The sequence below is a fragment of the Leucobacter sp. NPDC015123 genome (genome assembly GCF_043080205.1).
Lineage (GTDB): Bacteria > Actinomycetota > Actinomycetes > Actinomycetales > Microbacteriaceae > Leucobacter > Leucobacter aridicollis_A.
The window spans coordinates 740,309-797,979 of sequence record NZ_JBIBVH010000001.1 but is presented as its reverse complement, the minus strand read 5'-3'; the positions used below and the strand labels follow the sequence as shown (position 1 = coordinate 797,979).

Here is a 57,671-nt window from a genome sequence, read left to right as displayed (position 1 = left end):
CCGCGCGTTCGCGTCGTTGAGGGCTGCAACGCGCGTGAACTTGATGCCGCGCTGCTCGCTGACTTGACCGGCGTTGCCGAACGGCCGAGCCTTGTTGTCGCAGACCTCTCGTTCATTTCGCTCACCCTGATCCTGCCCGCGATCACGCGTTGCACCGATGCGGGGGCGGAGCTCGCGCTGCTCATTAAGCCCCAATTCGAGGTGGGCCGCGTGCGAGATGGCATCGTGACCGACCCCGCGCTGTGGCGAGAAGCGATCGTGAAGGTCATCGCCTCGGCAGGGGAGAACTCACTCGGTGTCCGGGGACTCGCAGCCTCCCCGATCGCTGGCGGGGAGGGAAATCGCGAGTTCCTCGTGCATCTCGTGCGCGGCGAACCCGCCGATCCGGGAGAATGGAGTTCGCGCATCGATGAGGTGTGCGGGCCCGTGGACGCGCGTGACGAGGGGAGCGGAGAGTGACAGTTTCAACGCAGGACCGGTGCATGCTCATCGTCTCGCACACCTACCGGACTGAGGCGATCGAGGCGACCGCAGCGGTCGTCGAAGCGCTCATCGGCGCGGGTGTCGTGCCGGTTCTTGGCGCGGCCGATCGCGACGAGTTCGCGCCGCACATGGACGTCACCCGAACGGCGGTGCTCGATGACGAGGTGCCGCTCAGCCAGCTCGAGGCGGCGTTCGTGCTTGGCGGCGACGGCACGATCCTGCGCGCGGCAGAAATGCTCCACGGCTCTGCCTGCCCGATCGTCGGCGTGAACCTCGGCCACGTCGGCTTCCTCGCCGAGATGGAGAGCTTTGACCTCGGCTTCACTGTCGAGCAAGTACTCGCCGGCAACTACACGGTTGACGAGCGCCTCACCCTCGACGTCCGCGCCGAGCTGAATGGCGAGGTGCTTGCTGAGACCTGGGCGCTGAACGAGGCGACGGTCGAGAAGCGCAGGCGCATGCTTGAAGTGTCGGTTGGCATCGACGATCACCCAGTCTCGGTGTTCGCGTGCGACGGCGTCGTGCTCGCGACTCCGACTGGCTCCACTGCCTACGCGTTTTCGGCGGGCGGCCCGATCGTGTGGCCCTCGGTGCAGGCGTTGCTGATGGTGCCGATCGCGGCCCATGCGCTCTTCAACAGGCCGCTCGTCGCCGGCCCAGACTCCGAACTCACCGTGCGGATTCTGCCGCAGAATGTCGGACCTGGCGTGATGTGGTGCGACGGCCGCCGACGCACAGAGCTTCCAGCCGGGTCGGTCGTGACTGTCCGCCGGTCACCGGAGACAGTGCGCATTGCTCGCCTGAACGAGGCCCCCTTCTCTGAACGCCTGGTGCGCAAGTTCGACCTCCCGGTTAGCGGGTGGCGGGGCGACCGGAACGGGAACGGGCGCCGTGTCGGAGGCGGCGCGGACCCACAGGCCACGGTTGCTGGCCCCAATGGAGGTGGTGAGGCATGATCGAAGAACTCCGCATCAAAGACCTCGGGGTGATCGCCGACGCGACGCTCCCGCTCGGGCCAGGGTTCACCGCGATCACCGGCGAGACCGGCGCGGGCAAGACGATGGTTGTGAGCGCGCTTGGCCTGTTGATGGGTGAGCGTTCTGACGCTGGCGCGGTGCGCATCGGCGCGACTCAGGCGCGGGTCAGCGGCATCGTCCACACCTCCGACGCCGCTGTCGCAGACATTGTCGACGAGATCGGCGGCGAGGTCGAAGACAGCGAGCTCGTGATGAGCCGCACCGTGTCAGCCGAAGGCAGAAGCCGCGCGGCGGTCGGCGGTGCGAGTGCCCCTGTCGGGGCCCTCGGCAGGCTCGCCGACAGGCTGTTCGCCGTGCATGGTCAGTCCGAGCAACTGCGGTTGAAGTCGCAGTCCGCACAGCGCAACACCCTCGACAGGTTCGGTGGCTCGAAGATCGCAGACGCGGTGCGCGCATATCGCGATGTGCACGCCGAACGTGTCGCCGCAGAGGATCGGTTGCAGACCCTCACCGAGACGCAGGAGTCTCGGGCAGCCGAAGTCGCAAAGCTTCGCGCCGAGCTCGCGGAGATCACCGCCGTCGAGCCCGTCGCAGGCGAAGAGTCAGAGCTTGCCAAGCGCATCGAGCTGCTCGGCAACGTCGAGGGCCTGCGCGCGGCCGCTGTCGGTGCCGGCGAGGCCCTCGCGAGCGAGTCAGACGACCCCATGCAGCGAGACGCCGGTGGGCTCGTTGATCTCGCGGTGCAGGATCTCGAGCGAGTCGCGGACCTTGATCCGCGCATCGCCTCGGTCGCAGAGCAGTTGCGTTCGGTGAGCTTCCAGATCGCCGACGCCGCGAAGGAGCTCGCCGCCTACGCGAGCGACCTCGACGAGGAGGGCCCGGGGGAGCTAGCCCGCGCGAACGACCGCCTGGCACAGCTCACCGCCCTCTTTCGCTACTACGGCGCGACGAGTGAGGAAGTGCTCGCGCACGCGGATGCGACGTCGCGCGCCCTCCTCGAACTCGATAACGACGACGAGGCCCTCGGAGGCCTCGCCGATACGGTCGCAACGCTCACAGCCGAAGAGCGGGCGCTCGCCGAGCAGCTCACGCAGCTGCGCACGAGCGCGGCGGATCAGCTCGGTTCAGCAGTTTCGAAAGAGCTCCGCGCGCTCGCGCTCCCCGATGCCCAGTTCGTGGTGTCTGTCACACCCCTTGACGCGCTCAGCTCGTCGGGGGCCGACGAGGTCCAGTTTCTGCTCGCGCCCCATCCGGGATCGACGCCCCGGCCCATCGCGAAAAGCGCCTCTGGCGGCGAGCTGTCACGGGTGATGCTCGCCCTCGAGGTCGTACTCGCCGGCGCCGACCCAGTGCCCACATTCGTGTTCGACGAGGTCGACGCTGGCGTCGGTGGCGCAGCGGCAATCGAGATCGGGCGGCGATTGAAGCAGCTGTCGCAGACCTCCCAGGTCATCGTTGTCACGCACCTCGCGCAGGTCGCGGCGTTTGCGACCAACCATCTTCGTGTCGTGAAAGACTCGAGCGGCGGATTCACGCAGTCGAGCTGTCAGCGCCTCGAGGGTGACGCGCGGCTTGCTGAGATGGCACGACTGCTCTCGGGCCTCGACACCTCTGAGAGCGCCCTTGACCACGCAGCGGAACTGCTGCAGCTCGGAGCGTAGCGCGCGAGGCGATGCCTCGCTGTGAGCGGCTCTCCTCCGCGGTTCCCGCGTCGGCCGGGCCCGGGGGCGTGCCCGGCGGCGTCGCCGCGCAAGGCGATGCCTCGCTCTGAGCGGCTTGCCGCTGCTACGCTCACTGCATGGGGATATTCAAGTCCATAGGCTTTGGCAAGAAATCCAAGGCTCCGGCGGTCACTGTCGAACCAGCCTCCGAGCCGGCGGAGCCCAAGCTCGTGCTGCACGCAGACACCACGCAGATGGACTCAGAGGTTCGCGAGATGTACCGCGACGCGCGTGACGCAGCCCAAGACGCCGAAGACGAGGCTCGGACAAGCCCCAAGCGTGAGTTCTTCGTCGGGAGGCCGTTCGCGCTTGGCTTCACAGTCACGCTCGGTGTGCTCGTCGCGATCGTCGTCGGCGACATGATCGGTCAGCTCTCGACGATTCTCATGTACGTCGTCGCGGCGCTGTTTATTGCGCTCGGCCTCGATCCAGTGGTGCGCTGGCTCGAACGTCACGGCGTGAGGCGGCCTCTTGGCATTGGGATCGTGTTTGTCGGCTTCATTCTCATCATCGGCGGGATCCTCGCTGTCGTCATTCCGATGATCGGAAACCAGGTCGCGCAGCTCGTGCAGAGCGCACCGGAGATCGTGCGCAATCTCACGAGCGAGCAGTGGTACAAGGACGTGAACGACAGGTTCGGGGAGTTCATCGATTTCAACTCCATCTTGAAGATGGGGCAGGACTTCATCGGCAAGCCCTCGAACTGGGCGTCGGTTGCTGGCGGCGTCTGGCAAGCGGGAATCGGGATCGCGAACGGGCTCACCGCGGGCCTCATCGTGCTCATCCTGTCGTTGTACTTCCTGTCGTCGCTGCGCACGATCAAGCGCGGCTTCTACTCGATCGTGCCGCGTTCGGGCCGCGCGAAGGTCATCGACATCACCGAGCAGGTCACGAAGTCGGTCGGCGGCTACGTGAACGGCATGGTTGTGCTCGCGCTCGTGAACGCGACGCTCGGCTTCATCATGATGACGATCGTTGGGGTCCCGTTCGCTGGCCTTGTCGCGGTCGGCGTCTTCCTGCTCGCGCTCATCCCGCTCATCGGATCGGTGCTCGCGACCGTGCTCGTGACGGCGATCGCGCTGTTCAACTCCCCGATCACCGCGCTCGTTGCGGCAATCTACTACCTCATCTACATGCAGCTTGAGTCTTACCTGCTCACGCCGCGCATCATGAACCGAGTGGTCTCGGTGCCAGGCTCGCTCGTTGTGATCGGTGCGCTCGCGGGCGGTACGTTGCTCGGTCTGCTCGGCGCGCTGATCGCGATCCCCGTCACTGCGGCGGTGCTGATGATCATCAAGCAGGTGTGGGTGCCGCGCCAGAACTCCCGCTAGTCGACAGCTGTTCACAAGACCGAAGAAGTGATAGGATTGAAGCCCGTGGGCACAAACGCGGAACAGAGCAAAACAACCAAGCACATCTTCGTGACCGGTGGGGTTGTTTCCTCACTCGGCAAGGGCCTGACAGCCGCGAGTCTCGGTAATCTTCTTACCGCACGCGGCCTGCATGTTGTCATGCAGAAGCTGGATCCCTACCTGAACGTCGACCCGGGAACGATGAACCCGTTCGAGCACGGCGAGGTCTTCGTGACCGACGACGGCGCTGAGACCGACCTCGACATTGGGCACTACGAGCGTTTCCTCGGCATCAACCTGTCGCAGGCCGCGAACGTGACGACCGGGCAGATCTACTCGGAGGTCATCCAGAAGGAGCGCCGCGGCGACTACCTCGGCGCGACCGTCCAGGTGATCCCGCACATCACGAACGAGATCAAGCGCCGCATGCGCCTGCAGGCTGAGCAGGATCCGCAGCCAGACGTCATCATCACCGAGATCGGTGGCACCGTCGGCGACATCGAGTCGCAGCCGTTCCTCGAGTCGGCGCGCCAGGTACGCCACGAGCTCGGCCGCAAGAACGTTATCTTCGTGCACGTATCGCTCGTCCCGTTCATGGGCGCATCTGGCGAGCAGAAGACCAAGCCGACCCAGCACTCGGTCGCGCAGCTGCGGTCGATCGGCATTCAGCCCGACGCGCTCGTGCTGCGCTCGGACCGCCCGGTGACGGGCGACAACCTTCGCAAGATCGCGCTGATGTGCGACGTCGAAGAGGGCGCGGTCGTGAACGCGATCGACGTGAAGAGCATCTACGACCTGCCGCAGCTCTTGAACACCCAGGGACTCGACCAGACAATCGTCGACCACCTGCAGCTTGCAGACCGCGTCACTGACGTCGACTGGACCGGCTGGCGTCCCGTGCTCGACGCGGTGCACAACCCGAAGGGTGAGGTCACGATCGGCCTGGTCGGCAAGTACATCGACCTCCCCGACGCGTACCTCTCGGTCACCGAGGCGCTCCGAGCCGGCGGCTTCGCGCACTCGACGAAGGTGAACATCGAGTGGATCCCCTCGGATTCGTGCGAGACCCCTGAGGGAGCACGCGAGAAGCTGTCGCACCTGCACGCGATCTGCGTGCCTGGCGGCTTCGGCATTCGCGGCATTGAGGGCAAGCTTGGCGCGCTCCGTTTCGCCCGCGAGAACGGCATCCCGACGCTCGGTATTTGCCTCGGTCTGCAGTGCATGGTCATCGAGTACGCGCGCAACGTCGCTGGGCTCGAGGGTGCGTCGTCGACCGAGTTTGACCCCGAGACCCCGGTCCCTGTCATCGCGACGATGGCCGAGCAGGTTGAGATCATTGACGGTGGCGACCTTGGCGGCACCATGCGCCTCGGGCTGTACGAGGCGAAGCTCGCTGAGGGCTCACTCGCCGCGGAGGTCTACGGGTCTGACACCGCGAGCGAGCGGCACCGCCACCGCTACGAGGTGAACAACGAGTACCGTGACGAGATCGCTGCTGCTGGCCTCTCGTTCTCGGGCCTCAGCCCTGACGGCGGCCTCGTCGAGTACGTTGAGCTGCCCCGCACCGTGCACCCGTACTACATCGCCACTCAGGCGCACCCCGAGCTGCGTTCGCGCCCAGGCGCACCGCATCCGCTGTTCGCGGGCCTCGCGGGTGCCGCGATCGAGCGCCGTGAGGCGGCGAGCCTGTTCGAGGTCGACGAGACCTCGGCGGAGTAACCCAACGTGCCACACGCGGCCGGCCACGAGCATCTGATCGCCGACGAGCCCGCACTCGATGTGCGCGTGCTCGAGAGCACTGAGCTCGTGGCCGGCCACGTGTGGGACATCAGGCGTGACCGCCTCGAGTTCGCTGGCACCGTGCTTGAGCGCGACTACATGGACCATCCCGGTGCAGTCGCCGTGCTCGCGCTCGACGAAGACGATCGCGCGCTCATGTTCAGGCAGTACCGCCACCCGATCGCGCACCGCGACTGGGAGATCCCTGCGGGCCTCATGGACGTCGCGGGTGAGAGCGGCCTCGCCGGCGCGAAGCGCGAGCTCGCCGAAGAAGCCGACCTGCAGGCGACAGATTGGTCGCTGCTGCTCGAGATGTTTCTCAGCCCCGGGGGCTCCAGCGAGGTGATTCGCGTCTTTCTTGCCCGCGGCCTGAGCGAGGCGGTGCACGAGTTCGTTCGCGAGGGCGAGGAAGCCGAGCTCGAGCCCGTGTGGATCCCGCTCGAAGACGCCGTCGCCGCGGCGCTCGACGGCCGCATCGGAAACGCGCTCACTGTCGGAGCCGTGCTCGCCGCGGCCGCATCGAAGGCTGCGGGGTGGTCGACCCTCCGCGATCCTGATCTGCCGTGGACCGCGCGCGATCTCGTGCGCGGCGAACGATCGAGGTAGGCGCATGGAGCCGGGGCAAGCGATCGCGAAGTACCTCAGGCACCTGAGCATCGAGCGCGGGCTGAGCGACAACAGCATGGCCGCGTACCGGCGCGACTTCACGAAGTACGCCGACTGGCTTGGCGAGCGCGGTATCGACGATCTCGCGGGCGTCACCCCTGACACGATCTCTGCCTACGTCGCCGCGCTCGCCGAGGAGCAGCGCGCCCCGCGGGCCGCGGAGCCGGGCGCCGAGGCGGGCGATCAGGATCCGGTACCCGCGTATTCAGCCGCCTCGATCACGCGGATGGTGTCGACGGTGCGCGGGCTTCACAGGTTCCTGTACGACGAGGGCGCGCTCGCCGAGAATGCTGGCCGCGGCGTACGCACCCCGAAGAAGGGCAAACGGCTCCCGAAGGCGCTCGCAATCGAAGATGTCGAGGCACTCCTCGGGGCGGTGAGCGGAGACGACCCGGTCTCGCTTCGAGACCGGGCGCTCCTCGAACTGCTCTACGCGACGGGCGCCCGAGTGAGCGAGATCGCCACGATCGACCTCGACGACCTCTACGCGGGAACCGGCCGCGAGGGCGCAGACGTCTGGGGCGACCCCGAGGGCACGCTCAGCGAGGGCGGCCTGCTGCGCGTCACGGGCAAGGGATCGAAGACAAGGATCGTGCCCTACGGCAGCTACGCCGGCCGCGCGCTCGCCGCCTACCTCGTGCGCGCAAGGCCGCAGTTCGCCGCTCGCGGTACCGGGACTCCAGCGCTGTTTCTCGGCCCGCGCGGCGCGCGACTCTCCCGCCAGAGCGCATGGCTCGTCATCCGGGCCGCCGCAGAGGCGGCGGAGCTCACCCAGGAGGTGTCGCCGCACACGCTCAGGCACTCATTCGCGACCCACCTGCTCGCCGGAGGCGCCGACGTGCGCGCGGTGCAGGAACTCCTCGGCCATTCGTCAGTAACGACGACGCAGATCTACACTCAGGTGACCGCGGACACGCTGCGCGAGCACTACGTGAACGCGCACCCGCGGGCGAAGTAGGGCGGCGCCCGCATTGCTGGTCGAACACTGCCTGGGAGCTTCACGCAGACGGGAACCGAGCTTGAGCACCCCGGGAGCAGCCCCAGGCCCGATAGGATAGGGCGTTAGCGACGGAAGGGAACTGGAGTGGCGAAAAAGCAGGTTGAGCTGGGACCGACGGGACGCCCGGAGCGCGTCATCCCCGCGCCCAAATCGCTCGATCGGCACGGGCCCGCGCGCATCATTGCGATGTGCAACCAGAAGGGCGGCGTCGGGAAGACGACGTCGACAATTAACCTCGCTGCTGCGCTCGCGCGCTACGGCCGCCGGGTGCTCGCCGTTGACTTCGATCCGCAGGGCGCGCTCTCTGCAGGTCTTGGCGTTCCCGCGCACGACGTTCCCACGATTTACGACCTCATGCTCGGCAAGCTCAAGGATCCGCGTGAGGCGATCCAGCACACGAGCACCGAGGGCCTCGACGTCATCCCCGCGAACATCGACCTCTCGGCTGCAGAAGTGCACCTCGTGAGCGAGGTTGCGCGCGAGCAGATCCTCGGCGGAGTGCTGCGCCGCATCACGGACGACTACGACGTGATCCTTATCGACTGCCAGCCCTCGCTTGGGCTGCTGACTGTGAACGCGCTCACCGCGAGCCACGGGGTGCTGATCCCGCTCGCGTGCGAGTACTTCGCGCTTCGCGGCGTCGCCCTGCTTGTCGAGACGATCGACAAGGTGCGCGACAGGCTGAACCCGTCGCTCGAGCTCGACGGCATCCTCGCGACGATGTACGACCCGCGCACCCTGCACGCCCGCGAGGTGCTCGAGCGCGTCGTCGACACGTTTGGTGACTCGGTGTTCGACACCGTCATCGGCCGCACCGTGAAACTGCCAGACGCGCAGATCGCCGCGCAGTCGGTGCTCGAGTACGCGCCGTCAAACCCCGCCTCCGAGGCATACCTGAAGCTCGCTCGCGAGCTCGTGCAGCGCGGCGTGGTTGCCTAACCGAGATGCCATGACAGCGCTCGAGACCGGGGCGGAGCCTGAGTCGCAAGAGCCCGGGTTTCGGGTCTCGCTCGACGGCTTTGACGGGCCGTTCGACCTGTTGCTCACCCTGATCGGTAAGCACGAGCTCGACATCACCGAGGTCTCACTGTCGCTCGTGACCGACGAGTTCATCGCCTACCTCGCGACGCTCGAGGGGGAGGGGCTCACGGCCCTCGACCAGGCCTCAGAGTTTCTCGTCGTCGCCGCGACGCTCCTCGACATGAAGATCGCGAGTCTACTGCCGCAGGGCGAGACCGTTGACCCCGAAGATATCGCCCTGCTTGAAGCCCGCGACCTGCTGTTCGCGCGGCTCCTGCAGTACCGCGCGTTCAAGCAGGCGAGCCAATGGTTTCGCGAGAGGCTCGCTGCCGAAGAGCGGCGTCACCCGCGCCAGGTGCCACTCGAACCGAAGTATCGAGAGCGCGGCCCCGAACTCGTGTGGACGCTGTCACTCGACGACTTCGCGGCTATCGCGCTGCTCGCATTCACCCCGCGCGAACTACCGACGGTCGGACTTGACCATTTGCACGCCCCGCTTGTGTCTATTCGCGAGCAGGCGGCGATCATCGTCTCGATGCTGCGTGGTGGCCCGGCGCGGAGCTTTCGCGAACTCATCGTCGGGGTCACCGAGAAGGGCGTCATCGTTGCGCGCTTTCTTGCGATCCTCGAACTGTACCGGCGCGACGCGGTGCTCTTCGATCAGGCCGAGCCGCTTGGCGAGCTCAGCGTCAAATGGTCTGGCGAGCACTGGAACGATGAAGAACTCTCGACGCTAGGAAATGACTATGACTGACGAGACGCTCGATCCTGAACGGGAGACGCCGCTCAGCGCGGCCCGCGCCGCGCACACCCTGCAGCAGCAGCTCGAAGCGCTGCTCATCGTCGCCGACGAGCCGCTCTCGGCCGTGACCCTCGCGACTGCCTGCGACGCCCCCGTGCGCGAGGTACGCAAGGCGCTGAACGCGCTCATCGCCGACTACGAAGGAACCGCCGCGAGCACCGCGGCCGACGCCCCTGTGCCGCGCGGCTTCGAACTGCGGGAAGTCGCCGGTGGCTACCGGTTCTACGTGCGCGAGAGCCTCGACCCCGTCGTCGAAGACTTCGTGCAGCAGCAGACACCAGCGAAGCTCTCGCAGGCTGCGCTCGAGACGCTCGCTGTTATCGCGTACCGCCAACCAGTCTCGCGCGGCGCGATCGCCTCGATCCGCGCGGTGAACGTCGACTCGGTCGTGCGCACCTTGCTCGCCCGCGGTCTCGTCGAAGAGGTCGCACACGACGCAGAGACAGGCGCGATCCTGTACGGCACGAGCGACCAGCTGCTCGGCCACCTGGGCATCGGCGACATCAGTGAACTTCCGTCGGTAGCGCCGCTACTCGACGATGGATCGGAAGGATTTGACAATGAATCGCTCTAGCAGCGAAGACCGCGGCGGCATGCGCGGCGAAGGCGACGAGGGCGGGGACCTCGGCGGACAGTTCATCGTCGACGGCAAAGCCGTGGAGATCGACATGGCCGAGTGGGGTTGGGACCGGCCGGTCACCCCATCCGCCAACGAAGTCGACCGCAGTGGCGAAGAGGGCACGGTGCGCCTGCAGAAGGCGCTCGCGAACGCAGGCGTCGCCTCCCGCCGTGCATGCGAGACGCTCATCACGAGTGGCCGCGTCACGGTGAACGGTGAGGAACAGCGCGAGCTCGGCTCCCGCGTGCACCCCGAGACCGACGAGGTGCGCGTCGACGGCGTCGTCGTGCAGCTCGACTCGTCGAAGCGGTACTTCGTGCTCAACAAGCCCGTCGGGGTCGTCTCGACAATGAGCGACGAACAGGGGCGCCCCGACCTGAGCGAGTTCGCGAACCAGGTCGAAGACAGGCTCTACAACGTCGGGCGGCTCGACACCGACACGAGCGGCCTGCTCATCCTGACAAACGACGGCGAACTCGCACACAAGCTCGCACACCCCAGCTTCGGGGTCGAAAAGACATACATCGCGAAGGTGCGCGGCAGGGTCACCGCCGCAGTTATCCAGCAGATGCTTGACGGCGTTGAGCTGAAAGACGGGCCGATGCGCGCCGACCGGGCGAAGCTCCTGCCAAACGGCTCAACGAAGACGCACTCGCTCGTTGAACTCACCATCCACTCGGGCAAGAACCGCATCGTGCGACGCTTCCTCGCCGAGCTTGGCCATCCTGTCGAAGAGCTCGTACGGCGCCAGTTCGGCCCGCTGAACCTTGGCACCCTCCGGGCCGGCGAACTGCGCGAGCTGTCTGCGGCTGAGCGCGGTGCACTGCTATCAGCAGGCGAAGGAGGCGACACCCGCGCAGACTCGACGGGTGCCCGCGGCTCGAGCCGCGGCGGTGGCCGCGGTGCCGATGGCAAGCATAAGAACGCGAGCGCGCGGGGCAAGGATCGCCCGATCACGGGCGGGCGGCCCGGCGACGGCAAGGGCGCAAAGGGCATGCGCGGCATCGCGGCGCGAGGCAACCCGAACGCGGGCCGCGGACATGCCGGTGAGGATCGCGCGGGCGCACCCCGCGGCGGCGGCGCTGGCAGCGGTGAGAGGCGTGGCGGTGGCTTGCGCGGTGAAGGTTCCCACGGCGGTGGCGCTTCCAGCCAGGGCGCCTCGTACGGTGGCAGCGACAGGCGCGGCGGTGGTCCACGCGATGCAGGTCGTGCGGGTAGGCGCGGACAGTCGGGCGACGGCTTCGGCAGGTCTGAAGCTGGTCGTGGCCGCTCTGGCGAGAGCCGCGGGTTGGCCAGCGACGGCCGGGGCAGGACTGGTGACCGTCGCGGCCGGAGCGCTGGAAGTGGCGGTCGATCCGGTTCTGGCGGTGGTCGTCCCTTCGAGCGCGGTTGGGTAGACAACCCCTGGGAGGATTCGCGCGGCGATTCTCGTGGTGGCTCGCGCGGCGACTCGCGTGGCGGTTCACGTGGAGGGTCCCGCGGTGACTCCGGCGAGTCTCGAGGTGGCTCTGGTGGTCACTCCGGCGGCCACCCGGGCGGACGCTCCGGTGGTGCTCGCGGCGGTCGCGGGCGCGCCGGGCGCTGACGCCGGGATGGGCGGCTGCCAGCCGGGTCCTTATCCGACGAGCAGCACGCCCACGTAGGCGATCGCAGCGACAAGCGCAGTTGCGAGCGCGGCCAGCACGAAGGGCCTGAACCCGACCTTCAGGAGGCTCTTCACCTTCACGCCGCATCCAAGGCCGAACATCGCGGCCGAGAGCAGCACGGTCTGCAGGAGCTGACCCGTGGCGAGTACCCCGTCTGGGAGCGGCGCGAACGAGCGCAGCAGCACCATCGCAAGGAACCCGATGATGAACGGCGGCACGATGGGTGGCAGCTTGGGCTGGCTGCCTGAGTGAGCCTCGGCCGATGTGGTTGCGGTGTCGGTGTTAGTGCCGACGCCTGTACCGCTGCCAGCGCCCGTGCCTACGCCATTCAGGGCGCGAGCCCGTGTGGCGCCCGCGCTTGCCGCACGCCTGATGCGCAGGCTCAACACTGCCATGATCGGCGCGAGCAGCAGCACGCGGGCAAGCTTTACGACAACCGCGAGGGTGAGCGCGGTCCCGCCGAGGATGCCTCCCACCGCGACGACCTGCGCGATCTCGTGGATCGAGGCGCCAGCCCACATGCCTGTCTGATCGTTCGTGAGCCCGATGAGTGGGCCGAGGAACGGTACAAGCGGAATCATGATCGTCCCGAAGATCACGACAAGCGCGACCGCCGTAACTGTGGCCTGCTCGTTCTCGTCGTCAGGGTCTGTGACTCCGGCCGCGCCGGCGACAGCCGCCGCACCACAGATCGAGAACCCGCACGCGATGAGGAGCGTCAGCTGGGTGGGGACCTTCAGGAGCTTCCCGAGCGCGACGGTGCCGAACAGGCCGCCTGCGACGACGCAGACGATGACGACGAGCATCGGCGCGCCGAGTGCGACGATGTCGCCGAGCACGAGTTGCAGACCGAGAAACACGATGCCAGCGCGGAGCAGCTTCTTCGCAGAAAAGTCGATCCCTGGGGCTGCGACTCCCGGCAAGATCCCGGTGTTCGCGGCGACGATGCCGAGCGCGATCGCGATGATCATCGGGCTCACCCCGGGTAGCGCGGCGCCGACTGCGTAGGACGCGCCGGCGGCGGCGAGGCAGATGAGCAGGCCGGGAGCGATCCTTCGCGTCCATGTCGCGAGCCGCGGGCCGCGGTGTGCGCCTGGCGCGTCTGCCGGGGAGCGGCGGGCTGGCATGTGTGCAGCCGCGTGGGTGGCTGGGGCTACCGATGATTCAGCGGGGACTGTTTGGTCGTTCACGCTCCTCATGTTCCTCCTCAGCACATCGGTGCGGTAGAAGCACTATCCGCGCGGCCTACAAGTTATCCTTGTGACTAAGAGGAGGCCGCATGGATCGCGAACCAGACACAGCCGCGCTGCGTGCGCTTGCGCTCATCGCCGAGCGCGGCAGCATCTCGGCGGCGAGCTCCGAGCTTCGGCTGAGCCAGCAGGCAGTCTCATTGCGGGTGCGCTCGCTCGAACACGAGATCGGTGTGCCGCTGCTTGTGCGGTCTGCGCGGGGGTCGCAGCTGACCGCTGCCGGCGAACTCGTGATCGGGTGGGCCCGCCCGCTGCTCGACGCGGCCACCGAGTTCGGTGCCGCGGTCCAAGATCTCCGGGCCGGACGGGAGGGCAGCCTGCGGATCGCGGCGAGCCTCACGATTGCCGAACACCTCCTGCCCGGCTGGATAGCGCGCTGGCGCGGGCTACAAGGACCGAGTGGTGCGACCGCAACCCTCACCGCGGCCAACAGTTCAGCCGTGATCGCTGCGCTTCGCTCCGGCGAGATCGACCTTGGGTTCGTCGAAACTCCCGAGCTTCCGTCAGGCCTCACCGCGGCGACCGTCGGCCGCGACCGCATCGAGGTCGTCGTCGCCGCAAGCCATCCGTGGGCGGGTCGCACGGTGAGCCCGGCCGAGCTCGCCGCGACCCCGATGGTGCACCGCGAGCGGGGCAGCGGCACCCGACTGGCGTTCGAACAGGCGCTCGCCGCAGCCGGCCACCCACTTGAAGTAGAGCCCGCCGCGGTGCACGACACCACGCTTGGGGCGCGCAGCGCCGTGATGGCAGGCGTGGCTCCTGGCGCGCTCAGCGTGCTCGCCGTGCGGGATGACGTTCGGGGCGGACGTCTGGCGCGCGTTGCAGTGTCTGGGCTCGAAATTACCCGGCCGCTCACGGCGCTGTGGCGTGGCTCTGACCCGACGGCTGCGGCGCAGGCTCTCCTCGACGAAGCCCTGCGGCCTGTGGAGCCAACAGCCTGAGGGATAGCCCGCCGCGGGGTCGTGCGGGCAGCCCTGGTGGCCGGGATGCCCGTGATGGCCGGGATGTGCCTGGCCGCCGGAGAGACTCTTCCCCGCAAGAATGGCAGCTTCCAACGGTCGGAATGGGGGTGACCTGCAGGGAAGGGGCGCTCTCGCGAGGCTGGCTGGGCGGAGAAGCTAGGCGGAGAAGCTGGGCGGAGGGGCTGGGCGGAGCGGCAGCGGCGCCAAGCCAAGCCCCGCCAAGCACCGGCCCGGCCAAGCACCGCCCGGCCAGTTCCTCTAGCGGCTCGCGGGGAGTGTTGCGAGGGTGGCGAGAAGCGAGCCAGGGACGAGGTCGGTGTTCGCGCGGCCATCGCGGACGATGTCGGCGATGCGTGTGCCGAGCTCTGCGGTCGTGGCTCCCATCTCTGCGCCTGCAAGCGCTGGGAGCGTGCCGAGGACCTCGACGGTTGCGGCCTCAACAGCCTGTGCGGCGTCGCCCTCGCCGAGGTGGCCGAGCATGAGGGCGAGGGAGAGGACCGCGCCAGACGGGTTCGCCCAGCCCTTGCCAGCAATGTCGGGGGCGGAGCCGTGGATCGCCTCGAACATGCTCGGTGCGCTGCCGTCGAGGTTGAGGTTCGCGCTCGTTGCGACGCCGAGGCCGCCCTGGATGACTGCGCCGAGGTCGGTGATGATGTCTCCGAAGAGGTTGTCGGTGACTACGACGTCGAAGCGTTCCGGGGTGAGCGGCAGGTGGAAGCACATCGCGTCGACGTGCACGTAGTCGGTCTCGACCTCGGGGTAACGCGCGGCGACGGTGTCGAATACCTCTTTCCAGAGTTGTCCGGCTGCGACGAGGATGTTCGTTTTGTGGCAGAGCGTGACCTTTTTGCGTCGTCCGAGTGCGAGGCGGAAGGAGAAGTCGACGACGCGTTCGATGCCGGCGTAGGTGTTCAGGGATTCCTGCATTGCGACGGCGTTGGTGGTGCCTGCGTGGACGGTTGATCCGCCGCCGACGTATGCGCCCTCGGTGTTTTCGCGGACGATGACCATGTCGCAGCGCTCGGGGGTGAGGCCTGTGATGGGGGTGGGGACGCCCGGGTAGAGGCGGACTGGGCGGACGTTTGCTGCCTGCTGGAAGCGTTGGCGCATTTCGAGGATGAAGCCGCGTTCGAGGATGCCGGGGGTGACGCGTGGGTCGCCCATTGAGCCGAAGAGGATCGCGTCAGCGCTGCGCAGCTCGTCTGTGATCTCGGCGAAGAGTTCGCCCGTTTCGAGGTAGTGGTTGGCTCCTGCGGCGTATTCGGAGCGGTCGGTCGTGAAACCGAAGCGTGCCTCGGCGGCGTCGAGGACTTCGAGTGCGCATGAGATGACTTCGGGGCCGATGCCGTCGCCGGGGAGTACAGCGATGGTGTGGGAGCGCGTCATTGGGATCCTTTCGGGGCCGAAGGGCGCGCGGCGTTGTCGCGGGCCAACTGTTCAACTATATTAACTGGTAAGACCACTCGTTTGAAGGCCCGCCGCCGCGCCCAGGTTGCCGCGGTGCGGCCAGCGGACGACCCTCACCACAGTTCAGCACGACAGTTCCGCACCGACAGCAAGGATCCAGCAATGACCGCCACATCCGCCGCATCGACTGCCCCCGAGCTCCGCGCCCCCGCGGGCTCGCTGCCCATTGGCACGGGCTGGCGCGAGCTCGCCGCGACGTCTGACATCGTTTTCCCGTTCGACGGCTCAGCCTTTGCGCAGGCTCCGGTGAGCTCGGCAGCCGACTCACGCGATGCGCTCGACGCAGCCGAGGCCGCTCGCCCCGAGGTCGCAGCGCTCACGACCGCCGAGCGCAAGGCGATCCTGCAGGGCATCCACGACCGCCTGCGGGCCGACGCGCAGCGCTTCGAGGACCTGCTCGTGCTCGAGACCGGCAAGCCCCGAGCCGACTGCCGGGTCGAGGTGAACCGCACGATTGTGACGCTGCAGGCAACGATCGAGGAGGTCTCGCACGTGACCGGCGAGACCGTGCCGCTCGACGTACAGGAGCTCGGCCGCGGCATGATCGGCTACTACACCCGCAAGCCCGCGGGCGTGATTGTCGCGATTGCGGGCTTCAACTACCCGCTGCTGCTCGCGACCCACAAGCTCGCGCCCGCGATCGCCGCGGGCTGCCCGGTCATCGTGAAGCCCGCGCCGAACACCCCGCTCGCAACGCTCGAGCTGCTCGCCATCACGCGCGATGTGCTCGCCGAGCACGGGGTGACCGGTGCTGCCGTCCAGCTCGTGAACGGCGGCCCGGAGGTCGGCGAGACGCTCGTGCAGGATCCGCGCGCGGCCGTCGTCTCCTTCACCGGATCGGCGAAGATCGGGCACCTCATCGCGAAGCAGGCGGCCCCGCGCAAGGCACTGCTCGAACTCGGCTCGAACACGGGCTTCATTGTCGCTGCCGACGCCGATATCGAGGCCGCGGTCGACGCGGTGTTCCGCGGCGGGTTCTACGCGAACGGCCAGGCGTGCATCTCGGTGCAGCGGGTCGTGCTTGAGCGCCCGATCGCCGAACGATTCACCGCCCGCCTGATCGAACGCATGGGCGAGATTGTTGTCGGGGACCCCCGCGAGATCGAGACGAACGTCGCGCCGGTGATCAACGAGGCGTCGGGGGAGCGGATCCGAGCAATGGTGGATCGCGCCCTCGCCGCTGGCGCCACGCTCCTCACCCCGGCGGAGCTGCCTGACGGGCCTGCCGCAGGCGCGTCCGTGCCGCCGATCGTGCTCGGCGACGTTCCCCGCGAGGTCGACGCCTGGTGCGAGGAGATCTTCGGCCCGGTCGTCTGCCTCACTACTGTCGACTCTGTCGACGCGGCGATCGACCTCGTGAACGACTCGCGCTACGGGCTGCAGGCAGCGGTCTACACTGCCTCGCTTGAATCGGCATTCGCGGCGATCGAGCGGCTCGAGGTCGGTGGTGTCGTCGTGAACGAGATCCCGGGCTTCCGCTCCGACATCATGCCCTACGGTGGCGTGAAGGACTCGGGCATCGGACGCGAGGGCCCGCGCTACGCGATCGAGGAGTACACGGTCACACGCATGGCGATGATTCGCCCGAGGGCACGCTCCTAGCTGGCGGCCTCCACACACCACGCTCTCCCACAACCAAAGGACTCACACATGACCGCCGTTGACTACTCCAAGCTGTTCCGCCTCGATGCGCGCACCGTCGTCGTGATCGGCGGCGGCAGCGGCATCGGCCGCGAGTCTGCTCAGGCGCTCGCCGCGCACGGCGCTCACGTCGTCGTAGCCGACCTCAAACTTGAGGGCGCCGACGAGACTGTGCAGCTCATCGCCGACGCGGGCGGATCCGCCGAGTCGTTCCAGCTCAACGTGCTCGACGACGCGGAGGTCGAGGCAGCGGCTGAGCGCTTCGGCACCGCTCACGCCCTCGTGTTCACTGCGGCGACGAACGTGCGCAAGCGCATGGAGGACTACTCGCTCGACGAGTTTGACCGCGTCGTGAACCTGAACATGCGCTCGTCGTTCCAGCTGATTCGTCACTTCGGCAAGCGCTTCGCGGCGAATGGTGGCGGGTCGATCATCGGCTTCGCCTCGATCCGCGCGCAGGTCGTCGAGTCCGGGCAGGGCGTGTACGCCGCGACGAAGGCGGGCCTCGTGCAGCTCGCGAAGACCGCCGCGGCCGAGTTCGGCCCGCAGGGCGTGCGCGTGAACGTTGTCGCCCCTGGCGTCGTCGAGACCCCGCTCACGGCGCAGATCAAGGCGAACCCCGAGTGGTACGACGCCTACGCGAAGAAGAGCGCGTTCGGCCGCTGGTCGCGCCCCGAGGAGCTCGCGGGCGCCGTCGTGTACCTCGCCAGCGATGCCTCGTCGTTCGTGACTGGCTCGACGCTCATGGTCGACGGCGGCTGGACCGCGATTGACGGCCGCTTCACCCCGCCGGCGTCCTAGCTGATCGGCGGGCCCGCCGTCGCGAAGCGAGGGGCTCGCAGACAGAATCAGCCTGCGCCACAGATTCCGGCGGCCATCCCCAACTTTCCCCAAGTTCGGCCCCGGTTCCCCCGGGAGATGCCGATGAGGCCTCCCAGCACTGCGCCCCCTCCTGGTACAGGGAGGGGGCGCAGCCTTTGGGCGATCGCGGCCTACTTCGCCGATTCGGGCAGGCCGACGAGCTTGTCGAACGCCCACGAGTAGACGTAGGTGAAGACAAGGAAGAACACGAGCAGGCTCGCTTCAATCATGAACGCCTCGATGAGGCTGACCTGCAGCATGAACGCGACGAGCGGGATCGTGAAGACGAGCACGCCGCCCTCGTACCCGAAGGCGTGGCCGAGGCGCACGAGCACGCCGCGGCCGGTCCAGCCGAAGCGCCGCTCAGCGCGCTCGAAGAGCGTGTTCCACACGTAGTTCCAGATGGTCGCCGTCGTCGACAGCAGGATCGCGGTGAGCGTCGCCTGCCCGCCTGAGTGGCCGAGCATGCCGCCGAGCACGAACACTGTGAAGACGACGCTGAGGATCTCGTAGCCGCCGACGTAGATCACGCGGCGCAGGATCGGGTGCATCGCCGCTCGCGGCGCCACGTCAGGCGATGCGGTGGCTGGGAGGTTTGGCGCACCGGCGACCTGAACGGTGCCGGTGGAAGGGATGGACAGGGTAGCGGTAGCTGGCGCTATCGACAGATCGTGGTGGCCTGGGCCGGTCACGGGTATCACTCCAGAAGCGAAAGGTTCGTTGCAGAGGGGTCTTGGCGTGACCGCACCTCTGAATTGCGGATTGCAACGTGGTTCGAGTGTATCTCAACGAATTCCGTCGCGCAAACGCGCAAATGCTATCGAAAGCGGAGGTGTTACCCCGACCGGGCGTAGTCTCCCTCTCCACGACATCTTGGAGCGTCTGCCCGGCACACCCCCGGAGTTGGCAGTTGTTGTCGCTTCAGGGTGCGCGAAACGACAACAACTGCCAACTCTCGGGTGCGGCTGGGCGCGACGGGGCTGGGAGGGCCGGGCCGGGAGAACCGGGGCCGGAAGGGCCGGGAGGGCTGGGCCGGGAGAACCGGGGCCGGAAGGGCCGGGGCCGGAAGGGCCGGGGCCGGAAGGGCCGGGGCCGGGAGGGCAGGCGCAGAGTGAAGAGACGGCGATAATGGAGAGAACAGCCCTCCCTACGGGATCGCGTTCCAGTCGACCTCGGCATCGGCGCCGCGCACAGTCTCGAACCAGTGGGCGACGCGCATGAGGCGGTCGTCGGAGCCGATGGGGCCCGCGATCTGCAGGCCGACCGTGCGGCCGTCGGCCTGGATTCCCGCGCCGATCGACACTGCTGGCTGGCCAGACATGTTGTACGGCACCGTGAACGAGATGTGGCCCATTGTCGCGAGCGGGTCGGTGATCGGCATCGGATCCTCGGCGGCAAACGCTGCGACAGGCGTCACCGGCGAGAGGACGAGGTCGTAGGGCGCTGTCGCGAGGCGCGTGAGTCGCGCCATCTCGTCGGAGCAGTTGCGGTTACGGACAGTCTCGGCCGCGGTGAAACCCTCGCCGGCTGAGCACCAGTCGACGATGAACGGCAGCACGAGCTCACGCTCAGCGGGCGAGAGCAGCTCGAGGTCTGCGTACGAGCGCGAACGCCAGAAGTTCACGAGCCCGTCGAGCACCTCGGCACCGACGAACGGGTCGAGCGGCTCGACGGTCGCGCCAGCGTCGGCGAACAGCGCAGCCGCGCGCTCGATGATTTCAAGAGTCTCGGGTTCGACGTCGAGGCCGGAGCCAGCGTCGAGCTGCACCGCGACCCGGAGGCCTGCGGGGGAGAGCGGCTCGAGCGACCAGTCCATCTCGCGGTACTCGCGCGTGAGATAGTCGCGCGCGTCGGGCTTCGCGATGATCGACATGAGTCTGATCGAGTCAGCGGCGGTGCGCGTGAGCGGGCCAGCGGCGCGGCCGGTGTAGGGAACGTCGAGCGGGATCAGGCCCTCGCTCGGCTTCAACGCCGTGAGCCCCTGCCAGGTGCCAGGCAGCCGGATCGAGCCGCCAATGTCGGTGCCGACGTGCAGCGGGCCGTAGCCCGCCGCGGCCGCGGCCCCGGCGCCGGCGCTGGAGCCGCCCGAGGTGTGGGCGGGGTTGAGCCCGCCGCGCGTGATGCCGTGCAGCGAGGAGACACCGGAGGACAGCATGCCCCAGTCGGGCATGGTCGTTGACCCGACGATGACAACGCCTGCCTCAAGCAACCTGTCGGTCGTCGGCGCGTTCGCTGCGGCGATCGGCGGGTTCGGGAGCGCGGTCCCAGACGGCTTTGGGCGGCCGGCGCGCGCGATGTTCTCCTTCACCGTGCCTGGCACACCGTCGAAGGCGCTGAGCTGCTCACCCGCGGCCCAGCGGGCGGTCGACGCGGCCGCGTCTGCGCGCACCTCGTCTGGCTCGTGCAGGTAGAGCGCGTTCAGTTCGGGTTCACGCTCGGCGACGCGGGCGAGCACATGCTCCGCGACCTCCGAGGGGGTCAGCGATCCCGCGGCGTAGCGCTCGGCGAGCGTCCCTGCGTCGAGGAAGGCGTATTCGGTTGTGGGGTGAGACATCGGTGCCTTTCGCGCGGGGTGAAACGGGGGGACAACGGGTGAAATGAGTGAAACGGAACAGCAGGGACGGCTACGCCTCCGCCGAGAGCAGCTCCTGCCTGAGGGTGAGCGACGAGTCGATGAGTCGCTTCGTGTACGGGTGCTGCGGGTCGCGGTAGACCGTCTCGGTCTCGCCGGCCTCGACGATCTCGCCAGACTGCATCACGATGACCGAGTCGCACAGGTGCCGCACAACGTTCAGGTCGTGCGAGACGAACACGAGCGTCAGCCCGTACTCGTCGACGAGGTCTGCGAGGAGGTTCAGCACCTGCGCACGCACCGACACGTCGAGCGCGCTCACTGGTTCGTCGGCGACGACGACGGCCGGCCGGCAGATGAGAGCGCGCGCGATCGAGATGCGCTGGCGCTGCCCGCCCGAGAACTCATGTGGGTAGCGCTCGGCTGCCGACGCGGGAAGCCCCACGGCCTCGAGCATCTCGGCGACCATCTGCGACCGCTGGGCTGCGGTCTCGTTCCTGCCGCGCACAAGCAGCGGCTCGGAGATGATCTGTTCGACGCTCATGCGCGGATCGAGCGACCCCATCGGATCCTGGAACACGATCTGCAGCTGCTGGCGGAGCTCCCGGAGCTGCGCCTCTTTCGCCCCAGCAACCTCGTTGCCGACGACGACTGCCGAGCCGGATGTCGGCTGGTCGAGGCCGGCGAGGATCCGGAGCAGTGTCGACTTTCCCGATCCTGATTCGCCGACGACGCCGAGGCGCCCGCCGCGCGGTACCTCGAACGAGATGCCCTTGAGCGCGTGCACTTCCGCCGCAGGCTTGAACAGGCTCGTCTTGCCGCGCGTGTACGTGCGCACGAGATCGGTGACCCGCATGACTGGCTCCGCGCCGGGATCCACTGCCGCGCGCTGGGCGATGTGCTCACGCTCGGCGGCTGCCGCGTGGGCCTCAACCTCGCGGTCGGCCGCGGGGTCAACCGTCGGCGGCACATAGTCGCGTGCGCTCGCGACGGTGAACAGGCGACCGTCGGCGTCGGTTGCCTCGAGGTCGGAGGCCGCGAGGAGTCCCCGCGTGTAGGGGTGCTGCGGGCGGGTGAAGATCTCGTCGGTGGGGCCCTCCTCGACGATCCTGCCGTCGTTCATCACGAGCACACGGGTGCACATGTTCGCGACGACGGCGAGGTCGTGGGTGATGAAGAGGAGGCCCGTGCCGCGCTGCTTCACGAGCTCGAGAATGAGGTCGAGCACCTGCCGCTGCACGGTCACGTCGAGCGCCGTCGTCGGCTCGTCGCAGAGCAGCAGCGCCGGGTCGTTCGCGAGCGCCATCGCGAGCATCACGCGCTGGCGCTGCCCGCCCGACAGCTGGTGCGGGTAGGCTCGGGCAGCCTGCGCGGGGTCGGGGAGTTTCACGGCGTCGAGCATTTCGATCGCACGCTGTTTCGCCTCGGCCTTGCCCTTCACGAGCCCGTGCTGGGTCATGATCTCTGCGACCTGGTCGCCCGCGCGCATGAGCGGGTTGAGCGCCGTGAGTGGCTCCTGGAAGACCATCGCTATGTCGCGGCCGCGAATCTGCATGAGCTCGCGCTCCGAAGCCTCAAGCAGGTTGCCGTCGCGGCCGTTCTGCTGGGCGGCGCCGCGCAGCGTCACTGAACCGTCGGCGGTCACGCCGTTCGGCAGGAGGCCGAGGAGCGCGGTCGTCGTCATCGACTTGCCCGAACCGGATTCGCCGATGAGGCCGATCCGCTCGCCCTGCTGCATGTGCAGCGAGAAGTCGTGCACGAGCGTGCGGTGCGCGGTGCGCACATTGAGGTGATCGACAGCGAGCAGCGTGCCGGATTCAGGGTTCACGTTCGTTGCCATCAGCTGCGGCTCCCGTTCAGCTTGGGGTCGAAACGGTCGCGCAGACCGTCGCCGAGGAGGTTGAAGCCCATCACCGCGAGGGCGATTGCGGCGCCGGGGAAGATCGCGAGCAGCGGGTGCGTGCCGAGGAACTGCTGCGACTCCTGCAGCATGCGTCCCCACGACGGGGTTGGCGGTGGGGTGCCGAGGCCGAGGAAGCTGAGCGCCGCCTCGGCGAGCACTGCGAGCGCGAATGCGACCGAGCACTGCACGACCACGATCCCGATGATGTTTGGCAGGACGTGGCGCACGGCGATCCTGAACCGCGACTGGCTCGCCGCCCGCGCGGCGAGCACGTACTCGGTGCTCATCACCTGCAGGGTGCCCGAGCGGGCGACGCGCGCGAAGCCTGGGATCGTCGAGACGCCGATCGCGACCATCGCCGTGAGCGTCGACGCGCCGAAGACTGCCGCAGACATGATGGCGAGCAGGAGCGCGGGGAAGGCGAGCACGATGTCCGAGGAGCGCATGATGAGCTCCTCGGTCCAGCCGCCGCGGATGCCAGCCCAAATACCGAGCGGGGTGCCGATGAGCAGCGCGATGCCGACCGAGACGAGACCAACGAACAGGGTGATCCTCGCGCCGACGAGCATGCCAGAGAACAGGTCGCGACCGTACTTATCGGTGCCGAACCAGTGCTCGGCGCTCGGGCCCTGCAGCCTGTCTGGCGCGTTCACTTGCACGGGGTCGAACGGGGTCCAGAAGAACGACACGATCGCGGTGACGACGACGATGCCGACGAGCACCATGCCGACGATGAGCGTGGGGGAGAGACCGCGGCGCTTCCGCGGCGCCCGGGGTGCCGAGATCGCGCTCGTGCGCGGGCCCTGCGTTGATTTCGAGGTCTGGCTCACGGCTAGGCCCCCTTTCGCATGCGCGGATCGACGATCGTGTAGAGCACGTCGATGAGCAGATTGAGCAGCAGCGTGATCGCGACGAGTACCATCACGACTGACTGCACGGTGAGCAAATCACGGTTCCCGACAGCGTCGAGCAGCATCGAGCCGAGGCCGGGAATCACGAAGACGCGCTCGATAACCACGGCGCCGATGATGAGCGCCGCGAGCTGCACGCCGGTGACGGTGATGACCGGGATCGCGGCGTTTCGCATGCCGTGCTTCAGCAGGGCGCCGGTGGGGCTGAGCCCCTTCGAGCGGGCGGTGCGGAGGTAATCCTCGCTCATGATCTCGAGCACCGCCGAGCGCACGTAGCGGGTCAGGATCGCGCCCTGCACGCTGGCGAGCGCGAGCACCGGAAGAATGAGGCGGCGCACGAAGTCGCCGAAGTTTTCGCCTGGCGGGGTCCAGCCGCCGGCGGGCAGCCAGCCGAGCCCGACAGCGAAGACGAGCACGAGCAGTATGCCTGCGAGGAAGCCTGGAATCGCGACGCCGAGCTGGCTGCCAGCGCCGATCAGGATCCCGGAGGCGTTGCGGTGCCGTACGGCAGCGATCGTGCCGAGCGGGATTGCGATCGCGAGTGCAACGATCATCGCCGTGATGACGAGGATGAGGCTCACCTGGAGCCTGTCGAACACGAGCGGGCTGATGTCCTGCCGCGTGATGTAGGAGGTGCCGAAGTCGCCTGTGAGAAGACCGCCGACCCAGTCGAAGTACTGGACGTAGAGCGGCCTGTCGGTGCCGAACTCGTGCTGCAGCTGCGCGACGAGTTCGGGGCTCGCGTTCGTACCGAGCGCGACCTGCGCCGGGTCGCCGGGGATGAGCCGCATGAAGAGGAACACGACGACTGTCGCGACGAGGAACGTCGCCGCGAAGCGCGCGAGATTGATGAGAATCCGAATGGCCATGCCGTGGTCCTAGGTGTTGAGGGCGTGGGGCGAACCGGGGTGGTGGGCTCGTGCGCCCACCACCCCGCGTAGGGCTACTTCCAGGAGAGCCCGGTGAGGTCGAGCGACTCGACGATTGCGTTCTCGGGAACGCCTGCGAGGTCCGACTTCGTGATGACGATGTTCGGGAAGAGGAACAGCACGCCGCTTGCGGCATCGTCAACGATCTGGCGCTGTACGTCTTGCATGCCCGAGATGTAGCCGGCCTCGTCTGCCTCGTCGGCTGCGGTGACGAGCGGAGCGATCTTCGAGTTGTCGTAGCCGATGTAGTAGTCGGGGTTGTTGAAGACGGTGAGCACGTCGCGCGCCTCGACGGCGAGCACGGTTGTCATCTCGAAGTTGTGGTTCGTGAACACGTCATCGAGCCAGACCGCAGGGAACTCGGAGGACTCGATGGTGACGTCGATTCCGACGTCTGCGAGCTGCGACACGACGATCTCAGACACTGCCTGCGCGTATGGGCGGGTGGGCACCTTGTAGGTGACCTTCAGGTTCTCCTTGCCCGCCTCCTTGAGCAGCGCCTTCGCCTTCTCGGGGTCGTAAGCGTACTGATCGTTGAGGTCGACGTAGTAGGGCTCCTTCGGGGTGACGAAGGTCGCGTCGAGCGAACCGTAGCCGTTCCAAGCGGTGTCGATAATCGCCTGGCGGTCAAGCGCGTACAGCACGGCCTGGCGCACGCGCACGTCGTTGAACGGCTCGGTGCGGTTGTTGAACGACAGCGAGACCTCGCCGGAGGAGGTGCCGCTCGTGACGGTGAACGCATCATCAGACTCGAAGGTGCTGACAAGCTCTGGGGCCTGAAGGTTCACGATCGCGTCGACGTCGCCGGTGCGGAGCGCGTTCGTCGTCGCCGTCGCGTCAGCGAAGTACTTCAGCGTGACGCCCTCGACGCCCGGCTTGTCGCCCCAGTAATCGTCGCGGGTGGCGAGCTCGATCGATTCGTTCTGCTTCCACGAAGCGACAGTGTAGGGGCCTGTGCCGACCGGAGCGTTCGCGAGGTCCGCGACTCCGTTCGGGGAGAAGATCGCGCCGACGGGGGTCGCGATGTCGAACAGCCAGGCGTTCGACGGGCGCGAGAGGTGCACGGCAACCTCGGTGTCAGAGATGACCTCGACGCTCTCGACGACGTCCATCTTCGCCTTGAGCGTGGTGGTCCAGTCGGTCTTCACCCGTTCGAAGCTGAACTTCACGTCGTTCGCGGTGAATGCGTCGCCGTTGGAGAACGTCGCGCCTTCCTGCAGGGTGAACGTGTAGGTCTTGCGGTCGTCCGAGAGCTTCCACTCTTTGGCGAGGAGCGGCACGATCTCGCCCTCCTGGTTTACCTCGACGAGGCCCTCGTAGACGTTCGTCATGAGTGCCTGCGGAATCGCAGAGCCCGCGGTCGTGGTGAAGTCGAGGTTCACCGGCGCGCCGGTGAGGGCGATTGTCGCGGTGGTCTCGGTCGAACCGGCATCGCCGCCGGTGCTGCCGCCCGAGCCTGCCGAGCAGCCGGTGAGCGCGAGCGCGCCAGCCGTGATGATCGCCGCGGCGATGGAGAGAGTTGTCTTACGACGCATGGTGCTTCCTGTCACATGTGGGGTCGGCGGCATCGCCGACGGCTTGTGCTTCGGTATGAAAGTGTGGGCTGGATTTGCTGGGTGTGCAAACCCGGTTTGGCGCGAACGGTTGGATATCACCCCTCGGTGCGAGTCGGCCCTGACCCGCCCCTCGCGCCGCGAGGATTCAAACCAGGATACATGGTAAGGCCACTTGTGGGGCGCTACTATCTGAGAGAGTTTCCCGAATCGGTTCTTCCGCCTTCGGCCGTCGACCTCACAGAGGAGTGCAGTCGTTTGACCACACACAGCTTCACCCCCGCGGTGCCAGTACTCACCTACCAGCGGATCGTCGAACAGGTGGAATCGGCAATCATCTCCGGGGAGATCCCCGTTGGCACGCAGCTCTCGAGCGAGCGCGACCTCATGGTGCAGTTTGGTGTGAGCCGCCCGACCGTGCGCGAAGCGCTCCGCGTGCTGCAGAGCATGGGGCTCATCGAGCCGAAGCCCGGCACCCGCGGTGGCCCGGTGGTGCTCGCGCCCTCACCCGAGACACTCGAAAGATCGTTCAGGGCGATGCTTGGCACCGCGTCGCTCGGGCTCGCCGAACTCGTGCAGTTTCGCATCGTGCTCGACGGGTCAGCTTCCGAGCTCGCGGCCGTGCTGCATACCGACGAGCAACTCGAACGCATGCGCGAAGCCGTGACCCGTATGCGTGAGGCAGCCGAGGGAGTCGGCGGAGCTGGCGGGACCCCGGCGAGCGACGCCGAGTTCGCAGACGCCGACCTCGCATTTCACCGGACTGTGTGGGAGGCAAGCGGCAACCAGGTGTTGCAGCTCAGCGGTCAGGCTGTCGCGGGGGCGCTCAGGGCGCTCGTGCAGCGGGACCTCGAGCGCGGCTCAGGGCAGAGCGCGGTGCGGCTCGACTCCGCGCGCATCGACTCGGGCCTGTTCGAAGCGATCGAGCGCCGAGACTCGGCGGAGGCTGGGCGCATCGCACGCAGCGCAATCGCCGACCGCTTTAGCTCCATGCTGACAGAGCGGGAGCGCCTCGCGCTCGCAGCGATCACCGGGCCCTAGCTTTGGCGCGCGGCCGGCCCGGGCCCCTCGCTCGGCCCCGCCTGGCCGGCTCGCCTCGCCCGGCGCGGGGGCGGCGCGGCCTGCCCGGCTCGCTCAGGCCCGGCCCGCCTCCGCTCGCCCAGGTTCGCCCCGGCTCGGCCCGGCCCGCCCCGCGAATGCACACGGCTTCCGCAGATGTACACGATTTCAACGCGTAGTTTTCGTGTACATCTGCGGAAGCCGTGTGCATTGGGGTGCTGGGGCGTCCGCCGGGGAGTGGGCGGGGGCGTCCGCCGGGGAGTGGGCGGGGCGTCTGACCGGGGGAGCCGGACCGGGCGGGTGCTCGGCTGGCAGCGTGGGGCGGGAGCCCGGCGCCTCAGTCGCCGGTGCGGGCCGACCTGAACGCCACCGCAGCGAGCACCGCACAGGCCACAGCAATCGCTCCCGTGAAGGCGAGCACCGCCGGAGTCAGCCCGAAGGTTGACGCGGCAATGCCGAGGCCGAGCACCGGCAGCGTGCTGCCGAGGTAGGTGACGGCGTAGATCGCGTTCACGGTTGCTCCGTGGCGTGCCGACGGCACCGCTGCAACGGCGGCGCCGAACGCACGCTGGAAGGCGATGCCCTGGCCTGCGCCAGCGATGAGGCATGCGGCGACAGTGAGCGTCGGGCTCGCAAGCGCCGTTGCGAGGCCGAGGAGTAGCGTGCCTGTGGCGAAGGCGACGAGCCCAAGCGGCGCCGCGAGGCGGCCACGCACCGGGAAGAGCTGCACGGCTGCCGACGCGAGGAGCACGAGCGATGCGAGCAGCCCGAGCAGCGGGCGCGAGGTCGCGTGGAAGAGCTCGGCGAAGTGCCCTGGGGCGAGCGAGAGTGCGAACCCGAAGAACGCGAAGCTCACGAAGCCCACGAGCGCCGCCATACGGATCGCTGGCACCGAGGCCGCGACGGCCGCTGGTGTGGAGAGCTGCTGCGTGACCGGTCCGGGGGCTGCGGTGTTTCGGCGCCCCACAGGCTCGCACTCGGGGTGCGGCGCGATGACGAGAATCACTGGGATGAGGGCGACGAGCAGGATCGACCAGGCCACGAACGGCACCTGCGTTGGCTGTTGCCCCGCGAGGGAGAGCACGCCGCCGAGGATCGGACCTGCCGCGACGCCGCCCGATGTTGCGAGGAGCGTGAGCCGCCCGCTCAGGTTGGGCCGTCCAGGCAGGAGCACCCTGAGTGCGCTCGAGCCGGTGCCTGTTGCGGCGGCGATCGCGAGGCCTTGGATGGCGCGTGCGAGGCAGAACCACGCGAGCGTGGGGGCGAGCGCGAGCCCGAGGGTCGCGAGCGAGGTTGCAGCGAGCGCCCAGACGAGGACTGTGCGCCGGTTTGCCCGCTCGCCGAGTGGTCTGAAGAGCACGAGCCCGACGAGCAGGCTCAAGACGTAGCTCGCGAATGCGACGGTGATGCCGAATTCGTCGACGTGCAGCCTGTCACCGATGAGCGGATACAGCGCGGTCGGGAGGTTGACCGCAGTGAGCAGCCCGAAGAGGCTAACGATTGTGAGGGTCGCGCGGATTCGGGGGCGCCGGAGGGAAACTGGCGCGCTGCCTGGGTGCGCGAGGGCATGGGTGCTGCTCAACTTGGTGCTTTCGTACTGGCAACCGGGGTGGTGGTCGCGTGCGGTGCTGCGGGTGCCGGGTGTGGCGTGCAGCGGTGCGGGGAGCGGCTGATTGGCTGAACCCCGAGGAGTATTCAACCTCACGGTGCGGCCGGCATGCAAACCTGCATGGCACAGTGCGAAATGTGGCTCTGATTGGCGCCCCCTACGCCGCGGGACCGCGGCGTACCCACGGCGATTGTGGGTGCACTATGGCAGGGAGTTGCGCTCAATCAGGTGCTAGGTGCGAATGGCCTGGGGTGGTGGTCATCGGCGGTGCGGGTCCCTCCTGGTGGGGCGGGCCGCGGGGCCGGAAGCGGATGGTGCCGCCTCCCGAGAAGTATTCAATCGAGGGGTGCAAGATTCGCGCAACCGGTTAAGCTTTGAGTGCGCAATTTGTATAGCCAAACCCGAAGAACGGAGCGCGAAGTGAGCGAAGTGTATGCCCTCGATGCGACGGATCGTCGAATCCTCGAGCAGCTCGACGTCGACGCGCGTATGCCAGTCGCAATGATCGCCCACAATCTTGGCCTCGCCCGCGGCACCGTGCAGGCGCGTATCGACAAGATGCAGGCGGCTGACGTGTTCAGGCCGCACAGCGCGCGCGTGAAGCCCGCGGCATTCGGCCGCCCCGTTGCCGCGATGGTGCAGGTTGAGCTCGACCAGCACCTCATCAGCGAAGCGATCCGCGCCCTCGCGAGCATTCCCGAGGTGCTCGAGTGCTTCGCTCCGGCGGGCGACACCGACCTGCTGCTGCGCGTCGTCGCGCGCGACCCCGAAGACCTGTACCGGGTGAGCGAGGAGATCAGGCTCTGCCCTGGCATCACGCGGACGTCGACGAGCCTCTTCCTCAGGCAGGTCATTCCCTATCGCGTCACCGGCATGCTCGCTGAGTAGCGCGGGGCGGTAGCCAGGCAAGCCGAGGAGGCCCGGTGCGAGATTTTCCGCGAAAAACCGCTAAAATCGAGGGAGTTTCATCTCCTGGCGCTGGCGTAGCGCCCGCAGCGCCACGAACGGAGAACCCACTCGCGATGAATGAACTTGAATCCCGCGTCCGCGGTACCGTGCACATCGTCGGTGCCGGGCTGCTCGGAGCGAGCGTCGGCCTCGGCCTGCGCGAGCGCGGTGTTGACGTCACGCTTGAGGATCTCTCGCCGACCGCTGTCGCGCTCGCCGCAGACTACGGCGCGGGGAGGATCCGAGACACCGCTGATCCTGAACCGTCAGTCGTGGTTGTCGCGACCCCTCCCGACGTCGTCGCCGATGCCGTCGAGCGGGCGCTCGCAGAGTTCCCGGACGCGGTGGTCACCGACGTCGCGAGCGTGAAGCTCGCCCCGTACCTCGAACTCGTGCGCCGCGGCGCACCGCTGAAGAACTACGTCGGCTCGCACCCGATGGCAGGCCGCGAGCGGGGCGGCGCGATCATGGCGCGCGCCGACCTGTTCACCGCGCGGCCGTGGGTGATCTGCCGCGACCGAGACACCCCAGCGGAGGCGCTCTCGCTCGTCGAGGCGATCGCGCTCGATCTCGGCGGCGTGCTCACCGAGATGACGCCTGAGGAGCACGACCGCTCGGTCGGGCTCGTCTCGCACCTGCCACAGGTCGTGTCGAGCCTGCTTGCCGCACGCCTCGTCTCGGCTGAGGAGCAAGCGATCGCGCTCGCGGGCGCTGGCCTCCGAGATACGACGAGGATCGCGGCGAGCGATCCTGAACTGTGGGTGCAGATCTTGGGTGCGAACCGCGAGCCCGTTGTCGCGCTGCTCGAAGAATTCTCGGCGGACGTCGCCGCGTTCACGGCGGCGCTGCGGGACGTCGACGCGCCTGGCGCGAAGCGGAGCGTCGCAGACCTGCTTGCGGCTGGCGGCCGCGGCGTGGGGCGCATCCCTGGCAAGCACGGGTCGTCCGAGCGGTTCATCACGATTACGGTGCTGATCGACGATACGCCGGGCGAGCTCGGCCGGCTGCTCACCGAACTCGGAGAACTCGGTATTAACATGGAAGACTTGCGCCTTGAGCACTCGCCGGGCGCGCAGATTGGCTTTGCGGAGATCGCCGTGCTGCCAGAAGCCGCCGAACGGGCGGTCGCTGACCTTACCGAGCGCGGATGGAGAACACTGTAATGGGTGCAACACCTGTGGCCACCGAGCCCGTGCTCGTCGCGATCGACGGGCCCGCGGGCAGCGGCAAGTCGAGCGTCTCGCGGGCTGCCGCAGAGCAGATGGGCTTCGGCATCCTCGACACCGGCGCCGCGTACCGCGCCCTCGCGTGGGCGTGCCGTGAGGACGCTGTCGATCTTGACTCCGAAGATGCGGTGCTCGCGATGCTCGAGGGCTGGACGTACGCGATCACGCTGCAGGGCGAGCAGCGCGTGCAGGTGACGCTTCCCGGGGGCACTGAGGCGCTCGACGTCTCTGCGGTGATCCGGACCCCCGAGATCTCGAGCCAGGTGAGCCGCGTCTCCAAGCACGCCGAGGTACGTGTCCGGCTGAACACAATGTTCCGCGACATCGTTGCTGCCTCGGGGCTGCCCGGCGTCGTCATCGAGGGCCGCGACATCACCACAGTCGTCGCGCCTGACGCGCCCGTGCGAATCCTGATGACTGCGTCACCCGAGGTGCGGGCGACGAGGCGCCAGGGCGAGCTGCCCGGCGTGAGCCACGAGCAGGTGCTCGCCGACATCACGGCACGCGATGCGAAGGACGCCGCGGTCGTAGATTTTCTGAACCCCGCCCCCGGGGTCACGCTCATTGACACGAGCGACATGAACTTTGGGCAGTCGATCCAAGCTGTGATCGACACCGTTGAGGAGGCCCGCGGGGCCCGCCCATCGAACGAGAAGGAACGATGATGAGCGAAGAACAAGAATTTGACCTGTCGCAGGTCGACCCGAGCGAGATTATCTCGGGTGGCGGCGACGTAGACCTCGACGGCGAAGAGTTTGACGGCAACGTCACCGACGAGGAGCGCCTGCGCGCGATGCGCTCGTCGCTCGACTCGTTCGAGCTTGAGGACGACGACCGCGACATTCTGACCGCCGACGGCGAGTTCGTCGGGTTCGCTGAGCCGAGCCTCGAGGCGTTCCCTGTCGTCGCGATCGTGGGCCGCCCGAACGTCGGCAAGTCGGCGCTCGTGAACCGTATCCTCGGCCGCCGCGAGGCAGTCGTTGAAGACATCCCGGGCGTGACCCGAGACCGCGTCTCGTACCCAGCGCTCTGGAACGATAGGCGCTTCACGCTCGTCGACACCGGTGGCTGGGAGCCCGACGCCCGCGGCATCGACGCTTCTGTCGCGCTGCAGGCCGAGGTCGCAATCGAACTGTGTGACGCAGTGCTGTTCGTCGTCGACTCGCGCGTCGGCGCGACGGCGACCGATGAGCGCGTCGTGCAGATGCTGCGCCGCACGAACAAGCCCGTCTTCCTCGTTGCGAACAAGGTCGACGACGCGGTGCAGGAGCCCGAGGTCGCCGCGCTCTGGTCGCTCGGCCTCGGCGAGCCTCGCAGTGTCTCTGCGCTGCACGGTCGTGGCGTCGCCGACCTGCTCGACGACGTCATGAAGGTGCTTCCCGAGCAGTCGGCTGTCGCACAGCCGAAGCTCGCAGGCCCCCGCCGCGTCGCCCTGCTCGGTCGCCCGAACGTCGGCAAGTCAAGCCTGCTCAACAAGGCCGCCGGCGAGGAGCGCGTCGTCGTGAACGAGCTCGCCGGCACCACCCGCGACCCTGTCGACGAGCAGGTTGAGATCGCGGGCCGCGTCTGGACGTTTGTCGACACCGCAGGTATTCGCCGCCGCGTGCACCTGCAGAAGGGTGCAGACTTCTACGCGACGCTCCGCACCTCTGCGGCGCTCGAAAAGGCCGAGGTCGCCGTCGTGCTCATCGACGTGACGCAGGAGATCAGCGATCAGGATCTGCGCATCATCGACCTCGTGCTCGAGTCTGGCCGAGCGCTCGTGCTCGCGTTCAACAAGTGGGACATGCTTGACGACGAGCGCCGCAAGTACCTCGAGCGTGAGATTGAACAGGATCTCGCGCACGTTGACTGGGCGCCCCGCGTGAACATTTCGGCGCGCACGGGCCGCCACCTCGAGAAGCTCGTGCCCGCGCTTGAAGCTGCGCTCGAGTCGTGGGACACGCGTATTCCGACCGCGAAGTTCAACGCGTTCCTCGCTGAGCTCGTGCAGGAGCACCCGCACCCGCTGCGCGGCGGAAAGCAGCCGCGTGTGCTGTTTGGCACGCAGGTGCAGAACCGTCCGCCGACGTTCGTACTGTTCGTGTCTGGCTTCCTTGACCCAGGCTACCGTCGCTTCATTCAGCGTCGTCTTCGCGAGACGTACGGCTTCGAGGGCACCCCGATCGTGCTGAACATGCGTATTCGTGAACGGCGTGAGCGACGCTAACTCTGTCGCGTCGCGGCGGCCCATGCTGGTCGCCGAACTGGAGCCGCTCGCGTGACGACTGATGCGGGCGGCTTTCAGTCGCACGAGCTTACGAGGCTCGAGCGCGCGATCGACCGCGCCGCGAATCGGGTGCTTGCAGGCGCCCCTGCGCGCGGTGCCAGGGCGGTGCTCGTCGAGTGCTCAGTGTTCTTGCTCAAACAGGCGTGGGCCTGCATCTTCGGCGCGCTGCTGCTCGTCGTGCTCGTCGCCGCGCGGCTCTGGTACCCAGACGACGCGATCCTCGCCAGGAACGATGCGCTGACGATCGCGGCGGTCGTGATTCAGATCCTGCTGCTTGCCTTCAAGCTTGAAACGGGTCGAGAGCTCTGGGTGATCCTGCTCTTCCACATCACAGGCACGGTGATGGAGCTCTTCAAGACCGATGTCGGCTCGTGGGCGTACGAGGGGGAGGGTATCCTGCGCATCGGCGCCGTGCCACTCTTCAGCGGGTTCATGTATGCAGCTGTCGGCTCATACATGGTGCGCGTCTATCGGCTGCACGATCTACGGTTCGCCCGCTACCCGTCGCGGCTCGTGACGACGGTGATCGCCGCGCTCATCTACGTCAACTTCTTCTCGCACCACTTCATTGTCGACCTGCGGTGGGTGCTGCTCGCCGCGGTCGCCGTGGTGTGGTGGCGCACCTCTATGCACTTCAGGGTATACAGGGCGACGCTGCGTGCCCCGCTGCTTCTCGTGTTCTTTGGCGTCGCGACCTTCATTTGGTTCGCCGAGAACATCGCGACGTGGGCCGGCGCCTGGCTGTACCCGCACCAGGAGGGTGGCTGGGAGCCCGTGTCACCGCAGAAGCTCATCGCCTGGTTCCTGCTCATGATCATCTCTGTCGTGATGGTGACCTGGGTGTACCCGCCCCGCGCTCCGTCCGATCAGCCGAGCCGGGCGCCGCGCGCGTGAGGCGGCTGTTCGGGAGCCCGCTCTTCTGGGCGATCGCCTGCTTCGGGTTCGCGCTGCCATGGGTGCTCGCGGGCAACGCGGCCGACTTCTTCCCGGTCGTGTGCCTCCTCGTCTCAGGCTTCTTCGCTGGCCTCGTCGCTATGCGGCTGCTCGCGCGCATTCCGTCGCGCCGTGCCGGCCTCGCCGCGCACATCGGGCTTGCTGGCGCGCTCGCACTGTACGGGGTACTGTTCGTGCCGCGCATCGGAGAGGCCATGGCCTGGCTTCGCTCGGTGCTACCCGACCCGCTGGTGTCGCTTGCGTGGGCGCTCTGGTTCACGAGCATCACCCTCACCGCGGTCGTCTGGCTGACGCTGCTCGGCCGGGCGGTTGCCGCGCTTCCCGGCGGCCGCGCATCCGACCTCCCCGCCCCGGTCTGGGTGGGGTCGGAAGACGGCGCGCAGACCGAGTTCACCGCCGTCGAGATGTCGCGACACGCATACCTCGTGGCGGTTGCTGCCTGTGCGGCGGCGGTGCTTGGGGCGGCCGTCGCGATCTTCATCGCGGCCGAGCCCGTCGTGAGTCGGCTGTCGCCAAAACTCCTGTTGCTGGCGTTCGGTGTGCTTCTCATGCTGCCCGTGTACCTCGCGGCGCGCGCGTACTTTCGCGCGCGGACTCGCGCCTGGCGGGTCACATTCACCGAGGGCCGGATGCGTATCGCGGAGCTGCAGCCCACCCGGGAGGGTGCCGCTCGCGACTGGCTGCCCGTGGAAACTGACCAAGGGGCGGACCGGGTGGCGGAATGGACTGTCGCCTTCGCCGACATCGACTCTCTCGTATGGTGTGAGGCGGGGGAGGCCGCCCGCATCGAGGTGCGCTCGCGGCGGGGCGACCGTACGCTGCTTGTCGGCGTCGCAAAGCCGCTCGCTGGGAAACGGGCGGCGCTGCCGGGCCTGTCCCGCAGGGTGCGCGCGGAGCTTGGCGACGCGGGGCTCGGCGAGGCAGGGGTCGGCCAGGCGGGGCTCCGTGGACGCTCAGCGAAGGGTCGCCCTGGCCAGTGGCGCTTCGTACGAGCTGGCGCCAGCGACTCCCGGCCCTAGGAACGTGAGAAGCGGGCACTCCCATGTTGGGAGTGCCCGCCTCTCGCGGCCGGTCTGAATTAGAAGCCGTAGCTCACGGCGCTCGAGAAGATGCCGAACGATGCGAGACCGATGAAGAGCACGAGGCCGACGGCCGCGAACGCAAGCATTGCGCCGTTGAGCCAGACGCCCCACAGCGCGAGGGTGCGCTCCTTGGTGTTGCGGCGCAGCGCGAGGATGCCGAGCACGAGGCCGACGATCGGTGCGACGAACGTCCAGGCGCTCAGGATCGATGCGATGCCGATCACGAAGCTCGCGATCGCGAAGCCGTAGCTATTCTTGCCTGGCGTCGGGTCGAGGGGGCCTGGAACTGCGTACTGCGGTGCCTGCGGCGGGACCGGATGCCCGCCCTGCGGTGTAGGCGCGTAGCCGCCCTGCGGGGGCACTCCGTAGCTGCCTGTCGGCGGCACCGCGTAGGTCGGCGCGGCGCCCGGCTCCGCCGCCTGGGGCACCGTCGCCTGGGGCACGGTTACCTGGGGCACGGTTACCTGGGGCACGGTTACCTGCGGGAGCGTGACCTGCGGCACAGTTGCCTGCTGGGCGGACGTCTGCGGGCTGGGCACCTGCTGGGCGGACGTCTGCGGGGCAGCGTATGCCGCCGGAGCCGCCGGAGCCGCCGGAGCCGCGGGGCCAGCCGAGGCCGCGTTCGCAGCAGGAACCTCGGGAGCGGAGTCGGCCGTTGCCGGAGCCGGAGTCGGAACCGCGGTAGTGTCGGGTGTCGAATTCTCGGACTGGATGTCTGAACCTGGAAGCTGAGTGGTGTGTGCGTCGGTGGTCATGATGACATTCCTTTCTGCCGTACGCCGCCTTGATACTTCCAAGACTACGAGCCCAAGCAGCCATCGTCGTCCTGCCCCAGTACCGGGGCCGGTGGTACCCAGGTACCTATCGACCCCGAGACGGCGGGCTCGCACCCCCCTAGTGGGAGTTCGCTCAGACGTTTGTGGGCGACGCGGGTTCGGTCGCCGGGCGCGCCAGCCTCAGCGTAATACTGAGAGGGCCTGTGTGCGCGGATGGAGACGCCGAGCACCGACGATGTGCGCGTAGGCATCACTTGGTGTGTTGTGAGCGAGTGTGTGGCGAATAGCCTCGGTCTACTTCGCGAGGTACCCGCCCTCGACAGGGATCGAGGCTCCGGTGAGATAGGAGGCCTCAGGCGAAGCAAGAAAGCGCACCACCGCGGCGACGTCGGCTGGCTCGGCAATGCGCCCGAGCGGGATCGCTTCCGCGACCCGACGCGCTTCTGCCTCGGGATCGGCAAGCCCGTCGAGCCACTCCTGGTACAGCGGCGTTCGTGTCATGCCTGGGGCGACGGTGTTCACGCGAATGTTGTAGGGGGCAAGATCGATCGCCGCGGCCTTCGTGAATGCCAGCATCGCGCCCTTCGATGCGCTGTAGATGCCCATGGTCGGTACACCGATGCTCGCGAGGCGCGACGTGATGTTGATGATCGATCCGCCGTCACCTTGCGCACGCATCACCCGAGCTGCTGCAATGAGCAGGTTCATCGCCGAGAAGGTGTTCGTCTCGAACGTCGCGCGAATCTCATCCTCCCCGACATCGAGAAGTTCGCCAGTGTGATCGATAGCGGCATTATTGACGAGTATGTCGAGGCGCCCAAAGGTCTCAGTCGCGCGGGAAACGAGCTCGGCGGCGGCGCCGGCCGCTGTGAGGTCGGTGGGCACGAACCGCGCGCGATCGCCAAGCTCGCCGGCAACGGCTGCGCCACGCTGCTCGGATCGTCCTGAGACCACGACGCGGTGCCCAGCTTCGACGAGTTGCTCGGCGATGACTACACCTATCCCAGAGGTTCCTCCTGTGACGAGTGCGACGGGTGATGTTGACATGGTGACGTTCCTTTCGAGTGGACATGGGTGGTGGCCGGCACCCAAACGACGGTGCCGGCCACCGGGGAAGCGGGGTGCCGTGGCTCAGCTAGTCTTCGCGCCGATGAGTTTCTCGCCCCGCGCGAGGCGAGCAGCGTCGTCGCTACCTGGGAGCACGTTGCCGCGCAAGGAGCGGCCGGCTGTCTCGTTGAAGGTCAGCACGGAGATGAAGCCGATGACGCCGGCTGCCGCGAGATACCACCCGGGAATGAGCACATTGCCGGTGCGGTCAATGAGGAACTCGTTCATCATCCCGGCGGTGCCGCCAAAGATCGCCGTTGAGACGTTGTAGCCGATCGCGAATCCGGAATAGCGTACAGAGGTAGGAAAGAGCGCGGGAAGCGTCGCGGAAATATTCGAGATGATCATGACGAGGAATAGTCCGAGGATCCCGATTCCGGCGAGCTGCGACCAAACCGTGCCGACTTGGATGAGCATGACCGCCGGAACCGAAAGAAGCGTGAAACCGATGCTCGCGATGAGGAGCAGCGGCTTGCGTCCGACCCGGTCAGAAAGCGCGCCGAACGGCACAATGACCGCCATCATGATGAGTTGGATGATCACAAGCGAGAAATTCGATTCCGCAGCCCCGTGTCCGAGCGTTGTCGAGAGATAGCTCGGCATGTAGGTGAGTACGAGGTAGAAAGCGACGTTGATGAGAATGACGAAGCCGGCGAGCTTGAGCACCTGCTGTGGGAAGCGGACGATGAGCTCGCGGAGCGATGCCCAGGCGCTCTGCTTGGCTTTCCCTGAGATGTCGATATCCGAGGTGAAGGTTTCGGGTTCCTCGACGTTGCGGCGCATCCATAGGGCGAGCAGTCCGAGCGGGAGTGTCAGGAGGAACGGCAGGCGCCACCAGCCGGCCATCATCGCGTCTTCGCCGAGCACCAGCGTCATTGTGGTGACGAGGATCGCCGCGCCTGAGAACCCTGCAAGCGTGCCGAACTCGAGGAAGGAGCCGTAGAAGCCTCGCCGGTTATCAGGCGCGTGCTCTGCCATGAAAACGGCGGCACCCGCATACTCGCCGCCCGCGGAAAAGCCCTGCACCATGCGAAGCAAGACGAGCAAGAGCGGGGCCCACATTCCGATCGAGTCGTAGGTTGGGAGGAGGCCGATGGCCGCAGTAGACACGCTGATCATGATGATCGTCGCCATCAGCACGGTGCGTCGCCCAATCTTGTCACCGAGTGGACCGAGCACGATCCCGCCGAGCGGCCTGACCAGGAACGAGACAGCGAAGGTGGCGAAGGCGAGAATGCGAGGGAGTGCGGATCCTGGCTCGCCGCCAAAGTCAAAGAACAGGCTCGAAAGGTACACGACGAGGTACCCGTAGACGCCGTAGTCGAACCATTCGATAGCGTTGCCGATTGCGGCGCCGCCGACTGACTTCCGAGTGTTCTTGCGCTGTAGCGGCGTGAGATCGATGTCCCTCGTTATCGTGGGGAGCTCTTGGTGTGCGGTCATGATTTCCTTCCTACGCACTCCCCGATGAGTGCGGCTGGTGTTGTTTGGTGGGCTGCGCTGCCCCTGCGAGTCGAAGCGCGGTGAGCACGTATGCCTGAGCGGCAGTCGCGAGTTGGGAGATCTCCACGTTCTCGTCGGGCTGATGGGCCTGGCCGGTGATGTCGCCGGGGCCGAGAATGATCGTCGAGGTGCCGTGATGCCGCGCGATGAAGCCGCCCTCGCAGGCGGCGGTCCAGCCGGTTTGCCTGCCGGAGGTGCCGAGTTCACGGAGCGCCTGCGACGCGATCTGCACGATGGGGGAGTCGGTGTCGGTGCGGAAGCCGGGCATTTCCATATCAACGGTGCCCGTGACACAGAATCGTTCGGCGTTTGCTATGCCCGATTCAGCCAGATCGATCCTCGCCGCCCCGAGGAGTTCGGCGAGGATCGTCTCCGGATCCTCGCCCGGCATCGTGCGGCGGTCGAGAGTAAGTGTGGTCACTCGCGGCACCATCGAGGTGCCGCTCCCACCTTCGATCGTGCCGACGTTCCATGTCCCGGTGCCGAGGAGCTTATCGCGCTCACCCGCAGCGAGGACGGCGTGGCGGTCACGCACGAGCTCAACGATCCGCGCTGCCGCGTAGATCGAGCTCGCGCCGTCCTCCGGACGTCCGGCATGGGCGGAGGCGCCGGTCACTTCGACAACGAGGTTGCTTGCGCCCCTGCAGCCGATCACCACGTCGAGGTCGGTGGGCTCCGCAACTATGCATGCGAGGTACTCGCGAGGCGTCTCTGCCGCGAGTGCGGCGAGCACACCGAGGGCTCGATCCTCCTCATCGACGGTGCAGAGTAGTTCGAGCCGAAGATCAGGAGCGACCTCTGACACCGCCGCCATGGCCGCCAGCACTGCGGCTAGCCCGCCCTTCATATCGGTCGACCCTCGGCCAATAATGCGGCCGCCAGCGATCCGCGGCTCGAAGGGGTCACCACTCCAGCCCTCTCCGGCTGGCACAACATCGCTGTGGCCGAGGAAGAGGATCGCCGGGCCATCTGCCGGACCGAGTGTCGCCCTGAGGTTCTCGCGCCCCGGCTCGACTTCTTGGAGGGTGACCTCGGCGCCAATCCGCGCGCAGATCGCGGCGAGGCGCAGCACTGTGTCCCGCTCCGTCTCGCCTGGGTTCTCGCCTCGCCCTCGAATGAGATCGCAGGTGTCGGCGGTGATCGCGTCGATATCGAGAAGATTGAGTGCCGCGCGTTCGCGTGGTGAGAAGTTCATGCGCGTGCCGCCTCCCCGGAAGCGATTGCCCGCTTGATCGTGCTGGCGAGCCTACTTACCCCTTCATCAATGCGCTCAGGCGAGGAAGTCGCGAAGCAGAGCCGCAGGGCGTTGCGCATACTTCCGTCGACGGTGAATGCCGGACCTGGGATGTACGCGACACCGTCGCGCAGTGCAGCAGGGAAGAGCGCCTCTGTGTCGAGGGTTGCCGCCTCGCCCTGAAGCGTAAGCCAAAGGAAGAACCCGCCCTCGGGGTCGGTTGTCGTCGCGAGCTCACCGAGGTGACGATCCACTGCGGCGAGCATAGCCGTCTTACGCTCGCGATAGATCGGCTTGAGACGAGCAACGTGCGTCTCGAAGTGACCACTCGTGAGGTAGTTCAGCACTGCGTTCTGTACGGGTACGCTGCTGCACGTGTCCATCGCCTGTTTTGCGTTCACTGCCAAGGCACGCACCGCGGGGTCGACGTCGATCCAGCCGGTTCGGAGGCCAGGGGCGATCATCTTGGAAAGTGTGCGTACTTGGAAGAGGAGCGGGTGCCTCGGGGCGATGCAGCCGAGGTCTGGCACATCTTTGCCCTCGAAGCGCAGCCTGCCGTATGGATCGTCGTCGATGATCATCGCACCCCAGCGCTCTGCGAGCTCGACGAGAAGCTCCCGCCGCCTGAGGCTCAGCGTGACGCCGGTGGGGTTCTGGAAGTTGGGAATGGTGTAGATCGCTTTGGGGGTCTTGCCGGTGCGGGCGACGAGCTCCGGGAGTGCTTCGACGATGAGCCCGTCCTCGTCAACTGGCGCGGGGAGTAGGTCGGCCCCGTAGCTCAGCGCTGTTGCGTTTCCGTTGCTGTAGGTGGGTGCTTCGACTACCACGAGGTCTCCCGGATCAACGAAGAGCTTGAATGCGAGGTCGAGACCTTGCATGCCTCCCGTCGTGACGAGGAGGCGCTCGTCCGTGGTCTCGACGCCACGCGCGGCCGCGAGCTCCATGATCTGCGCGCGCAGGCGTGGTTCCCCCTCGGTCTCACCGTAGTCGTATCGGCCAGTCCGTGAACCGGCGAACGCTTCATCGAGCTGCGCGATCGGCATGAGGTCCTCGCTCGGGGCGCCCATCGCAAACCGCACGATGTCGTGCTGCTGTTCGGCAAGTAGCGCTGTCGAAGCGTCGATGACGGAGCCGATGAGCAGTTCGCTGCGACTCGCGAATGATGGTGCGATCTGGGTGAGCATTAGGCCTCCTGAATGATGAGTCGACGGGGCGCATCGGTGAACACGTCTGCGCCCACTGCGGCCACCCGGGCGGACTCGGAAGCTTCGAAGCCGTATCCGGTCATCCACATGCCCGCGATGAGGTGGAAGGTCATGTTCTCCTCGAGCACGGTGTCGTCGCCTGCGCGAATGCTGACCGTCCGCTCGCCCCAGTCGGGAGGGAACCCCACACCAATCGAGTAGCCGAGCCGAGAATTCTTCTCGAGGCCGTACCGTCGCAGCACGCGATCGAAAGCAGCGTGTACGTCGGCGGATGTGTTGCCTGGTCGGAGCGCGTCGAGCGCCGCATCGAGCCCCTCGACGGTGGCGCCAGCGAGCCTGTCAAGCTCGCGGCTTGGAGCGCCGAGAGACACAGTTCGGGCGAGCGGGGCGTGGTAGCGGCGGTGTACTCCGGTGAGCTCGATCGATACGGCTTCGCCGGCCGACATCCGCTCCGCCGTCCACGTCAGGTGAGGCGTGTCCGCCCCCTCGCCGTACATGAACATCGGCACGATCGCAGGGTAATCGCCGTCAATACCGTCGACACCGCGCGCCTGTGCCGCGAGCACCTCAGCGGCGAGTTCGTTGAGCGGCCTGCCTGTCTCGATGGCGGCTACTGCTTGGCGCATAGCTTCGCTTGCCACGCGGCCGGCTCGACGCATCTGCCCGATCTCAAACTCCGATTTGACGAGCCGCACCCAGTTCACCAGTTCCTGACTTTCGACGAGTTCCCACTCGGGGAGGCCGTCGCGTAGCGCAAGGTACGAGCGGACGGAGAAGTAGTGGGCGTCGCCCTCGAAGCCGACCCTGCGAGTGCGGCCAGCCTCGCCACGGTCCCGCAGTCGCTCAGCGATCCACTCCATCGGGTGCGTGTCCGGCCGGTGCACGTAGGTTTCGGGATAACCGAGCACGGTGTCGGTATAGCGCAGCGCAGTTCGGTGGGCGCCGAGCGCATCCATCTCACGCATTGCGAGCAGCGGCTCGCCATCGAGCGGTACGTAGAAGATCTGCGGAGTGTAGAACGACCATGCGTTGTACCCAGTCAGGTAGAAGATGTTTGCGGGATCGGAGACAACGAGCGCGTCGAACTCACGCCTCCGCATGGCCTCACGAACCGCGGTAAGCCTCCGATCGAGCTCGTCCACGCCCACCTGCGCTGTTGTCATCGTCCACCCCTTCGTGCCGGTACTCCCATACACGCTAGAGGGGCTTGTACTGTTTTGGAAGAGTGTAGGTATATAAACGTACTGTTCACATTTGCTAAAGGATGGGTGTGCTGTGATTGATGTCCGCAAACTCGCGCTCCTGCGTGAGGTGTCGATCTACGGGGGCCTCACTGGGGCGGCTGAAGTGCTTGGAATGAGCGTGTCGTCGATCTCGCAGCAGCTCTCCCGGCTTCAGCACGAACTTGGTGTTTCACTGCTCGAGCCGGCGGGTCGCGGGGTGCGGCTCACGGCCGATGCGGAGCGCCTCGTTGTGCAGACCGAACGGGTGCTTGCCGTGCTTGAGGAAGCCGAGGCCGAGTTGCTGCTTGCGCGCGGCGGGCTATCCGGGGTGGTCCGCGTCGCAGCGTTTCATACCTTTGGTACTCGACTGCTCGTTCCAGCAATGCGGCGTCTCAGGGAGTTCGCTCCAAACCTCTCCCTCGAGTACGCGCAGCTCGATCCAGAAGGAGCAATCCGGGAGCTCGGCGCGCGAAGGGTAGACATCGCAGTTGCAGACGAGTACCCGGGAGCCCCGCTCTCGCCAACGCCGGGACTCGTGCGGGTCGACCTTGGGCACGATCCGATCGCGATGTATCTCCCTGACGGCATGCGAGAGGCCGACCTCTCGGGTAGCAGCTGCGTAGACCGTCTGGCGCGGCTGCCGTGGGTCATGGAACCGCGCCAGACTGATGCGTACCGCTGGGCTCGCGGGATCTGCCGCACCATAGGCTTCGAGCCCCGGGTAGCATTCGAATCGGCGAGCCTCGACTTTCACCGGCAGCTGGTAGCTAGCGGTGAGGCGGCTGCCTTCCTGCCGCGATCGATTGCGGGCGAGTTGCCTGGGCGAGTGACGCGACTACCTGGGCGACGTGGCCTCCCCGGTGGCATGCACCGTACCTTCCTCATGCTCATGCGTCGGGGAGCGGAGCGTACACCCGCCGTTGTTGCCTGCAGGGAAGCGATTGAGGACGCCTACCGTGAGCTCACCACGGAACCTCAGAGTGAGCTTGACACAAAGGTCTCGTAGTCGACGCACGTCACTCGAGCGAGCTGGTTGGTGGTGAGCCTGGTCGCATCGCGTTTGTGCCGCTGTCGCTCAGGTCCAGGCAGCTCCCGAAACGTCTCGACTGCGGCAAACGCCGACGGCCACCCCTAGTGGGAGCTCGCTGAGACGTCTGTGCCCTTCGGCGTGAGGAAGAAGACGATCGCGGCAATCGTCAGCATGCTCAGGCCGCCGACAATTCCGGTGGTCTGCATCGACGAGGTGAACGCCTCGCTCGCGGTCGCGAGCAGGTCAGGGAGCTTCAACTCCTCGGCGATCGCGGCGGCGGCCCCGAGCGAGTCGTTTGCCTGCTTCGCGGCCTCCGCGCCGAGCCCGTCGACGAGCGGGTTACCCGCGAGCCCCACGCGGTAGAGGATCGCGGCGATCGATCCGAGGATCGCGACACCGAGTACGGCGCCGAGCTCGTACGAGGTCTCTTCGATCGCGCCCGCGCTGCCAGCCTTCTCCTCGGGGGTGCCGTGCATGATCATTGCCGACCCGATCGCGAGCGATCCCGTGCCAAAGCCCACGAGGGTGAGCGCGATGAGCACCGTCGTGTAGTTGAGCGTTCCCGGCTGCAGGCCGATCGCGAGCATGCCGGTGCCTGCGAGCGCGATGCCACCCGCGAGGACCGCGCGCGAGCCGACGAGGCGCGCGATCGGGGGAGCGGCGAGCGAGGCCACCGCGCCGGCGATCGCGACGGGTATGAGCCTGACACCCGCTTCGATCGGGGTCGCGCCGTCGATGATCTGCATCCACTGCGCGAGCAGCAGGAGTGCTGCCCCCATCGCGAACGACGAGCCGAGCGCCGCGATGATGCCTGCAGAGAACGGTCGGTTCCTGAAGAGTCCCAGTTCGAGCAGCGGGGCGTCGCTCCGGAGGCAGCGAATGATGAACCAGGCGAGCAGCGCGACGCCCGCGGCGAACGCGGTGAGCGCGCTCGGCACGAGGAAGCTTGACTCGGCGGCGAAGGTCTTGATCGACCAGATCACGAGTGTCATTCCGGCAATCGAGAGGAGTGCGGCGAGGAAGTCCCAGCGGCCGGGGTTCTTCACCTTCGATTCGGGCAGCACAAGCACGCCGGCGATGACTCCAGCGAGCATGAGCGGCACGTTCACGAGGAACGCGGCGTGCCACGAGAAGTGCTCGAGCAACACGCCACCGATGAGCGGGCCGACCGCGGCGCCAAGGCCGGAGACCGCGGCCCAGATGCTGAGCGCGGTGGCGCGCTCGCGCGGGTCGGTGAAGGTGACGCGGATGAGCGAGAGCGTCGTCGGCATGATCATCGCGCCGCCGATGCCAAGGAGCGCGCGGATCGTGATGACGGCCTCGGCGCTTGACGCGATGAGCACGAGCAGTGACGCGAGCCCGAACAGCGTGTAGCCGATCATGAGCATGCGCTTGCGGCCCCAGCGGTCGGCGAGCGCGGCGAACGAGACGAGCAGGCCCGCGAGCACGAGCGAGTAGACGTCGATGATCCACAGCTGCTGCGCCGCCGTCGGGTGGAGCTCAGCGGCCATCTTCGGAAGCGCGATGTTCAGGATCGTCATATCCATCGTGATGACGAGCAGGCTCGCCGTGAGCACGGCGAGGGCGCCCCAACGTCGGGCACGGCTGATGGGCGCGGCGGTGGCCTGCGCCGGATCTGCGTGCGGGGCGTTCAGTGTGGGCGTGTGTTCGTTCGTCATGACTCAGACTTTTCGGATGGGTGGCCAGTCGTGCTGGTGGGTCGAGGTGAAGTTGGTGGGCCCGCGAGCGCGGTCAGCGCGATGGTGAGCGCCTCGCGGGAGAGGGAGTGCTGGCGCAAGCCTGCGTGGACCGTCGCGCCGTCGATGTAGACGGCGATCGCCTCGGCGCGATCCCGATCGAAATGCACCGAGAGCATCTCGATGAGCTTGTCGCTCCATCTGAGGGCGAGCTCCCGGAGGCTCGGGTCTGCCGTGGCGCTCGAGAACAGCGCGATGTCGGCGTTCACGGCGCGAGGATCCTGCAGGTAGCTCAGCAGCTCGGTGACCGCTCCTGACGGGTCGGTCTGGAGCGTGGCGAGGTGCGGCTCGAGCGCGGCGAGCGCCTCGTCGTCCTCTTGGGCGAGTGCGCGCAGTGCCTCCTCGCGCAACTCGTCGATCGACGCGAAGTATTGGGTTGTCGAGCCGAGGGCGACACCCGCGTGGCTCGCGACTGCGCGGTGCGTGAGTGCGGCGGCGCCGCGCGTGACGATGATCTCGGTCGCGGCGAGCAGGATCGCACGCCGTCGCGCCTCTGGATCTCGCTTTCCGGGTGCGAGTGGTTCGGTACTCATCGCTTCTCCCCAAAACGTTCATGTACTTCTGTACATGTACATTTGTACATGATGTGACCGTAGCGTCGCAACTCTGTCGCGCGGTAGCGTGGGATCGGCGGCAGAGTCGCCGCGCGCGGCAGTCGGCCTAGCCAACGATCGCCGCGTTCTCGAACAAGGAATGAGGCCCATCGAGATGGACACCATCAGCACCGCAGATCTCTTCGACGAGCGGGGCGACGAGCTCCAGTCAGTGTCGCTGCAGTTTCAGGACTGCGGCGGTGACACCAGCTTCAGCGGCACCGTGCGCACGGTGAAGTGCTTCCAAGACAACGCGCGCTTGAAGAGCGTGCTCTCGACGCCAGGCGACGGCGCCGTGCTCGTCATCGACGGCGAGGGCTCGCTCGAGACCGCGCTCGTCGGCGACATCATCGCGGGACTCGGCGCAGACAATGGCTGGGCAGGCATCATCGTGCACGGCGCGATCCGCGACCGTGTCGCAATCGGCACGCTGCCGCTCGGCGTGAAGGCGCTTGGCTCGAACCCGGCGAAGTCAACGAAGACCGGAAGCGGCGAGACCGACGTGCCCGTGACGTTTGGCGGCGTGACGTTCACTCCCGGCGCGATGGTGTGGTGCGACGCAGACGGCATCCTCGTCGAGAAGTGACCGACCCGTCGCGCGGCGGGCTGAAAAGCCCCGAGCTGCCTGAGGCGACTGCTGGGCCCACTCAGCTCCTGCTGCCGTTCGTGCCGTACGCCGCGATCTCGATCGTCCACGTCGCATTTGTCTTCATCGGGAACCCGCTCGCGGGCCCGACAAAGCTGTTGCTCATGCCGCTTTTGGCAGTCGCCATCCTGTGGGCATCGGCCGGCGTCCGGCCGTGGCCCGGCAAGGCGCTCTCGCTCTTGCTGCTTGGCGTGCTGTTCTCGTGGCTCGGCGACGGCTCCTCGGCGTTCTTCCCGATGTTCGCGGACGAGGTGCCGATGATGCTCGCCTGCTTCGGTATCGCGCACGTTTTTTACGTGCTGCTCATGTGGCGCGGGCGCGGCCTCGCCCGCGGCGGGTTCCCGAAGTGGGCGCTCGGCTACGTCGCCGCATACGCCCTCCTCGTGTCGCTGCTCGTGCCGCACACGGGCGACCTCACGGTTCCCGTGCTGTTCTACGGTGCGCTCCTCGTCGCGACAGCCGCTTTCGCTGCACGCTGCGGCGGCCTGATCGCGTGGGGCGGCTTCTGGTTTCTCGCGTCTGACGCGATCCTGTCGTTTCGCATCTTCACCCCAGACGCGATGCCCGACTGGACGAGCGGTGCGGTGATGCTCACCTACACGCTCGGCCAGGGGCTCATCGCGTACGGCGTGGTGCGGGCGCTCGCGACGAGAGCGAACTAGGCCCCGAACGACACGAAGTGCGAGCTCGTTGTCGTGTAGAAGTCGAACGCACGAGTTCCCTGCTCTCGCGGGCCGTAACTCGACGCGCCGACCCCGCCGAACGGCGCGTGGAGCTCTGACACCGCGGGTGAGGCGTTGACTGAGACAAGGCCGGCCCGAACCTCGGCCTGAAACCGTTCGCTCGTCGCCAGTCCGGTTGTCACGATGCCGGCGGAGAGGCCGTAGGGCACGTCGTTCGCGATCTCGATTGCATGCTCGATGCCGTCAGCTTCAATAATGCACGCGACCGGGCCGAATATCTCGTCTTGGTTGAGCCGCATCGAGCTCTGCCCGCCCGCGAAGAGTGTCGGCTCGAGATAGTACCCGCGGGTGCTGCGCTCGAGGAGCGCGCCACCAGTCAGCAGCTCTGCGCCCTCGCGCTGTCCGAGGGTGATCGCCGCGAGATCCGTTTCGAGTTGCGCGTGTGTGGCGACAGGCCCCATCGTTGTCGCCGGATCGAGGGCGTGGCCGACGCGGATCGCGGCGGTTGCCGCGGTCATTCGGCGCACGAAGTCGTCGTGGACTGCGCTGTCGACGATGAGGCGGCTGCTTGCGGTGCACCGCTGGCCCGTCGCGCCAAAGCACGAGTCGATCGCGACTCGAACGGCGAGGTCGAGGTCTGCGTCTGCCGCGACGACGAGCGGGTTCTTGCCTCCCATCTCAGCCTGCACACGCTTCGACCCCGTTGCATGCGCGGTCGCGAGGAGATGCCTGCCGACCCGTGTCGAACCCGTGAAGCTCACTGCGGCTACGTCGGGGTGGGTCGCGAACCGCTCGCCGACGATACTGCCGCGACCGGTGACGAGGTTGAACACGCCCGCTGGCGCGCCCGCATCGGCGATGATCTCTGCGAGCGATGCAGCCGATGCAGGCACTGCCTCTGCTGGCTTGAACACCACAGTGTTTCCCGCCGCGAGGGCAGGGGCGATCTTCCAGCTCGGCACGGCGAGCGGGAAGTTCCACGGGGCGATGATGCCGACGACACCGAGCGGTTTGCGGCGTGTGTGGATCGAGGTGTCTTGTCTGCGCGATGCAAGCACCTCGCCCTGGGGCGTGAAGAGGTGGTTCGCGTAGTAGGAGAACGTTTGCGCCGCCCGAGTGACCTCGCCAATGCCCTCGGCGCGCGTCTTGCCCTCCTCGCGCGCGAGCTGCTCGCCGAGTTCGTCGCGGCGCGCGAGCAGCCGCGCAGCGACGCCCTCGAGGAGGGTGGCCCGTTCGGCTGCGGGCGACCTTCCCCACGTCACAGCCGCCGCCGCGGCGGCGGCGATCGCGTCGTCGGTCTGCGCGAGAGAGGCCATGCCGTACTCACCGAGCGGCGCATCGAGGTCGCTCGGGTTCTCGTTGAGGGTCACGTCTGCGCCTGGCACCCAGGCGCCGTCGATGAAGATTGGATGGGTCGACACCTGTCGGTCTCCTTACGTGGTTTCGGCGCCGAGCGCCTCAAGCGTGAATCGTGCGACATCAACTGCCATGCGCTCGAGCGCTTCGGCGGTCATCGCGGCCATGTGCGGGGTGAGCAGCAGGTTTGGCGCGCCAAACAGCGGCGAGGCAACGTCTGGCGGCTCGGGCGAGAAGACGTCGACTGCGGCACCCGCGAGTGTTCCGCCGGTGAGTGCGCGAGCAAGCGCATCCTCGTCGACAAGTCCGCCGCGGGCGGCATTGATAAGCACGGCGTTGGGTCGCAACATTCCGAACTCGCGTTCGCCGATGAGCGGGCCGCGGGCAGGATCGCCGGGAACGTGCAGGCTGAGCGCGTCGACAGTCGGAAGCAGCGAGGCGAGGTCGGCCACTGGGGTGATTCCGGCCCGCTCGAGCGCATCCGGGTCGGCGTAGGGATCGACCGCAGACACGCGCATCCCGAGCGCCAGCGCCCGCCGAGCGACGGACTGACCGATCGCACCGGCGCCAACAAGCCCGAGATGGGCTCCTGAGAGCTCACGGCCAATCAGCCCAAGCCTGTCGACCTGGCCGGGGAGTGAGCCAGCTGCCGCGGTGAACTTGCCGCCGCGGAGCGCCGACTCCACTTCGCTGAATCGCTTGAAGAGGTGCATGAGCGCGGCGATCGTGTACTCGCCGACTGACTCGGTGTTGCTTCGTGGGGTATTCACGATGCGGATGCCGCGCTCGGCAGCGAGCGTGCCATCGATGTTGTCGATGCCAGCACCGTGACGGCCGATGACACGGAGACGCATGCCCTGATTGAGGGTCGCGGCGGTGATCGGGGTGCTGCGAACGATGATCGCATCTGAGTCGGCGAGCGCCTCGGGCAGTCGCGGGTCGTCGGGGCCGGAGAGCTCCCGAACAGTCGCCGACTGTCTGAGGATCTCGACGCCGGCCGGATGGATTGATTCGAGCAGGGTGATGATTGGCACTGTGAGCTCCGGGTTAGAGAACGCTGGGAAGGAACGTGGTGACCGCTGGCACGTAGCTCACAAGCAGCAGCACGATGATGAGTGCGAGGAAGAACGGCATGAACGCGCGGGTGATCTCGCCGATCTTTGCGCCAGTGATCGCGCTCACCGTGAAGAGCGTGCTGCCGACGGGCGGGGTGATCGAGCCGATCGTGACGTTGAGCACAACCATCACGCCAAACTGCACGGGATCAATGCCGAGACCTACGGCGAGCGGCGCGAGCATCGGGGTCATGATGATCATGAGGCTCATCGCGTCGATGACGGCGCCGAGCAGCAGCAGGATGACGTTGACGAGCAGCAGGAACAGGATCGGGTTCTCGCCGACGACGCCGAGCAGGTCTCCGAGCTGCTGCGGAACGCGTTCGTAGGCAACGACGATGCTGAATACCGCCGCTGCGGCGATGATCAGCATGAGCATCGCGCTCGTGAGCGCGGCGTCCTTGAGCACCTTCGGGATGTCGCGCCACGTCATCTGCTTGTAGACGAACATCGAGACGAGCAGCGCGTAGATGACCGCGACCGCGCTGAGCTCGGTCGGCGTGAACACGCCCATGCGCAGCCCGACGAGCAACAGCACAGGCATGAGCAGCGCAGAGAACGACGCGCGGAAGCCCTGCATGACCTCGCGAAATGACGCACGCGTATCGCGGGCGCGGGGGTGGCTGAGTCGTTCTGCGAGGATCCGCACCGCAACGCTCAGTACGACGGCGATGAGCAGCGCGGGAAGCACGCCGCCCATGAAGAGCGCGCCGACTGAGACGTCGGCGAGGACGCCGTAGAGGATCAGACCGATTGAGGGCGGAAGGATCGGGGAGATCGAGCTTGAGGCCGCAGTGAGGGCTGACGCGTACGCGTTGCTGTAGCCCTCGCGCCGCATGATGGGCACGAGCACCTTTGAGTCGATCGCGGCGTCTGCCTGCGCCGAACCGCTCATGCCGCCGATCATGAGGCTGTTGAGCACGTTGACTTGCGCGAGTCCACCCTTGAAGTGGCCGACGAGCGTGCCAGCAAAGCTCATGAGGCGCTCGGCGAGGCCGCCGCCTGCCATGATGCTTCCGGCGAGGACGAAGAGGGGAACCGCAACGAGCGGGAAGGACTCGAGGCCGCTCGTGAGCCGTTGAACGACGAGTGACATTGCCCGGCCATCGACGAACACGTAGATGAGCGAGACGCTGAGCAGCGAGAGGTACACGGGCACGCGAAGCGCGAGCAGCGCGAGCAGTACGACAAAGAGCGCGAGAAGCAGCATGAATCAGCCCTGCTTTCCGGTGAGCTCGTCGCTCACAACGTTGACGAATCGCGTATCAAAGTCATCGAGTTCGACCTCTTCGATGGGAACGTTCACTCGCTCGTAGTCTGGGTTTCGGAGCCCGGCGATGGCGCGCACGGCGTGCCCGCACGAGTGAATGACCATGAGTACCAGCCCGACGAGTGCAGCGACGGTGATGTACTTCTTCGAGAAGCCCAGGCCGGGCATGATGAGAAAGCGCGCCTTCTCAAGGTAGATGACTGTCGCGACGCAGATCGTGCCGAGCACTGCGAGGGTCACGAGTTCGACGAAGAGGTCGACAGTCGCGCGGCCACGGTGCCCGAGTTTGGTTGACAGGAAGTCGAGGCAGATGTGTGCGCCGCGGCGCGAGACCGCCGCTGAGCCGAGGTACACCATCCACACCATGCAGAACATGGAGAGCGGGCCTGCCCAGGCGAGTGGGTGGTTGAACACGTACCGCATGATGACATCGGCGGTGATCGCAACTGCCATGACGCCCATGAGGGCGGCCGGCACCCACTCTTCTACGGTTGCGAGGGTGCCCCTGAGCCAGCGGGGCGCTGATCTTGCGGCTGGTGATTGCACGGATGCTCCTTTGCACTCTGCACGTCGCACCTGTGCGACGCCGATACGTCAGGCATCCAGTCTAGTGATAAAAAATCACTCATGTTGTGACTTTGCGTCACAATTTCACATTGCTATGCGCTTAGAGTGCTCCCCATCCAAAGCGATGAGTGCGAATTGAGTAGTACGGAAAAGTCTCGATTCGCAGTACGCCTGGCACGTTGCGCACCTGGTGGTTGATCGCCTCGAACATCGCAGCCTGGTCTTCCGCGATAACCTCGGCGAGGATGTCGTACTGGCCAGCGGCGATGACCACGTACACGACGTTCTGGAGGTCATTCAGGGCTGCCGCGATCTCCTCGACGTCGCCCTGGGCGACGATGCCGACCATCGCCATGCTGCGATAGCCGAGCTTGAGCGGGTCTGTGACTCCGACGATCTGGATGATTCCGCGCTCCTCGAGGCGCATGACGCGGCGTCTCGCGCCGCCCGCGGTGAGGCCGACGAGCTCGCCGAGCTCGGCGTAACCACACCGGCCATCTTTCTGGAGCGCCGACAGCAGCTTGCGGTCAATGTCATCAATGTCGTTGGGCTCGTGGTTTACGTCGATCACGCTCTATCGCCTTGCTGTGATGAAAAATGACTAATCTGGACAATTTTGTGATGTAGGGTGATTTCTCAGAGGCATTGAGTGTTCCACGCGACATCGAATGGGGTTGTAATGACTGAGAGTATCAGCCGGACTTGGCTTTTTGCGCGCCCAGTGGTGGCCGAAAGCGACGCGGTGAAGGTGGCGAACGAGTGCTTCGGGGTGAGCGGCACGGCCGTCGAGGTCGGCAGCCAGCAAGACCGAAACTTCGCGATCAGGGGCGCCGGTGAGCGGAATATCCTGCTGAAGTTCGATAACGCTGCCACGACAGAAGCCGACCGCGAGTTCCAGGCACTCGTCGGGGGCGCGCTCGCCGCCGCTGGCGTCTCGACCCCGGCGCAGCTTGTGCCGATCCCTGGCGCGGGGATCGCACACGAGACCGTGTCTGAGGTCGGAGAAGCCGAGACCGTCGTCGCTCGGGCGTTCGAGTGGGTTGATGGGGCGCCTATCGCAGATGAGCCTGAGCTTCGCGGTTTCCGTGCCGAACAGCTCGGCGAGCTCGCAGGCCGCTCGGTATCTGGCCTGCGGGGGGTCGCGGATGCGGCGGCCGAGCGCGACATTCAATGGGAGCTAGGCCGCGCGCTCGATGTTGTCGAACAGCTCGCCGACGCATTGCCCCTCGAGCGCCGTGAGCGCTGCCTCGCCGCCGCGCGCCGTGCGGATGCTGCGGTGCGCGCCGCCCAGCACGCGCTGCCTCGCCAGGTGATCCACGGCGACATTACTGCCGATAACGTGCTCTGCGATGCTCGCGGCACGCTGTGGGTCGTCGATCTCGGGGACGCGGCGATGTCGTGGCGAGTCGCTGAGCTCGCAGTGACTGCCGCCGACGTTCTCGGGCGCACGGGCAGCATTGCGCACACCGGGCGAGTGGTTCGCGGCTTTCTTACTGCCGCCACGCTCACTGAGACAGAACTCTCGGTCGTGTGGCCGCTCATCGTGCTCCGCGGGGCGGTACTCGCGGTGAGCGGGTGGAGCCAGCTCGATGTTGACCCTGGAAACGAGTACGCGCGTGAGCGGCTCGAGCACGAGTGGGAGGTATTCGAGCGCGCCTGCGCCATCGACGATGAGACAGCCTACGCGCAGCTGCGACTCGCTGCAGGCATGCCGCATCGCCCTGACATCGAGTACGCGCCGCTCGCCGGGTCGCAGCCCCAGCTGCTTGATTTGGGGGTTGAGAGCGCCGAGCTTGATCGGGGCGCCTGGCTCGAGGCTGGAATCGAAGATCGTCTCGCGCAGCGCGCACTCGAAACGACGCAGGCTGTCGCGGCCCCGTTCGGGCAGGCGCGCCTGAGTCGCGTATCGCTCCGCGCAGACGTGCCCGCAGCGGCGCGGGCTCGCTGCATCGAGCTGTGGACCGCGCCGGGCGCGACGCTCGTCGCACCGTATGCTGGCGAGCTCACTGCCGACGGCGATGTGCTCGAGCTGAGCGACAGTGGCGTCGTGCTTCGCCTTGAGGGCGTGCGGGCGCTTGCGCCTGCTGGGAGCGTGCTTACCGGGGCGCCGATCGCGGTTGCCGAGTCTGGGGCGCCCATCCGAGTGACCAGGCGATTCGCTGGCGTCGAGCCGGCCGACCCGTTCGTTGAGTTCGACGGCGAGTACGAGTGCGATGGGGCGAGTGATCCCTCGCTGCTCGTTGGTGTCGTGCCAACACCTGATCCTGATATCGAGCTTCGAAGCGAACGAGCGCGCCGCGACCTGGCGATGGGAGGGGCGAGCGAGCGCTACTATCTTGAGCCGCCGCGCATCGAGCGTGGCTGGGGCGCGCTGCTCATCGAGACTCGCGGTCGCGCCTACCTCGACATGGTGAATAACGTCACGGCTATTGGGCACTCCCATCCGGCGCTTGCAGATAGCGTGTCGCGACAGCTCAACCTGCTGAACACGAACTCGAGGTTTCTCTACGGCCTCTACGCAGATTTCACCTCCAGGCTGCTCGAGCACTCGCCAGATCCCGCACTCGACGTGGTGATCCCCGTGAGCTCTGGCTCCGAGGCGAATGACCTCGCGCTGCGCCTCGCCCAGGTCGCCACGCAACGCAAGGTCGTTGTGGCGGCGCGCGAGGGGTACCACGGGTGGACGATGGCGTCTGACGCTGTCAGCACGTCTGCGTTTGACAACCCCAACGCGGCGGGATCGCGGCCCGAATGGGTCGACATCGTGAGCGCCCCGAACTCCTACAGAGGCGAATACCGTGGTCCTGAGTCGGGTGAGCAGTACGTTGCGGAGCTGCGTGAGCGGCTTGCGGAGCTTGTCGCCGAGGGGCGGCCCCCGGCAGCGTTTATCTCGGAGCCCGTGCTTGGGAACGCGGGCGGAGTGATTCCGCCCGCCGGCTACCTCGCTGGCGCGTACGACGCGATTCGCGCGGTTGGCGGCGTCGCAATCGCCGATGAGGTGCAGGTGGGGTACGGGAGGCTCGGGACGCACTTCTGGGGCTCCGAGCTCGCCGGGGCAGTGCCCGACATCATCACCGTCGCGAAGGCCGCAGGAAACGCCTTCCCGCTTGGCGCGGTCATCACGAAGCGGGAGATCGTCGACGCGTTGCGGGACGAGGGGATGTTCTTCTCATCATCTGGGGGCGCACCGGCAAGCATGGCAGCCGGGCTTGCCGTGCTCGACGTCATCCGCGACGAGGGGCTCCAGGAAAATGCTCGGGTGATTGGGGAGCATCTCGTCGCCGAGCTTGCGCGCCTTGCCGACAGACACTCGATGATCGGTGCGGTGCATGGGGCGGGGCTCTACCTCGGTGTCGAGTTGGTGCGAGACCGCGAGACCCGCGAGCCAGCGGTCGCTGAAACGCGCGAGGTCTGCGAACTGCTGCTGCGCCACGGGGTCATCATGCAGGCGACGTCTGAGCGGCAGAACGTGTTGAAGGTGAAGCCGCCGATGACGCTCACTCGCGAGCAGGCTGACGTGTTCATTGCTGCGCTGGATCGTGTGCTCGAAGAAGTGAATTCGGAAGAGTTGTGACGAATTGTGATGAATTTACTTCAAAAAGTGTTGTATGGTGATTATGTGCCCGATCGAAAAGATCTTTCGATGATGAAACTGAATTCTCGTGGCACGCATCTGTGAAGGCAGACCGGAGGTATCAAAGATGATCAAACGCAAAATTCTCGCGGCGAGCGTCGCCGCTGTTGTTGGGCTCGCACTCGCCGGTTGCTCGGCAGGTGGCGACGGTGGTGACTCAAGTGAGGCCGGGTCGACGACGACAATTTCGGTGTCGCACGTCGAATCGTCGTCGAGCATCACCCACAAGACCCTTGAAGCTGTCGCAGACCGCGTGAAGGAGCGGTCGGGTGGCTCCCTCGAGCTCGAGATCTACCCAGACGGCCAGCTCGGCACGTCTGCTGACACGTTGCAGCAGTCTGCATCGGGCGAGCCCCTCATCGGGTACACCGATGCGGCCGAGCTCTCGGCGCTGGCGCCGAGCAGCAACCTCGACGTGCTCGCGGGGCCGTTCCTGTTCGAAAACACCGATCAGGCACAGACGTTCCACGAGTCAGACGTGTTCGCGGAGATGAACGACGCGCTTGCCGAAGAGGGCGGAGTTCGCGTGCTCGCGCTGAACTACTTCCTCGGCACCCGCAACATTCTCGGCAAGGCCGCGTACCCCGAGCCTGCAGACCTCGGGGGAGTGAAGCTCCGAGTGCCCCCGATCGATTCGTTCACCCGCACCACCGAGCTGCTCGGCGCCGTGCCGACGACTGTCGACTACACGGAGGTTTACAGCGCGCTGCAGCAGGGCGTCGTCGACGCTGCAGAGAACGACATCAACTCGATGCTCGACCAGAAGTGGGGAGAGGCTGCGAACCAGCTCACCATGACCCACCACTTCCAGCTCTTCCTCGGCTTCGCGATCGGTACCGCAGCGTTCGACGCACTCACCGAAGAGCAGCAGCAGATCCTCGTTGAGGAGTTCGCGCAGGGCGGGGTCGACTCGACAGCCGAGAACGCCTCGATCGAGAGCGACACGCTCCAGGCGCTCGAAGATGCGGGCGTGACAATCACCGAAGCGAACCTCAAGGCGTACCGAGAGACGACGAAGTCGTACTACGACGGCTACCCCGAGGGGCTGCTCGACAGCGTGCGCTCAGCCGCAGGCATGTAATTGGTCGGGTTTGGCGGGCAGTGCCCGCCAAACCTGCCTTCGCGGTGCCCGAATCCGAGATTCGCACCGAACAGAAAGCAGGATTTTGATGAGTGTCACCGCCGAGATCAATGGTGAAGTGTCGTACTGGTTTTCGCAGGTCGCAACCAGGCCCGCGAGAGCTCCACTCGATCGCGACCTCAGCGTCGACGTCGCACTCGTCGGCGCGGGATACACGAACCTCTGGATCGCCTACTACCTGAAGCAGGCTCGGCCGGATCTCGAGATCGCGATCCTCGAGCGTGAGGTCGCAGGGTTTGGGGCGTCGAGCCGCAACGGCGGCTGGATCTCGTACGGGCTCCCCGGGCAGCACAGCCGCTACGCGAAGGCGCACGGAGTGCAGGCGGTTCGAGACTTTCAGCGCGAGCTGTTCGCGACGATCGGTGAGATCGTCGACGTCGCCGCGCGAGAGGGCATCGAGGCCGACATTGCCCACGAGGGTGAAGTCGCAATCGCGCGAAACCCCGCCCAGCTCGCGCGGCTGCGCGAGGAGTACGAGGGCGGCTCGCAGTGGGGGTTTGGCCCCGGCGACCTTGTCATGCTCGACCGTGACGGCGCGAACGAGCACGCGAGGCTCTCGAACGCCGTTGGTGGCCTCTGGTCCCCGCACTGCGCTCGCGTGCAACCGGCGCTGCTCGCCTCGGGCCTCGCCGACACCGTCGAGCGGATGGGCGTGCGCATCTACGAACACACCGCAGTCTCCGAGATTGTGCCGCACACGGCACTCACCGAACGCGGCAACAGGGTGTCTGCCGAGTACGTCGTGCGCGGCACCGAGGGGTACACAAACTCGTTGAAGGGCCACTCGCGTGACTGGCTTCCGAAGCTGTCGAGCATGCTCGTGACCGAACCGCTCACCCCCGAGCAGCATCGCGAGATCGGCTGGGACACGAACGTGATGGTTCGAGACGCGGGGCACTTCTTCAGCTACATTCACCGCACCGCAGACGACAGGATCGCGCTCGGCGGCCCTGGCGTTCCCTACCTGTGGGGCTCTGGCTGGGACGACAGGGGGAGCACGCTGCCAGCCTCTGAGCAGGCGCTCGTCCGTGCACTGCACACGCTCTTCCCGATGCTCAAAGACCACCCGATCGCGCACACATGGACCGGGATTCTCGGGATCCCGCGGAACTGGTCGGCCACAGTCACGCTCGACCGCGCCAGCGGGATGGCTGTCGCTGGCGGCTATGTCGGTGACGGGGTGACGAGCACAAACCTCGCGGGGCGCACAATGCGCGACCTGATTCTAAGGGAGGACACGCAGCTCACGCGCATGCCCTGGGTCGGCGGGCAGATTCGCAAGTGGGAGCCCGAGCCGCTGCGCTGGATTGCGCTTCGCGGCATGTACGGAGTGTACAACCTCGCTGACAGGCTTGAGGATCGGTCGGGGAGTGCGAAGACGTCGATTCTCGCGCGAGCCGCAAACGTCATCGCCGGCCGGAGCTGACTGGGCGAGGATTGCATCATGACTGTTCCACGAAACACGCTGCTCGTTGTCCCTGACGCAGAGAGCAACGCAGACGCTGCAGCCTTTCGAGCGTGCTTTGCGGCGGTCGCGCCGCAGGGCGTCGAGCTCAGGGTGCACGTTGGC

The 57,671-nt window shown here is 66.9% G+C and carries 49 protein-coding genes and 1 pseudogene (2 of these 50 running past the window's edge); 28 read left to right on the top strand and 22 right to left on the bottom strand.

The genetic code is table 11. The features are described 5' to 3' along the window. The 11 genes and pseudogenes from ACF07D_RS03675 to ACF07D_RS03625 form a co-directional block, all read left to right on the top strand. Positions 1-459 carry the 3' portion of a TlyA family RNA methyltransferase gene (locus ACF07D_RS03675; RefSeq protein WP_255809723.1) on the top strand. Its footprint begins 408 nt before the window's first position, so the window shows 459 of its 867 coding nt (coding positions 409-867); its start codon lies off the left edge, out of view; the stop codon is at positions 457-459. Further along, complete coding sequence (locus ACF07D_RS03670) at positions 456-1,439, top strand: NAD kinase (RefSeq protein WP_391503929.1); 984 nt, start codon at positions 456-458, stop codon at positions 1,437-1,439. Before ACF07D_RS03675 ends, ACF07D_RS03670 begins: the two co-directional genes overlap by 4 nt. Then, complete coding sequence (gene recN, locus ACF07D_RS03665) at positions 1,436-3,121, top strand: DNA repair protein RecN (RefSeq protein WP_391503928.1); 1,686 nt, start codon at positions 1,436-1,438, stop codon at positions 3,119-3,121. Before ACF07D_RS03670 ends, recN begins: the two co-directional genes overlap by 4 nt. Positions 3,122-3,258: 137 nt before the next feature. Next, positions 3,259-4,512 (top strand): AI-2E family transporter, encoded by a 1,254-nt coding sequence (locus ACF07D_RS03660; protein ID WP_119278722.1) that lies wholly within the window; start codon positions 3,259-3,261, stop codon positions 4,510-4,512. Positions 4,513-4,557: 45 nt separating this feature from the next. Then, positions 4,558-6,252: a CTP synthase gene (locus tag ACF07D_RS03655; protein ID WP_391503927.1), complete on the top strand. Its 1,695-nt coding sequence runs from the start codon at positions 4,558-4,560 to the stop codon at positions 6,250-6,252. A 6-nt stretch (positions 6,253-6,258) separates the two neighbouring features. Next, positions 6,259-6,918 carry an NUDIX hydrolase gene (locus ACF07D_RS03650; protein ID WP_255809071.1) on the top strand — a complete coding sequence of 220 codons (660 nt, stop codon included), beginning with the start codon at positions 6,259-6,261 and terminating at the stop codon, positions 6,916-6,918. A 4-nt stretch (positions 6,919-6,922) separates the two neighbouring features. Next, positions 6,923-7,936 carry a site-specific tyrosine recombinase XerD gene (locus ACF07D_RS03645; protein WP_391503926.1) on the top strand — a complete coding sequence of 338 codons (1,014 nt, stop codon included), beginning with the start codon at positions 6,923-6,925 and terminating at the stop codon, positions 7,934-7,936. Positions 7,937-8,062: 126 nt separating this feature from the next. Continuing rightward, positions 8,063-8,917: a ParA family protein gene (locus ACF07D_RS03640; protein ID WP_119278714.1), complete on the top strand. Its 855-nt coding sequence runs from the start codon at positions 8,063-8,065 to the stop codon at positions 8,915-8,917. A gap of 10 nt (positions 8,918-8,927) precedes the next feature. After that, a complete protein-coding gene (locus tag ACF07D_RS03635; protein WP_391503925.1) occupies positions 8,928-9,752 on the top strand; it encodes a segregation and condensation protein A in 825 nt (274 codons plus the stop codon). Next, positions 9,745-10,374: an SMC-Scp complex subunit ScpB gene (locus ACF07D_RS03630; RefSeq protein ID WP_391503924.1), complete on the top strand. Its 630-nt coding sequence runs from the start codon at positions 9,745-9,747 to the stop codon at positions 10,372-10,374. Before ACF07D_RS03635 ends, ACF07D_RS03630 begins: the two co-directional genes overlap by 8 nt. 169 nt (positions 10,375-10,543) lie before the next feature. After that, positions 10,544-11,272: pseudogene (locus ACF07D_RS03625) on the top strand (pseudouridine synthase); the annotation flags it as partial. 762 nt (positions 11,273-12,034) lie between these two features. Here ACF07D_RS03625 and ACF07D_RS03620 read toward each other — a convergent pair. Further along, positions 12,035-13,264, bottom strand: a complete 1,230-nt coding sequence (locus tag ACF07D_RS03620; protein ID WP_391503923.1) for a YeiH family protein — start codon at positions 13,262-13,264, stop codon at positions 12,035-12,037. 80 nt (positions 13,265-13,344) lie between these two features. Between ACF07D_RS03620 and ACF07D_RS03615 the strand changes: the two genes are divergently transcribed. Beyond that, on the top strand, positions 13,345-14,256 hold the full coding sequence (locus ACF07D_RS03615) for a LysR family transcriptional regulator (RefSeq protein WP_391503922.1): 912 nt from the start codon (positions 13,345-13,347) through the stop codon (positions 14,254-14,256). 279 nt (positions 14,257-14,535) lie between these two features. Here ACF07D_RS03615 and ACF07D_RS03610 read toward each other — a convergent pair whose 3' ends face one another. Beyond that, positions 14,536-15,663, bottom strand: coding sequence for a 3-isopropylmalate dehydrogenase (locus ACF07D_RS03610; protein ID WP_391503921.1), 1,128 nt, complete (start codon positions 15,661-15,663; stop codon positions 14,536-14,538). Between the two features lie 183 nt (positions 15,664-15,846). On the opposite strand from ACF07D_RS03610, the gene ACF07D_RS03605 reads away from it, so the two are divergent. Both ACF07D_RS03605 and ACF07D_RS03600 read left to right on the top strand, forming a co-directional pair. Next, positions 15,847-17,346: an aldehyde dehydrogenase family protein gene (locus ACF07D_RS03605; protein ID WP_391503920.1), complete on the top strand. Its 1,500-nt coding sequence runs from the start codon at positions 15,847-15,849 to the stop codon at positions 17,344-17,346. A gap of 48 nt (positions 17,347-17,394) precedes the next feature. Then, a complete protein-coding gene (locus ACF07D_RS03600; RefSeq protein WP_391503919.1) occupies positions 17,395-18,186 on the top strand; it encodes an SDR family NAD(P)-dependent oxidoreductase in 792 nt (263 codons plus the stop codon). A 191-nt stretch (positions 18,187-18,377) separates the two neighbouring features. Here the strand turns inward: ACF07D_RS03600 and ACF07D_RS03595 are convergent, their stop codons facing one another. The 6 genes from ACF07D_RS03595 to ACF07D_RS03570 all read right to left on the bottom strand — a co-directional run bounded on the left by ACF07D_RS03595 (position 18,378) and on the right by ACF07D_RS03570 (position 26,096). Further along, positions 18,378-18,938 (bottom strand): PACE efflux transporter, encoded by a 561-nt coding sequence (locus tag ACF07D_RS03595; RefSeq protein WP_255809075.1) that lies wholly within the window; start codon positions 18,936-18,938, stop codon positions 18,378-18,380. Between the two features lie 455 nt (positions 18,939-19,393). Continuing rightward, entirely contained in the window at positions 19,394-20,800 is a 1,407-nt protein-coding gene (locus ACF07D_RS03590; protein ID WP_391503918.1) for an amidase, read from the bottom strand. Between the two features lie 70 nt (positions 20,801-20,870). Then, complete coding sequence (locus ACF07D_RS03585) at positions 20,871-22,658, bottom strand: ABC transporter ATP-binding protein (protein WP_391503917.1); 1,788 nt, start codon at positions 22,656-22,658, stop codon at positions 20,871-20,873. Then, a complete protein-coding gene (locus tag ACF07D_RS03580) occupies positions 22,658-23,551 on the bottom strand; it encodes an ABC transporter permease (protein WP_391503916.1) in 894 nt (297 codons plus the stop codon). The genes ACF07D_RS03585 and ACF07D_RS03580 overlap by 1 nt, the downstream gene beginning before the upstream one ends. Positions 23,552-23,553: 2 nt before the next feature. Then, positions 23,554-24,501 carry an ABC transporter permease gene (locus tag ACF07D_RS03575; RefSeq protein ID WP_119278691.1) on the bottom strand — a complete coding sequence of 316 codons (948 nt, stop codon included), beginning with the start codon at positions 24,499-24,501 and terminating at the stop codon, positions 23,554-23,556. 74 nt (positions 24,502-24,575) lie between these two features. Beyond that, the gene (locus ACF07D_RS03570) at positions 24,576-26,096 is read right to left on the bottom strand and encodes an ABC transporter substrate-binding protein (RefSeq protein ID WP_391503915.1); all 1,521 of its coding nucleotides are present in this window, start codon (positions 26,094-26,096) and stop codon (positions 24,576-24,578) included. A 276-nt stretch (positions 26,097-26,372) separates the two neighbouring features. Here ACF07D_RS03570 and ACF07D_RS03565 point away from each other — a divergent pair, with 276 nt between their 5' ends. Further along, positions 26,373-27,155, top strand: coding sequence for a FadR/GntR family transcriptional regulator (locus ACF07D_RS03565; RefSeq protein WP_255809080.1), 783 nt, complete (start codon positions 26,373-26,375; stop codon positions 27,153-27,155). A 355-nt stretch (positions 27,156-27,510) separates the two neighbouring features. Here the strand turns inward: ACF07D_RS03565 and ACF07D_RS03560 are convergent, their stop codons facing one another. After that, positions 27,511-28,755: an MFS transporter gene (locus ACF07D_RS03560; protein WP_391503914.1), complete on the bottom strand. Its 1,245-nt coding sequence runs from the start codon at positions 28,753-28,755 to the stop codon at positions 27,511-27,513. 456 nt (positions 28,756-29,211) lie between these two features. Here ACF07D_RS03560 and ACF07D_RS03555 point away from each other — a divergent pair, with 456 nt between their 5' ends. From ACF07D_RS03555 to ACF07D_RS03530, 6 genes are all read left to right on the top strand, one after another. After that, the gene (locus ACF07D_RS03555; protein ID WP_391503945.1) at positions 29,212-29,670 is read left to right on the top strand and encodes an Lrp/AsnC family transcriptional regulator; all 459 of its coding nucleotides are present in this window, start codon (positions 29,212-29,214) and stop codon (positions 29,668-29,670) included. A 134-nt stretch (positions 29,671-29,804) separates the two neighbouring features. Continuing rightward, positions 29,805-30,893 (top strand): prephenate dehydrogenase, encoded by a 1,089-nt coding sequence (locus ACF07D_RS03550; RefSeq protein WP_119283406.1) that lies wholly within the window; start codon positions 29,805-29,807, stop codon positions 30,891-30,893. Then, on the top strand, positions 30,893-31,621 hold the full coding sequence (cmk, locus tag ACF07D_RS03545) for a (d)CMP kinase (protein ID WP_391503913.1): 729 nt from the start codon (positions 30,893-30,895) through the stop codon (positions 31,619-31,621). Before ACF07D_RS03550 ends, cmk begins: the two co-directional genes overlap by 1 nt. Then, positions 31,621-33,165 carry a ribosome biogenesis GTPase Der gene (der, locus tag ACF07D_RS03540; RefSeq protein ID WP_119283404.1) on the top strand — a complete coding sequence of 515 codons (1,545 nt, stop codon included), beginning with the start codon at positions 31,621-31,623 and terminating at the stop codon, positions 33,163-33,165. Before cmk ends, der begins: the two co-directional genes overlap by 1 nt. Before the next feature lie 51 nt (positions 33,166-33,216). Beyond that, on the top strand, positions 33,217-34,119 hold the full coding sequence (locus tag ACF07D_RS03535) for a DUF817 domain-containing protein (protein WP_119283403.1): 903 nt from the start codon (positions 33,217-33,219) through the stop codon (positions 34,117-34,119). Continuing rightward, positions 34,116-35,198 carry a hypothetical protein gene (locus ACF07D_RS03530; protein ID WP_391503912.1) on the top strand — a complete coding sequence of 361 codons (1,083 nt, stop codon included), beginning with the start codon at positions 34,116-34,118 and terminating at the stop codon, positions 35,196-35,198. Before ACF07D_RS03535 ends, ACF07D_RS03530 begins: the two co-directional genes overlap by 4 nt. A gap of 59 nt (positions 35,199-35,257) precedes the next feature. Here ACF07D_RS03530 and ACF07D_RS03525 read toward each other — a convergent pair whose 3' ends face one another. From ACF07D_RS03525 to ACF07D_RS03500, 6 genes are all read right to left on the bottom strand, one after another. Beyond that, positions 35,258-36,016 (bottom strand): hypothetical protein, encoded by a 759-nt coding sequence (locus tag ACF07D_RS03525; protein WP_391503911.1) that lies wholly within the window; start codon positions 36,014-36,016, stop codon positions 35,258-35,260. Between the two features lie 315 nt (positions 36,017-36,331). After that, a complete protein-coding gene (locus tag ACF07D_RS03520; protein ID WP_391503910.1) occupies positions 36,332-37,084 on the bottom strand; it encodes an SDR family NAD(P)-dependent oxidoreductase in 753 nt (250 codons plus the stop codon). An 84-nt stretch (positions 37,085-37,168) separates the two neighbouring features. After that, entirely contained in the window at positions 37,169-38,587 is a 1,419-nt protein-coding gene (locus tag ACF07D_RS03515; protein ID WP_391503909.1) for an MFS transporter, read from the bottom strand. 10 nt (positions 38,588-38,597) lie between these two features. After that, positions 38,598-39,842 carry a M20 family metallopeptidase gene (locus ACF07D_RS03510; protein WP_391503908.1) on the bottom strand — a complete coding sequence of 415 codons (1,245 nt, stop codon included), beginning with the start codon at positions 39,840-39,842 and terminating at the stop codon, positions 38,598-38,600. Continuing rightward, positions 39,839-41,065 carry a PLP-dependent aminotransferase family protein gene (locus ACF07D_RS03505; RefSeq protein WP_391503907.1) on the bottom strand — a complete coding sequence of 409 codons (1,227 nt, stop codon included), beginning with the start codon at positions 41,063-41,065 and terminating at the stop codon, positions 39,839-39,841. Before ACF07D_RS03505 ends, ACF07D_RS03510 begins: the two co-directional genes overlap by 4 nt. Next, positions 41,065-42,249 (bottom strand): M24 family metallopeptidase, encoded by a 1,185-nt coding sequence (locus tag ACF07D_RS03500; RefSeq protein WP_391503906.1) that lies wholly within the window; start codon positions 42,247-42,249, stop codon positions 41,065-41,067. Before ACF07D_RS03500 ends, ACF07D_RS03505 begins: the two co-directional genes overlap by 1 nt. 112 nt (positions 42,250-42,361) lie before the next feature. Here ACF07D_RS03500 and ACF07D_RS03495 point away from each other — a divergent pair, with 112 nt between their 5' ends. Next, positions 42,362-43,315, top strand: coding sequence for a LysR family transcriptional regulator (locus tag ACF07D_RS03495; protein ID WP_391503905.1), 954 nt, complete (start codon positions 42,362-42,364; stop codon positions 43,313-43,315). Between the two features lie 125 nt (positions 43,316-43,440). On the opposite strand, the gene ACF07D_RS03490 is transcribed toward ACF07D_RS03495, so the two are convergent. Together ACF07D_RS03490 and ACF07D_RS03485 are read right to left on the bottom strand one after the other, a co-directional pair. After that, on the bottom strand, positions 43,441-45,018 hold the full coding sequence (locus tag ACF07D_RS03490) for an MFS transporter (RefSeq protein ID WP_119283393.1): 1,578 nt from the start codon (positions 45,016-45,018) through the stop codon (positions 43,441-43,443). After that, positions 45,015-45,629, bottom strand: a complete 615-nt coding sequence (locus ACF07D_RS03485; protein ID WP_119283392.1) for a TetR family transcriptional regulator — start codon at positions 45,627-45,629, stop codon at positions 45,015-45,017. Before ACF07D_RS03485 ends, ACF07D_RS03490 begins: the two co-directional genes overlap by 4 nt. A 175-nt stretch (positions 45,630-45,804) precedes the next feature. Here ACF07D_RS03485 and rraA point away from each other — a divergent pair, with 175 nt between their 5' ends. Beyond that, a complete protein-coding gene (rraA, locus tag ACF07D_RS03480; RefSeq protein ID WP_119283391.1) occupies positions 45,805-46,275 on the top strand; it encodes a ribonuclease E activity regulator RraA in 471 nt (156 codons plus the stop codon). Beyond that, positions 46,272-46,997, top strand: a complete 726-nt coding sequence (locus ACF07D_RS03475; RefSeq protein WP_391503904.1) for a lysoplasmalogenase family protein — start codon at positions 46,272-46,274, stop codon at positions 46,995-46,997. The genes rraA and ACF07D_RS03475 overlap by 4 nt, the downstream gene beginning before the upstream one ends. On the opposite strand, the gene ACF07D_RS03470 is transcribed toward ACF07D_RS03475, so the two are convergent. The 5 genes from ACF07D_RS03470 to ACF07D_RS03450 all read right to left on the bottom strand — a co-directional run bounded on the left by ACF07D_RS03470 (position 46,994) and on the right by ACF07D_RS03450 (position 51,897). Beyond that, a complete protein-coding gene (locus tag ACF07D_RS03470) occupies positions 46,994-48,439 on the bottom strand; it encodes an aldehyde dehydrogenase family protein (RefSeq protein WP_391503903.1) in 1,446 nt (481 codons plus the stop codon). The genes ACF07D_RS03475 and ACF07D_RS03470 overlap by 4 nt on opposite strands. A 12-nt stretch (positions 48,440-48,451) precedes the next feature. Then, positions 48,452-49,408, bottom strand: a complete 957-nt coding sequence (locus ACF07D_RS03465) for a hydroxyacid dehydrogenase (protein WP_185986134.1) — start codon at positions 49,406-49,408, stop codon at positions 48,452-48,454. Between the two features lie 13 nt (positions 49,409-49,421). Beyond that, a complete protein-coding gene (locus ACF07D_RS03460; RefSeq protein ID WP_391503902.1) occupies positions 49,422-50,699 on the bottom strand; it encodes a TRAP transporter large permease in 1,278 nt (425 codons plus the stop codon). 3 nt (positions 50,700-50,702) lie between these two features. Next, a complete protein-coding gene (locus tag ACF07D_RS03455; protein WP_391503901.1) occupies positions 50,703-51,305 on the bottom strand; it encodes a TRAP transporter small permease in 603 nt (200 codons plus the stop codon). A gap of 121 nt (positions 51,306-51,426) precedes the next feature. Beyond that, the gene (locus ACF07D_RS03450; protein WP_119283386.1) at positions 51,427-51,897 is read right to left on the bottom strand and encodes an Lrp/AsnC family transcriptional regulator; all 471 of its coding nucleotides are present in this window, start codon (positions 51,895-51,897) and stop codon (positions 51,427-51,429) included. Positions 51,898-52,005: 108 nt separating this feature from the next. Here ACF07D_RS03450 and ACF07D_RS03445 point away from each other — a divergent pair, with 108 nt between their 5' ends. The 4 genes from ACF07D_RS03445 to ACF07D_RS03430 all read left to right on the top strand — a co-directional run. Beyond that, on the top strand, positions 52,006-54,900 hold the full coding sequence (locus ACF07D_RS03445) for an aminotransferase class III-fold pyridoxal phosphate-dependent enzyme (RefSeq protein ID WP_391503900.1): 2,895 nt from the start codon (positions 52,006-52,008) through the stop codon (positions 54,898-54,900). Between the two features lie 127 nt (positions 54,901-55,027). Continuing rightward, on the top strand, positions 55,028-56,041 hold the full coding sequence (dctP, locus tag ACF07D_RS03440; protein WP_391503899.1) for a TRAP transporter substrate-binding protein DctP: 1,014 nt from the start codon (positions 55,028-55,030) through the stop codon (positions 56,039-56,041). An 88-nt stretch (positions 56,042-56,129) separates the two neighbouring features. Beyond that, positions 56,130-57,527: an NAD(P)/FAD-dependent oxidoreductase gene (locus ACF07D_RS03435; RefSeq protein ID WP_391503898.1), complete on the top strand. Its 1,398-nt coding sequence runs from the start codon at positions 56,130-56,132 to the stop codon at positions 57,525-57,527. Positions 57,528-57,545: 18 nt separating this feature from the next. Further along, positions 57,546-57,671: the beginning of a 2-hydroxyacid dehydrogenase gene (locus ACF07D_RS03430; protein WP_391503897.1), read on the top strand. It continues 828 nt past the right edge of the window; the window shows 126 of its 954 coding nt (coding positions 1-126); the start codon lies at positions 57,546-57,548; the stop codon falls past the right edge of the window.

What these genes read in the sequence shown, in the direction of transcription:
- ACF07D_RS03460 (WP_391503902.1), bottom strand. Translation starts at nt 50,699, where the DNA reads ATGCTGCTTCTCGCGCTCTTTGTCGTACTGCTCGCGCTGCTCGCGCTT.
- cmk (WP_391503913.1), top strand. Translation starts at nt 30,893, where the DNA reads ATGGGTGCAACACCTGTGGCCACCGAGCCCGTGCTCGTCGCGATCGAC.
- ACF07D_RS03485 (WP_119283392.1), bottom strand. Translation starts at nt 45,629, where the DNA reads ATGAGTACCGAACCACTCGCACCCGGAAAGCGAGATCCAGAGGCGCGA.
- ACF07D_RS03610 (WP_391503921.1), bottom strand. Translation starts at nt 15,663, where the DNA reads ATGACGCGCTCCCACACCATCGCTGTACTCCCCGGCGACGGCATCGGC.
- rraA (WP_119283391.1), top strand. Translation starts at nt 45,805, where the DNA reads ATGGACACCATCAGCACCGCAGATCTCTTCGACGAGCGGGGCGACGAG.
- ACF07D_RS03505 (WP_391503907.1), bottom strand. Translation starts at nt 41,065, where the DNA reads ATGCTCACCCAGATCGCACCATCATTCGCGAGTCGCAGCGAACTGCTC.
- der (WP_119283404.1), top strand. Translation starts at nt 31,621, where the DNA reads ATGAGCGAAGAACAAGAATTTGACCTGTCGCAGGTCGACCCGAGCGAG.
- ACF07D_RS03645 (WP_391503926.1), top strand. Translation starts at nt 6,923, where the DNA reads ATGGAGCCGGGGCAAGCGATCGCGAAGTACCTCAGGCACCTGAGCATC.
- ACF07D_RS03525 (WP_391503911.1), bottom strand. Translation starts at nt 36,016, where the DNA reads ATGACCACCGACGCACACACCACTCAGCTTCCAGGTTCAGACATCCAG.
- ACF07D_RS03445 (WP_391503900.1), top strand. Translation starts at nt 52,006, where the DNA reads ATGACTGAGAGTATCAGCCGGACTTGGCTTTTTGCGCGCCCAGTGGTG.
- ACF07D_RS03605 (WP_391503920.1), top strand. Translation starts at nt 15,847, where the DNA reads ATGACCGCCACATCCGCCGCATCGACTGCCCCCGAGCTCCGCGCCCCC.
- ACF07D_RS03550 (WP_119283406.1), top strand. Translation starts at nt 29,805, where the DNA reads ATGAATGAACTTGAATCCCGCGTCCGCGGTACCGTGCACATCGTCGGT.
- ACF07D_RS03490 (WP_119283393.1), bottom strand. Translation starts at nt 45,018, where the DNA reads ATGACGAACGAACACACGCCCACACTGAACGCCCCGCACGCAGATCCG.
- ACF07D_RS03630 (WP_391503924.1), top strand. Translation starts at nt 9,745, where the DNA reads ATGACTGACGAGACGCTCGATCCTGAACGGGAGACGCCGCTCAGCGCG.
- ACF07D_RS03600 (WP_391503919.1), top strand. Translation starts at nt 17,395, where the DNA reads ATGACCGCCGTTGACTACTCCAAGCTGTTCCGCCTCGATGCGCGCACC.
- ACF07D_RS03520 (WP_391503910.1), bottom strand. Translation starts at nt 37,084, where the DNA reads ATGTCAACATCACCCGTCGCACTCGTCACAGGAGGAACCTCTGGGATA.
- ACF07D_RS03515 (WP_391503909.1), bottom strand. Translation starts at nt 38,587, where the DNA reads ATGACCGCACACCAAGAGCTCCCCACGATAACGAGGGACATCGATCTC.
- ACF07D_RS03590 (WP_391503918.1), bottom strand. Translation starts at nt 20,800, where the DNA reads ATGTCTCACCCCACAACCGAATACGCCTTCCTCGACGCAGGGACGCTC.
- ACF07D_RS03660 (WP_119278722.1), top strand. Translation starts at nt 3,259, where the DNA reads ATGGGGATATTCAAGTCCATAGGCTTTGGCAAGAAATCCAAGGCTCCG.
- ACF07D_RS03575 (WP_119278691.1), bottom strand. Translation starts at nt 24,501, where the DNA reads ATGGCCATTCGGATTCTCATCAATCTCGCGCGCTTCGCGGCGACGTTC.
- ACF07D_RS03635 (WP_391503925.1), top strand. Translation starts at nt 8,928, where the DNA reads ATGACAGCGCTCGAGACCGGGGCGGAGCCTGAGTCGCAAGAGCCCGGG.
- ACF07D_RS03500 (WP_391503906.1), bottom strand. Translation starts at nt 42,249, where the DNA reads ATGACAACAGCGCAGGTGGGCGTGGACGAGCTCGATCGGAGGCTTACC.
- ACF07D_RS03615 (WP_391503922.1), top strand. Translation starts at nt 13,345, where the DNA reads ATGGATCGCGAACCAGACACAGCCGCGCTGCGTGCGCTTGCGCTCATC.
- dctP (WP_391503899.1), top strand. Translation starts at nt 55,028, where the DNA reads ATGATCAAACGCAAAATTCTCGCGGCGAGCGTCGCCGCTGTTGTTGGG.
- ACF07D_RS03620 (WP_391503923.1), bottom strand. Translation starts at nt 13,264, where the DNA reads ATGAGGAGCGTGAACGACCAAACAGTCCCCGCTGAATCATCGGTAGCC.
- ACF07D_RS03585 (WP_391503917.1), bottom strand. Translation starts at nt 22,658, where the DNA reads ATGGCAACGAACGTGAACCCTGAATCCGGCACGCTGCTCGCTGTCGAT.
- ACF07D_RS03435 (WP_391503898.1), top strand. Translation starts at nt 56,130, where the DNA reads ATGAGTGTCACCGCCGAGATCAATGGTGAAGTGTCGTACTGGTTTTCG.
- recN (WP_391503928.1), top strand. Translation starts at nt 1,436, where the DNA reads ATGATCGAAGAACTCCGCATCAAAGACCTCGGGGTGATCGCCGACGCG.
- ACF07D_RS03570 (WP_391503915.1), bottom strand. Translation starts at nt 26,096, where the DNA reads ATGCGTCGTAAGACAACTCTCTCCATCGCCGCGGCGATCATCACGGCT.
- ACF07D_RS03510 (WP_391503908.1), bottom strand. Translation starts at nt 39,842, where the DNA reads ATGAACTTCTCACCACGCGAACGCGCGGCACTCAATCTTCTCGATATC.